Origin of the sequence: Caulobacter sp. 602-1 (genome assembly GCF_003931565.1) — a bacterium.
Lineage (GTDB): Bacteria > Pseudomonadota > Alphaproteobacteria > Caulobacterales > Caulobacteraceae > Caulobacter.
In genome coordinates this window covers 895,291-951,579 of record NZ_RRYI01000001.1, presented here as the reverse complement: position 1 = coordinate 951,579, position 56,289 = coordinate 895,291, and the positions used below count along the sequence as shown (strand labels likewise).

General features: G+C 70.2%; 50 protein-coding genes and 2 pseudogenes (2 of these 52 cut by a window edge). 21 read left to right on the top strand and 31 right to left on the bottom strand.

Annotated elements, in window-relative coordinates:
- From EIK80_RS04435 to EIK80_RS04410, 6 genes are all read right to left on the bottom strand, one after another.
- On the bottom strand, positions 1-93 hold the beginning of the coding sequence (locus EIK80_RS04435; protein WP_125155734.1) for a PepSY domain-containing protein. Its footprint begins 234 nt before the window's first position; 93 of the gene's 327 nt are visible here — the first part of the coding sequence; it begins with the start codon at positions 91-93; its stop codon lies beyond the left edge, outside the window.
- A gap of 145 nt (positions 94-238) precedes the next feature.
- On the bottom strand, positions 239-1,174 hold the full coding sequence (locus EIK80_RS04430; protein WP_125155733.1) for a DnaJ C-terminal domain-containing protein: 936 nt from the start codon (positions 1,172-1,174) through the stop codon (positions 239-241).
- Between the two features lie 103 nt (positions 1,175-1,277).
- Complete coding sequence (locus EIK80_RS04425) at positions 1,278-4,964, bottom strand: glycoside hydrolase/phage tail family protein (protein WP_199743370.1); 3,687 nt, start codon at positions 4,962-4,964, stop codon at positions 1,278-1,280.
- 10 nt (positions 4,965-4,974) lie between these two features.
- On the bottom strand, positions 4,975-5,484 hold the full coding sequence (locus EIK80_RS04420; protein ID WP_125155732.1) for an NlpC/P60 family protein: 510 nt from the start codon (positions 5,482-5,484) through the stop codon (positions 4,975-4,977).
- A 26-nt stretch (positions 5,485-5,510) separates the two neighbouring features.
- Positions 5,511-6,137 carry a DUF2163 domain-containing protein gene (locus EIK80_RS04415; RefSeq protein WP_125155731.1) on the bottom strand — a complete coding sequence of 209 codons (627 nt, stop codon included), beginning with the start codon at positions 6,135-6,137 and terminating at the stop codon, positions 5,511-5,513.
- On the bottom strand, positions 6,137-6,748 hold the full coding sequence (locus EIK80_RS04410; protein ID WP_125155730.1) for a DUF2460 domain-containing protein: 612 nt from the start codon (positions 6,746-6,748) through the stop codon (positions 6,137-6,139). Before EIK80_RS04410 ends, EIK80_RS04415 begins: the two co-directional genes overlap by 1 nt.
- Before the next feature lie 152 nt (positions 6,749-6,900).
- On the opposite strand from EIK80_RS04410, the gene EIK80_RS04405 reads away from it, so the two are divergent.
- Positions 6,901-7,365 carry a DUF805 domain-containing protein gene (locus EIK80_RS04405; RefSeq protein ID WP_125155729.1) on the top strand — a complete coding sequence of 155 codons (465 nt, stop codon included), beginning with the start codon at positions 6,901-6,903 and terminating at the stop codon, positions 7,363-7,365.
- Positions 7,366-7,401: 36 nt separating this feature from the next.
- On the opposite strand, the gene EIK80_RS04400 is transcribed toward EIK80_RS04405, so the two are convergent.
- From EIK80_RS04400 to EIK80_RS04355, 10 genes and pseudogenes are all read right to left on the bottom strand, one after another.
- Positions 7,402-7,908, bottom strand: a complete 507-nt coding sequence (locus tag EIK80_RS04400) for a phage tail tape measure protein (protein ID WP_125155728.1) — start codon at positions 7,906-7,908, stop codon at positions 7,402-7,404.
- On the bottom strand, positions 7,905-8,081 hold the full coding sequence (locus tag EIK80_RS04395) for a phage tail assembly chaperone (RefSeq protein ID WP_125155727.1): 177 nt from the start codon (positions 8,079-8,081) through the stop codon (positions 7,905-7,907). The genes EIK80_RS04400 and EIK80_RS04395 overlap by 4 nt, the downstream gene beginning before the upstream one ends.
- Positions 8,078-8,362, bottom strand: a complete 285-nt coding sequence (locus EIK80_RS04390; protein WP_125155726.1) for a GTA-gp10 family protein — start codon at positions 8,360-8,362, stop codon at positions 8,078-8,080. Before EIK80_RS04390 ends, EIK80_RS04395 begins: the two co-directional genes overlap by 4 nt.
- Entirely contained in the window at positions 8,363-8,779 is a 417-nt protein-coding gene (locus EIK80_RS04385) for a phage major tail protein, TP901-1 family (protein ID WP_125155725.1), read from the bottom strand.
- A gap of 15 nt (positions 8,780-8,794) precedes the next feature.
- Positions 8,795-9,187 carry a DUF3168 domain-containing protein gene (locus tag EIK80_RS04380; RefSeq protein ID WP_125155724.1) on the bottom strand — a complete coding sequence of 131 codons (393 nt, stop codon included), beginning with the start codon at positions 9,185-9,187 and terminating at the stop codon, positions 8,795-8,797.
- Positions 9,184-9,465, bottom strand: a complete 282-nt coding sequence (locus EIK80_RS04375) for a head-tail connector protein (protein WP_125155723.1) — start codon at positions 9,463-9,465, stop codon at positions 9,184-9,186. The genes EIK80_RS04380 and EIK80_RS04375 overlap by 4 nt, the downstream gene beginning before the upstream one ends.
- 149 nt (positions 9,466-9,614) lie before the next feature.
- On the bottom strand, positions 9,615-10,838 hold the full coding sequence (locus tag EIK80_RS04370; RefSeq protein WP_125155722.1) for a phage major capsid protein: 1,224 nt from the start codon (positions 10,836-10,838) through the stop codon (positions 9,615-9,617).
- A 148-nt stretch (positions 10,839-10,986) separates the two neighbouring features.
- On the bottom strand, positions 10,987-11,391 hold the full coding sequence (locus tag EIK80_RS04365; RefSeq protein WP_125155721.1) for an HK97 family phage prohead protease: 405 nt from the start codon (positions 11,389-11,391) through the stop codon (positions 10,987-10,989).
- Positions 11,381-11,635 carry a hypothetical protein gene (locus EIK80_RS04360; protein ID WP_125155720.1) on the bottom strand — a complete coding sequence of 85 codons (255 nt, stop codon included), beginning with the start codon at positions 11,633-11,635 and terminating at the stop codon, positions 11,381-11,383. Before EIK80_RS04360 ends, EIK80_RS04365 begins: the two co-directional genes overlap by 11 nt.
- A pseudogene (locus EIK80_RS04355) lies at positions 11,632-12,914 on the bottom strand (phage portal protein). The gene EIK80_RS04360 and the pseudogene EIK80_RS04355 overlap by 4 nt, the downstream one beginning before the upstream one ends.
- Position 12,915: 1 nt before the next feature.
- Here EIK80_RS04355 and EIK80_RS04350 point away from each other — a divergent pair.
- Positions 12,916-13,338, top strand: coding sequence for an endonuclease domain-containing protein (locus EIK80_RS04350; RefSeq protein WP_233586422.1), 423 nt, complete (start codon positions 12,916-12,918; stop codon positions 13,336-13,338).
- On the opposite strand, the gene EIK80_RS04345 is transcribed toward EIK80_RS04350, so the two are convergent.
- Positions 13,333-14,652 carry a DNA-packaging protein gene (locus tag EIK80_RS04345; protein WP_125155851.1) on the bottom strand — a complete coding sequence of 440 codons (1,320 nt, stop codon included), beginning with the start codon at positions 14,650-14,652 and terminating at the stop codon, positions 13,333-13,335. The two genes, EIK80_RS04350 and EIK80_RS04345, sit on opposite strands and share 6 nt — an antisense overlap.
- A 418-nt stretch (positions 14,653-15,070) precedes the next feature.
- A complete protein-coding gene (locus tag EIK80_RS04340; RefSeq protein ID WP_125155718.1) occupies positions 15,071-15,967 on the bottom strand; it encodes an oxygenase MpaB family protein in 897 nt (298 codons plus the stop codon).
- 119 nt (positions 15,968-16,086) lie between these two features.
- Between EIK80_RS04340 and EIK80_RS04335 the strand changes: the two genes are divergently transcribed.
- The 3 genes from EIK80_RS04335 (at position 16,087) to EIK80_RS04325 (ending at position 18,705) form a co-directional block, all read left to right on the top strand.
- Positions 16,087-17,670, top strand: coding sequence for an aldehyde dehydrogenase (NADP(+)) (locus EIK80_RS04335; protein WP_233586419.1), 1,584 nt, complete (start codon positions 16,087-16,089; stop codon positions 17,668-17,670).
- Positions 17,671-17,896: 226 nt separating this feature from the next.
- Entirely contained in the window at positions 17,897-18,238 is a 342-nt protein-coding gene (locus EIK80_RS04330; protein ID WP_125155716.1) for a helix-turn-helix transcriptional regulator, read from the top strand.
- Complete coding sequence (locus tag EIK80_RS04325; RefSeq protein ID WP_125155715.1) at positions 18,235-18,705, top strand: SRPBCC family protein; 471 nt, start codon at positions 18,235-18,237, stop codon at positions 18,703-18,705. Before EIK80_RS04330 ends, EIK80_RS04325 begins: the two co-directional genes overlap by 4 nt.
- Before the next feature lie 132 nt (positions 18,706-18,837).
- On the opposite strand, the gene EIK80_RS04320 is transcribed toward EIK80_RS04325, so the two are convergent.
- The 4 genes from EIK80_RS04320 to rutR form a co-directional block, all read right to left on the bottom strand.
- Positions 18,838-19,254, bottom strand: coding sequence for a cytochrome c (locus EIK80_RS04320; protein WP_125155714.1), 417 nt, complete (start codon positions 19,252-19,254; stop codon positions 18,838-18,840).
- 5 nt (positions 19,255-19,259) lie between these two features.
- Positions 19,260-20,855 (bottom strand): flavin monoamine oxidase family protein, encoded by a 1,596-nt coding sequence (locus EIK80_RS04315; protein WP_125155713.1) that lies wholly within the window; start codon positions 20,853-20,855, stop codon positions 19,260-19,262.
- A 170-nt stretch (positions 20,856-21,025) separates the two neighbouring features.
- Positions 21,026-22,651: an ATP-binding protein gene (locus EIK80_RS04310; RefSeq protein ID WP_233586418.1), complete on the bottom strand. Its 1,626-nt coding sequence runs from the start codon at positions 22,649-22,651 to the stop codon at positions 21,026-21,028.
- A gap of 108 nt (positions 22,652-22,759) precedes the next feature.
- Positions 22,760-23,515 carry an HTH-type transcriptional regulator RutR gene (gene rutR, locus EIK80_RS04305; protein ID WP_125155711.1) on the bottom strand — a complete coding sequence of 252 codons (756 nt, stop codon included), beginning with the start codon at positions 23,513-23,515 and terminating at the stop codon, positions 22,760-22,762.
- A gap of 109 nt (positions 23,516-23,624) precedes the next feature.
- Here rutR and rutB point away from each other — a divergent pair, with 109 nt between their 5' ends.
- The 4 genes from rutB (at position 23,625) to rutA (ending at position 26,729) form a co-directional block, all read left to right on the top strand.
- On the top strand, positions 23,625-24,341 hold the full coding sequence (gene rutB / locus EIK80_RS04300; RefSeq protein ID WP_125155710.1) for a pyrimidine utilization protein B: 717 nt from the start codon (positions 23,625-23,627) through the stop codon (positions 24,339-24,341).
- Positions 24,342-24,468: 127 nt separating this feature from the next.
- On the top strand, positions 24,469-24,858 hold the full coding sequence (rutC, locus tag EIK80_RS04295) for a pyrimidine utilization protein C (RefSeq protein ID WP_125155709.1): 390 nt from the start codon (positions 24,469-24,471) through the stop codon (positions 24,856-24,858).
- Positions 24,859-24,862: 4 nt separating this feature from the next.
- On the top strand, positions 24,863-25,663 hold the full coding sequence (rutD, locus tag EIK80_RS04290) for a pyrimidine utilization protein D (protein WP_125155708.1): 801 nt from the start codon (positions 24,863-24,865) through the stop codon (positions 25,661-25,663).
- A 4-nt stretch (positions 25,664-25,667) separates the two neighbouring features.
- A complete protein-coding gene (gene rutA / locus EIK80_RS04285) occupies positions 25,668-26,729 on the top strand; it encodes a pyrimidine utilization protein A (RefSeq protein ID WP_125155707.1) in 1,062 nt (353 codons plus the stop codon).
- A 123-nt stretch (positions 26,730-26,852) separates the two neighbouring features.
- Here rutA and EIK80_RS04280 read toward each other — a convergent pair whose 3' ends face one another.
- The 3 genes from EIK80_RS04280 to EIK80_RS04270 form a co-directional block, all read right to left on the bottom strand.
- Positions 26,853-27,374 carry an FKBP-type peptidyl-prolyl cis-trans isomerase gene (locus EIK80_RS04280; RefSeq protein ID WP_125155706.1) on the bottom strand — a complete coding sequence of 174 codons (522 nt, stop codon included), beginning with the start codon at positions 27,372-27,374 and terminating at the stop codon, positions 26,853-26,855.
- A gap of 82 nt (positions 27,375-27,456) precedes the next feature.
- A complete protein-coding gene (locus EIK80_RS04275; protein WP_125155705.1) occupies positions 27,457-28,110 on the bottom strand; it encodes a response regulator transcription factor in 654 nt (217 codons plus the stop codon).
- The gene (locus EIK80_RS04270) at positions 28,107-30,266 is read right to left on the bottom strand and encodes an ATP-binding protein (RefSeq protein WP_125155704.1); all 2,160 of its coding nucleotides are present in this window, start codon (positions 30,264-30,266) and stop codon (positions 28,107-28,109) included. The genes EIK80_RS04275 and EIK80_RS04270 overlap by 4 nt, the downstream gene beginning before the upstream one ends.
- Positions 30,267-30,369: 103 nt before the next feature.
- On the opposite strand from EIK80_RS04270, the pseudogene EIK80_RS26590 reads away from it, so the two are divergent.
- Positions 30,370-30,510 (top strand): annotated as a pseudogene (locus EIK80_RS26590) (hypothetical protein); the annotation flags it as partial.
- A 16-nt stretch (positions 30,511-30,526) separates the two neighbouring features.
- Here the strand turns inward: EIK80_RS26590 and EIK80_RS04265 are convergent.
- A complete protein-coding gene (locus EIK80_RS04265) occupies positions 30,527-32,650 on the bottom strand; it encodes an alpha-glucuronidase family glycosyl hydrolase (protein ID WP_125155703.1) in 2,124 nt (707 codons plus the stop codon).
- A 197-nt stretch (positions 32,651-32,847) separates the two neighbouring features.
- On the opposite strand from EIK80_RS04265, the gene manD reads away from it, so the two are divergent.
- The 3 genes from manD (at position 32,848) to EIK80_RS04250 (ending at position 36,235) form a co-directional block, all read left to right on the top strand.
- Positions 32,848-34,059, top strand: coding sequence for a D-mannonate dehydratase ManD (gene manD, locus EIK80_RS04260; RefSeq protein WP_125155702.1), 1,212 nt, complete (start codon positions 32,848-32,850; stop codon positions 34,057-34,059).
- Positions 34,060-34,223: 164 nt separating this feature from the next.
- Positions 34,224-34,973, top strand: coding sequence for a FadR/GntR family transcriptional regulator (locus EIK80_RS04255; protein WP_125155701.1), 750 nt, complete (start codon positions 34,224-34,226; stop codon positions 34,971-34,973).
- 167 nt (positions 34,974-35,140) lie between these two features.
- Entirely contained in the window at positions 35,141-36,235 is a 1,095-nt protein-coding gene (locus EIK80_RS04250; protein ID WP_125155700.1) for an acyltransferase, read from the top strand.
- Between the two features lie 108 nt (positions 36,236-36,343).
- On the opposite strand, the gene EIK80_RS04245 is transcribed toward EIK80_RS04250, so the two are convergent.
- Positions 36,344-37,057, bottom strand: a complete 714-nt coding sequence (locus EIK80_RS04245; RefSeq protein WP_199743369.1) for an HAD family hydrolase — start codon at positions 37,055-37,057, stop codon at positions 36,344-36,346.
- Positions 37,058-37,202: 145 nt separating this feature from the next.
- Between EIK80_RS04245 and EIK80_RS04240 the strand changes: the two genes are divergently transcribed.
- From EIK80_RS04240 to EIK80_RS04230, 3 genes are read left to right on the top strand one after another with little or no spacing between them, the layout of a single operon-like run.
- Complete coding sequence (locus tag EIK80_RS04240; RefSeq protein ID WP_125155698.1) at positions 37,203-40,385, top strand: efflux RND transporter permease subunit; 3,183 nt, start codon at positions 37,203-37,205, stop codon at positions 40,383-40,385.
- Complete coding sequence (locus tag EIK80_RS04235; RefSeq protein WP_125155697.1) at positions 40,378-41,580, top strand: efflux RND transporter periplasmic adaptor subunit; 1,203 nt, start codon at positions 40,378-40,380, stop codon at positions 41,578-41,580. Before EIK80_RS04240 ends, EIK80_RS04235 begins: the two co-directional genes overlap by 8 nt.
- Positions 41,567-42,958, top strand: coding sequence for an efflux transporter outer membrane subunit (locus EIK80_RS04230; RefSeq protein ID WP_233586417.1), 1,392 nt, complete (start codon positions 41,567-41,569; stop codon positions 42,956-42,958). Before EIK80_RS04235 ends, EIK80_RS04230 begins: the two co-directional genes overlap by 14 nt.
- Before the next feature lie 26 nt (positions 42,959-42,984).
- Here the strand turns inward: EIK80_RS04230 and EIK80_RS04225 are convergent, their stop codons facing one another.
- Entirely contained in the window at positions 42,985-44,403 is a 1,419-nt protein-coding gene (locus EIK80_RS04225; protein WP_233586416.1) for a heavy metal sensor histidine kinase, read from the bottom strand.
- A complete protein-coding gene (locus EIK80_RS04220) occupies positions 44,400-45,083 on the bottom strand; it encodes a heavy metal response regulator transcription factor (RefSeq protein ID WP_125155848.1) in 684 nt (227 codons plus the stop codon). The genes EIK80_RS04225 and EIK80_RS04220 overlap by 4 nt, the downstream gene beginning before the upstream one ends.
- Before the next feature lie 297 nt (positions 45,084-45,380).
- Here EIK80_RS04220 and EIK80_RS04215 point away from each other — a divergent pair, with 297 nt between their 5' ends.
- The 5 genes from EIK80_RS04215 (at position 45,381) to EIK80_RS04195 (ending at position 52,719) form a co-directional block, all read left to right on the top strand.
- Positions 45,381-46,913 (top strand): glucan biosynthesis protein, encoded by a 1,533-nt coding sequence (locus tag EIK80_RS04215; protein WP_158624639.1) that lies wholly within the window; start codon positions 45,381-45,383, stop codon positions 46,911-46,913.
- Between the two features lie 74 nt (positions 46,914-46,987).
- On the top strand, positions 46,988-48,967 hold the full coding sequence (mdoH, locus tag EIK80_RS04210; protein ID WP_199743368.1) for a glucans biosynthesis glucosyltransferase MdoH: 1,980 nt from the start codon (positions 46,988-46,990) through the stop codon (positions 48,965-48,967).
- Positions 48,968-49,071: 104 nt separating this feature from the next.
- Positions 49,072-51,099: a TonB-dependent receptor gene (locus EIK80_RS04205; RefSeq protein ID WP_125155695.1), complete on the top strand. Its 2,028-nt coding sequence runs from the start codon at positions 49,072-49,074 to the stop codon at positions 51,097-51,099.
- A gap of 71 nt (positions 51,100-51,170) precedes the next feature.
- Positions 51,171-52,259 carry a prolyl aminopeptidase gene (gene pip / locus EIK80_RS04200; protein ID WP_125155694.1) on the top strand — a complete coding sequence of 363 codons (1,089 nt, stop codon included), beginning with the start codon at positions 51,171-51,173 and terminating at the stop codon, positions 52,257-52,259.
- Positions 52,260-52,464: 205 nt separating this feature from the next.
- Positions 52,465-52,719: a hypothetical protein gene (locus EIK80_RS04195; RefSeq protein WP_125155693.1), complete on the top strand. Its 255-nt coding sequence runs from the start codon at positions 52,465-52,467 to the stop codon at positions 52,717-52,719.
- Between the two features lie 89 nt (positions 52,720-52,808).
- On the opposite strand, the gene EIK80_RS26585 is transcribed toward EIK80_RS04195, so the two are convergent.
- Together EIK80_RS26585 and EIK80_RS04190 are read right to left on the bottom strand one after the other, a co-directional pair.
- Complete coding sequence (locus EIK80_RS26585; RefSeq protein ID WP_233586415.1) at positions 52,809-52,940, bottom strand: hypothetical protein; 132 nt, start codon at positions 52,938-52,940, stop codon at positions 52,809-52,811.
- A 269-nt stretch (positions 52,941-53,209) separates the two neighbouring features.
- A protein-coding gene (locus EIK80_RS04190; RefSeq protein ID WP_125155692.1) for a TonB-dependent receptor crosses the window boundary here: on the bottom strand, positions 53,210-56,289 show its 3' portion. It continues 4 nt past the right edge of the window; the window shows 3,080 of its 3,084 coding nt (coding positions 5-3,084); its start codon lies beyond the right edge, outside the window; it ends in the stop codon at positions 53,210-53,212.

Genomic DNA, 56,289 nt, shown 5'->3' with positions numbered 1-56,289 from the left:
GTCGGGACCTCGGTCATGACGCTGCGCCCACGCCGCGCCCGGTAGGGCTGCGGCCAGCGCGGCGGCGACGATGATGGCGCGGATCGTTTTCATGCTCTCCGGTCTAACGGGTCGCGGCTGAATGGAGACTGAACGTCCGGGTTATGAACGGGCTGCGACGTTCTGTCACGACCGGACACGCCTGGAACGAACGACGCGGCCAAGTTCCGTCGCGACCGGTCGCATCGCGATCAGTCGCCTACTTCCGCTTCGGCGTGTAGGGCTTCTGATCCCGCCAGGCCTGGGCGAACTTTTCCAGGTCCGGGTCGACCGTCTCCGGCAGGGTCACCACCAGCTTGGCCAGCAGGTCGCCGCGCTTGCCCTTGGCGTCGGGCATGCCGCGGCCCTTCAGGCGAAGCGTCTGGCCGCTGTTGCTGCCCTTGGGCACGTTCAGCATCACATTGCCGTCCGGGGTCGGGGCCTCGACCTTGCCGCCCAGCACCGCGTCGGGGATCGAGATCGGCAGGTCCATGACCAGGGCGTCGCCCTCGCGGCGATAGATCGGGTGCGGCTTGATCGAGAGCTCGATCAGCGCGTCGCCCTGGCCGCCGCGGCCCGGACTGCCCTGGCCCTTCAGACGCAGAGTCTGGCCTTCCTGGGCGCCGGTCGGGATGGTGACGTCGATCGTGCGGCCGTCCGAGAAGGCCACGCGCTTCTTGCCGCCCTTGATGGCGTCTTCCAGGTCGATGTCGAGACGGGCCTTGATGTCCGCGCCCCTGGACGAGAAGCCGCCCGCGGCCCCGCCGCCGAACGGGCCGCGTCCGCCGGCCTGGGCGCCGCCGAACATGCCGCCGAACAGGTCCGAGAGGTCGATCTCCGGCCCCTCGTCCCGGTGGAAGCCGCCGCGACCGAAGCCGCCGGCGTTGAACGGGCCGTTGCCGGGCTGGCCGCCGAAGCCGCGCATGGTCTCGCGACCGTCGGCGTCGATCTGGCCCAGGTCGAACTTCTTGCGCTTCTCGGCGTCGCCGACGATGTCGAAGGCGGCGCTGACCTGCTTGAACTTCTCTTCCGCCTTCTTGTCCCCCGGATTGGCGTCCGGGTGATGCTGCTTGGCGAGCTTGCGGAACGCCTTGCGGATCTCGTCCGCGGTCGCGGTGCGGGAAACGCCGAGTTCCTGATAGGGGTCGCGCGCCAAGGAGTATCCTCTGCAGAAATAGGCCCAAGAAACGGGAGGTTGGGTTACCGCCCTCCATCTAGAACGTCCAGCGCGGCGCGCAAGGCCCCATGTGGCTAATTTATCACAGACCTGTCGTCGCGGGGACGCCCCAACCGTAAAGCGACGAGCCCTGGGTCACCTCGATCCGCGCGCCCGCCGACGGCGCGTCGGCGGTCCGCATGGTGGCGGTGTAGACGAAGGCCGGCTCCGGAACCTCCGCCTCGCGCAGCACCGCCCCGCCGTCCAGCACCCGCACGCGATAGCGCTCGACGCCCTCGCTCAAGGGGACCTCGCCCTCCCAGACGTCGCCGCCCAGCCGCGCGCGGCGGATCCAGGCCAAGCGCAGATCGCCGCCGACCACGCGCTTGCGCAGGTGAGCCGGCGCCAGCGGACTCAGGGCGCGGCCGTCCCAGGTCGTCGACACTTCCGTCATCGCCGGCCCCGAGGGCGGACCGCCCGCCGGCGCGGCGCGGACGACCAGCGGCGTCCCGCGCTCGAAGGCGGCGACGTCCAGTCGGACCACCGCCGCGTCCAGCAGCACGGTCGGAGCGCCGGTGGGGATGACGACCTCGCTCGCCGCGCCGTCGCGCTGGCCGCGCAGAAGGCCCGAGAGCCGCCAGACGTCCGGCGCGACCAGCTCGGCGGCCTGGAAGGCGATCACCTCCCAGTCGCCGGACGGGGCGCGGACAGCCAGGGCGTTGTCGCCGGCCAGCACGGCGGCCAGCGGGGCGGAGGCCAGACTCCGGCCCTCCAGGCGCACCGTCAGGACGCCCGCGCGGTCCAGGCGATGCGGCGAGGCCGGCGGCAGGTCCGACAGCGTCTCACCCAGGGTGGCCGGGCTGGCGACGCGGGCGCGGAGCGTCAGGGTCTCAACTCCGGCGCCGGCATGGATCTCCAGAGGCCGCCACGGCTCGCTCGCGGCGGCGACCCATGGTCTCGGGTCATCGGTCACCGCCCCGTCGGCCGGCAGGTCCAGCACGTGGACCAGCGGCGGCGACGGCGGGTCGCGCGGCGGGGCGGGCGTCCAGTCGACGCCGCCGCCCACGCCGATCTCGGCCAGGGTCGGGACCAGGGTGGCGCGCGGCCGCTCGTCGAGATCCAGCCGTTGGACCCGCCAGGTCTCTCCGTCCAGGGCCAGGCGATCGCCGGCCTCGATCCGCAGGCCGGCTGAAGGCGACAGATGCACGATCCGCGAGCGCCGCGCGGCCGCGTCGGCGGCCAGCATCCGGTGGGCGACGGCTTCGGCCTCCGACGCCGCCAGCACGATCGGGGCGTCGGCGTCGCGCGTCCCCTGCCCGGCCTCGCGACGCACGACCAGCGCCCCGACCTGGTAGTCGCGGGCGGCGTCCAGGAACCGCAGGCGCAGAGCTTCGGCGGCGGGGTCCAGCGTGCGGGTCTGCGTCTCGCGGGGCGCGTCGTCGGGCCGGGCCAGATCGTCCTCGATCAGCGCCCCGACGGCGCGGCCCGCGCGGGCCAGCATCTTCACATGATCGCCGCGCTCGACCGGATCCAGGGCGAAGGCCTCGGTCAGGGGCGTGAGCGCGTCGCGCAGCCGCATCGGCCGGTCGACGACATAGCCACCAACGCTCCCGCCCGCCTCGCCCGGATCGATCGCCACGCCGGCCCGCGCGCCCAGGGCCTCGATCAGTTCGGGCAGCGGCGCGACGCCGGCCCGGCCGGTCAGCCAGTGGCCCAGGGTCCAGTTGTCGCCGTCGCTCCAGACGTCGGCGCGCGCGGGGAAGTCGGGGAACGGCCGCGCGTCCCAGCACCAGGCGCTGGCGCTCTCGATCATCGGCCCGCCATAGAGCGGCGAGACGGGATTGGCGGCCGGCTCCTCCAGCCAGGCCAGCACGGTCTCCAGATAGCGCCGCTGGCCAAAGTCGTCGCGCTCGCCGGTCGAGTACGGCGGCAGGGCGCTCTCGGCGCTCTTGGGATCGACGAACAGGTTCGGGGCGTTGGCGCCCTTGTCGACGGCGGGGCAGCCGAACTCGGTCAGGCGGATCGGCTTGGACATCGGGATCCAGGCCGTGGGCGTGGCCGAGCGCACGCCGCCCGGCCGGTCGTGATGCGGGTTGCTCCACCACGACTTGAGGTCCTTGGCCCGCCAGATCCACGGCTCGCCATGGGCGCCGTCGGTGATCGGCGCGCGGACCTGGGCGTCGCGATCGGCGGGGCTGGCGTAGAACCAGTCGAAGCTCTCGCCGCCCGTCAGCCCGGCCCGCAGATAGGCCGGATCGCGCGGCCCCAGGAACCCGGCCTCCGCGTCGAGATGGGCGTCGCCGTCGCGCCAGTCGGTGACCGGCGGATACCAGTCGACGCCGACGAAATCGATGTTCGGGTCGGCCCACAGCGGGTCGAGGTGGAACACCGCGTGACCGCCGCCCGGCTGGTGGCCGAAATACTCGCTCCAGTCGGCCGCGTAGCCCAGCTTGGTCGTGGGACCGACGACGGCGCGGACCTCGGCGGCCAGGCTCTTCAGCTTCGCGACCGCCGGATAGGTCCCGCCCGCGCCGCGCACGGTGGTCAGGCCCCGCAGCTCCGAGCCGATGATGAAGCCGTCGACCCCGCCGGCCTGAACCGCCAGGTTAGCCTGGTGCAGCACCATCCGCCGCAAGCCCCACTCACCGTCGAAGAAGGCGTTCACCTGGCTGGTCGCCGCCGCCGTCCCGTCCGCGCCCGCCGCGCAGCTGATCCGGCCGCGCCACGGATAGGTGGGCGTGTCCATCAGGATGAACGGATAGAGCGTCACCTTCAGCCCGCGCCGCTTCAGCTCGGCGATCGCCTGCAGCACCACCGCGTCGGCCGGCGTGCCGCCATAGGCCGGAGCGTCATTCTTCAGGGAGATCAGGTGCGCGCCGGAGCGCTCGACGCCCGCCACGCTCCAGGCGATCGGCAGGGTGTCCTTGGCCGCCTGCTCGACGCCGGGGCGGATCTCGCACTGGCCGCAGCGCAGGTCGGTCCCGAACCAGGCCACCACCAGGGTCACGTGGTCGACGGCCGGCAGCTGGGCCTGAAGTTGATCCAGGGCCACGACCAGGTCCGGCCGCCCCTCGGCGTTGTGGACGCTCTCGGAGGCCGCGCGGGTCAGGCCCTCGCGGCGGAGAACCGCCTCGGTGGCGTAGACGAACTCGCCCGCCCCGGGGATCAGGCACACGCCCTTCAGCCGCTCCTCCAGGCCAAGGGTCCCGGGCGCGCGCGGCCGGCGGAACACCTCGAACGACAGCTGCGGCGGGCGATTGCCGAAGGACTCCAGCGGCAGGTCCTCGAACACGACATAGGCGACGCCGCGATAGGCCGGGGCCTCGCCCTCGATGGCGGCGATCAGCGGGTCGGGCTCCTGATCCTCGGTCCCGCGATGCAGGCGCATCGTCACGCCGGTCATGTCCATGACCTTGCCGTCGGCCCAGACGCGGCCCAGACCGTCGATCGGACCCTCAGCCACGGCGACGGCGAACGACAGACTGTAGGCGTAGCTGGCGGTCTTCTGGCCCTTGGAGCCGCCGACCCGGCCCTCGACCCGCTTCTCGCGGAAACGGGCGGCCCAGATCACCTGGCCGCCGACGCGGGCGCGGCCGAACACACAGGGCAGCGCCGCGCCCTCGGCAGCGCCGGTCAGGCGCAGCTCGAGGATGCGCGGCCCGACCTGGCGCGCGGGACTCAGAGCGTTGATCGCCGCCTGATCGACCATCGCGCCCAGCGCCGCGCCGGCCACGGCCCCGATCGGCCCGCCGATCGCCGCGCCGACACTGGAGAGGATCACCTGGGCCATGCGGCCTCCTTCAGTTTGCGGGGAAGCGGAAGACGGCCGCCAGCCGCTCGCGCCACCAGCGGCCCAGGACGCTCTCGACGCAGGCACGCCCCCAATAGGCGTGGATCATGCGGTCGGGACCGGACTGGATCGCGCAGTGCTTGGCGACCGCGCCGGGGGCCATGCGGAAGACCAGGACGTCGCCGGGTTCGGGCGTATCGAGGGGGATAAGCCAGCGGGAAAAGGCCTCGAGCAGCAGTTCGCGGCCGCCGGTCTCGGCCCAGTCCGGGCGATAGGGCGGCGGCGGTTCGGGCTCGGCGCCATGCAAGGCGCGCCAGACGCCGCGGACCAGGCCCAGGCAGTCGCAGCCCGCGCCGCGCGTGGAGGCCTGGTGGCGATAGGGCGTGCCGAGCCAGAGGCGGGTGTGTGCAACCAGTTCCTCCCCCGCGATGCGGGGGAGGTGGCCCAGAGGGCCGGAGGGGGCCAGCTGGAACGAGGCCGCATTAGCCCCCTCAGTCGCTTCGCGACAGCTCCCCCGCATCGCGGGGGAGCATCTAGCCGCGCCACTCACCGCCGCCCTCCGTCGTTCCGCTCGCCTTCGACGGGGTACAGCGTCAGGAAGTCCTCGCCCGGCGCGGTCGGGAAGCCTCGGAAGTTCACGCCGTTGGCGAACGTCCCCACGCACGTCGCCCAGCGCTTGTTGCAGGTCGCGCCCGCCGGGGCGGCGATCCCGCAGCGCGCGTCGCCCAGCCGGGCGTCGCAGAGCCGCGTGAAGGTCCGTCCCGCCACCCGGTCGAGGTCGGCCAGCGGACCGGCCAGGGTGGCCTTGAACGCCTCGCCCTCGCGGCTGACCGCCGTGATCGTCGCCGTCCACAGGCGCACGACGCGGTAGGGCGCGCTCCAGTCGACGCGCAGTTCGGCGACCCGCGCGCCGTCATAAAGCCCCGCCGCCAGGTCGGCCTCGGTGATCCCGGCGTCGTCCAGCACGCCCAGCGCCGCGCCCTGCCCCGGCGCGTAGCCGATGGCCGTGTCACGCGCGCCAGGGCTCCAGCCGCCGCCGGCCCGGCAGGTCACGCCGTCAACCACCAGGTCGCGGTCGTGGTCGGTGAAGCCAAGTCTCGCCCCATCCGCGCGGATCACGATCCAGGCGCGGCACAGGCGGGCCTCGTCCAGGCCCTCGGGCAGGACGCGCATCAGACTCGCACCTCGACCAGGGCGCAGGCGGTGACCCGGCCGGCGGCGAACCCCTCCAGGGTCACGTCCAGCCGATCGAGATCGAAGCGCACCGGCGTGTCGAATTCGAAGCCCGCCGTCACCGCCGCCCCGACGACCGGGGCCGTGGTCAGGGTGACGAGACCGGTGGTCGTATCGACGGTGAAGGGCGCGGCCACGCCCGCCACGGCGACCTTGACGGTCCCGGCCACCGGCTTGGCGATGGTCCGCGACGCCGTCCCGTAGGCCTTGGTCAGCTGAAACGCCTTGCGCGTTCCGTCGCCGACGCCGATCGGCTGGTCGCCCGCCGCCGGCTGGGCCGAGGGCGCGCACGACTTGAAGTCGGCCGGATCGCGGAAGCGGAACCCCGCCAGCCGCCCGCCCCGCGCCTCGAAAAAGGCGGTCAGCTCGGCGATCTCGTCCAGCGGCCGGGCGGCCGTGGCGATCAGGTAGCGACGGCGGCCCCGCGCCCACGGACTGGTCCGCCGTTCGAACCCGGACGCCAGGGTGACGACCTCGGTGCGCCGCTCGACGCCGCCGGTGCAGCCGAACGCCAGGCGCGCGGGCAGGCGCGCCTCGTGGAACTCGCTCATCGCGATCCCTCATTCGTGAAAAGGTTTGCGGAAAATCGGCGCCAAGCGGAGCTATTGGGCGGCCAACGCCATTAAGTCTGCGTCATGACCCGGTTTTCACTTCAAGGACGGGTCGTCGAGCCCTACGTATGGGGTCGAGATTGGAGACCGAAATGGATTGGAAGACCCTGTTCCTGTCGCCTGAGGGCCGCATCGGCCGGCAGTCGTTCTGGATCGGCTGGCTCGTCCTGCTGGGCGTGAACGTCGCCGTGGGCTGGCTGCCGCTGGTGGGCCACATCATCGCGCTGGGCACGATCTATTCCAGCGTCTGCATCCATACCAAGCGCCTGCACGACATGGGTCAGACCGGCTGGTGGCAGGTCCTGCCCTGGGTGTTCGGCCCCCTGCTGATCATGGGCTCGGCCCTGTCGATCGGCGTCCTGCCGGCCATCGCGGCGATCACCAACGGCGAACCGGAACTGTCGGCCCTGACGGCCCTGGGCGGCTTCTTCGTCTCGTGCTTCATCGCCTTCGCGGTGTGGCTGGCCTTCACCCTGTGGGTCGGCTGCAGCAGCGGCCAGCCGCGCGAAAACCAGTACGGCCCGGCCCCGGCCAACGCCGCGGCGGTGGCGATCTGATCCCTCCCCCAGCCCTCCCCCATCAAGGGGGAGGGCTCATAATTTCTGGGCGCCGAGCGATACGGCTCTGGCCAAGGCCTGGGCGATCTGAGCGTCGGAACGGATCAGCCCCGACGCCTCCCCGCTCTGGACATTGACCGTCACCGAGATCCCGCCGCCGCCGGCCGGCTCAATGCTGCCGGCGGAGGCCGGACGGAACACCTCCGGCCCACGCTCCCCGACCAGATAGCTTCCGCCGGGCAGGACCGGTCCGCCGTCGGCGCGCGCTCCCGAGAAGCTGTTGGCCAGCGCTTCGCCGAGCCCTCCGCCCTTCAAGGCCGCCCCCGCCGCGCCCAGCACGGCGCGGGCCAGTTCCGCCAGGGACACCTGTCCGTCCGACGCCGCGCGGGCCAGGGAGCGGGCCAGGGACGTCCCGGCCCGCGCGAAGGCCTCGTCGATCGAGCGGGCCGCGCGGTCGGCCGGCGCCTTCAGGGCCTCCAGCGACGCGGCGGCCTCGGCGGCGCGGGCGGGGACGGCGGACAGGCCGTCTTGCTCAAAACTCATGGGATCTCCTCGTCGGGATAGCGAGCGATCAGGTCGGTGAGGCCCGAACGGGTCAGGACGGGCGAGGCCGGCGCTTCGGTGAGCGCCCGCCACTCGACCAGCGACAGCCGCCAGAACGCCTCGGGCGCGACGCCCAGCCGGACGGCCAGCCGCAGCGGCTCGGCCCAGCTCACGCGGACGCGGCCAGGGCGGCGGCCAGGGCGCTGGCGGCTTCCGGGACCGTGGCCCGGGCGGCGATCTCGGCCGGCTCGCCGCCGCCATCCAGCAGCGCCGCCAGCACGGCGGCCAGATCGGCGGCGCTCAGCGTGGCGATGCGGTCCGGCAGCTGCGACCAGTCCGACAGCCCCAGCGCCGCCTCGATGCGGGCCAGCGCGCCCAGCGTCAGGCACAGGCGTCGCGGCGCGCCGGCCAGGGTGACCACGACCTCGCCGCGGGCGGTGTTGGGCGGCAGCATCTAGATCGCCGTGAACGTCACGGCGCCGGCCGAGGCCAGGCTGAGCGCGAACGCCGCCTCGCCGTCGTGCTCGCCGGCATATTCCAGGGCCGCGACGATGAACGGCCCCTCCAGCTGGCCGAAGTCCGGCACCACCAGGCGCCACACCCGCGCCGACTGGTCGAAGAAGCTGGTCCGCACCTGGGCGTCGGAGGCGGCGTCGCGGAACACGCCCGAGCCCGAAACGGCCACCGAGCGCACGCCGGCCCCGGCCAGCAGCTCGCGCCAGCGGCCCGCGCTATCGCTGTCCGTCGCGTCGATGGTCTTGGCGTTGAGGCTGATGGTGCGGGCGCGCAGGCCCGCGACGGTGACGAAGGTCGGCGTAGCCGCCCCGTCGCTGATCTTCAGCAGGATGTCCTTGCCGGCTTGGGCGGCCATGATTGTCTCCTTGTCTTAAAGAAGTTCGGTCACCGCCCGCACGCGGACGATCCCGAGGGCGGTTTCGCGGTCGGCGCCGGCGAAGACGTCGGCATAGGGGACGCGCAGATTGACCAGCCGCCGGCCGCTCAGCGCCGGGCGGGCGTCGTGCAGGGCCGCGCGGACGGCGGCGACCAGGGCCCTCGCCTCCTCCGGCCCGCCGAAACGGCTGGCGCAGGTCAGGGTCAGCAGATGCTCGATCGCGTCGTTCTCGCCCGCCGGACGCCCCTCGGCGCGGGTGACGACCACGCAGGGATAGGTCGGCAGGCGCGGCGGGCTGGCGTGGATCCGCTGGGCGACGATCGCGGTGACGGCGGGCGCGGCCTTCAGGCTGGCGACGACGGCGTCGATCAGGGGCTTGTCGCTCACAGCCGGGCCTTTCGGTAAGGGGTCAGCCACGGCTGGGCGAGGGCCGGCGACGGCTGGCCGGCGTCGCCCGGGGACGCGCGATGCTCGTAGGCGTGGGCGACCAGGGTCAGCACCGACAGCCGCAACGGCGCCGGGCTGGCCGGGGTCAGCGTGACGCCGGCGGCCGCCGCGACATGGGCCTCGGCGGCGTCGATCAGCAGGGTGAGGATGGCGTCCTCCGACGCGTCGGGCACGCGCAGGAACGCCCGGGCCTCGGCCAGGGTGAGGGATTGAGGCATTGGGGTGCTTTCGGGAATGGGGTCACTTGCCCCCTTCCGCGCTGGCGCGCTCCCCCCCCCCGGAGGGGGAAGAGGAATCACCTTCCGCCCGCTCTGGGGGCGGACGACCGCGAAGCGGTCAGGTGGGGGCAAGTGACCAGGTCTGACGACTAGCTCGCCGCGAACTTCAGCAGCTTCACGGCGTCGAAGTTCTGCACGCCGCCGCCGACGCGCTTGGTGGTGTAGAACAGCACGTGCGGCTTGGCCGAGTACGGGTCGCGCAGCACCCGCACGCCGGCGCGGTCGACGATCAGATAGCCCTTCTCGAAGTCGCCGAACGCCAGGGCCATGGCGTTGGCGCCGACGTCGGGCATGGCCTCGATCTCGGTGACCGGGAAGCCCAGCAGGCTCGCCGACTGACCCGGCTGCAGGGCCGCGTTCCAGATGTAGTTGCCCTGGGCGTCCTTGAACTTGCGCACGGCGCTGACCGTGCGGCGGTTCATCACGAAGCGGCCGTTCTGGCGGTACTGGGTCTTCGCCGCGTAGATCAGGTCGATCAGCTTGTCGGTCGGGTTGCTGGCCGGCCAGGCGCCGGCGACGCCGGTGGCCAGATAGCCGACCTGCCCCCAGGCGTACGAAGCTTCCGGCGCGGCCGTGTAGGCCAAGAGGCCCTTGGGCTTGTTGACCCCGTCGCCGGTCACGAAGGCCGTGGTCTCCTGGGCGGCGAAGGCGTCCTGCACCTCCTCGGCCAGCCACTCGTCGATGCTGACATAGGCGTCGTCCAGCAGGGCCTGGGTGGCGGCCGGGCTGGCGTAGAGCTCGCCCGCCGGGAAGTCGATGACGTCCAGCGTGGGCGCGGTCGTCTCGGGCCGCGCGGCGGTCTCCGCCACCCAGGCGGCGGCCAGGCCCGTGGGCGAGACCGGTTTGCGGAACGTCCCGGCGCCGATGGTGCGGACCTGGCAGATCTCGCGCATCGGGCTGGTCGCCGCCAGGCGACGCAGGATCAGCCGCTCCAGCTCCGGCGGAGCGACATAGCCGCCGGCCGTGGCGGTCCCTTCCGACAGCCCCTTGGCTTCGAGCAGCGCGGCGGGCGTTTCGCCGGTCTTCACGTAGCGGTCGAAGGCGGCCTTGCGTTCGTCGACCGTGGCGACCGGGGTTTCGCCCGCCAGCGTCGGCCTACGCAGGTCGGCCATCAGCCGGTCGAGACGGTCCTGGGCGCGGGCGACCGCGTCGTCGATGCGGCCGACCTTCTCCTCCAGCAGGACATCGGCCCGCTTGGTCTCGATGGCCGCCAGCCGCTGGTCGTTGGCGGCCTTGAAGCTCTCGAACGCCGACAAGACGTCAGCCAACGCCGCGCGGGCCTCGGGCGAGGCCGCGTGTTTGGTTTCCTTCATGGGGATCTCCGGGTTGGGGATAGGAGATGCTCCCCCGCGATGCGGGGGAGCTGTCGGCGAAGCCGACTGAGGGGGCCTGCTGGACGTTGGTCGAGCTCGCCCCCTCCGGCCCTCTGGGCCACCTCCCCCGCGACGCGGGGGAGGATCTTCAGGCCACCTTCAGCCGCGCTTGGGGCAGCATCGGGAAGGTCACGATCGACACCTCCCACAGCTCGACGCGGGACAGCACGCGCAGGCGGCCTTGGGTGCGGGCCTTCACCTGCCGAAAGCCGATGGAGAGGCCGTCCAGGGCCCCGGCCTCGACCAGGGCGGCGACCAGGCGGCCTCTCGGCGTGGTCTTCAGGATCCGCCCGCGCACGAACAGGCCCTTGGCGTCCTCGATCACTTCGTCCCAGACCCCGACGGGTTCGGCTTCGTCGTGCTGGTGCAGCATCGCCACGGGCGCGCCGGCGGCCAGGCTCTCGGCGAAGGCCCCGGCGGCGGTGACGTCGTCATTGAGGTCGCGGGTCCAGAACAGCGAGGCATAGCCTTCGATCCTCAGCTCATCCGTCATGTCGGCGCTCCAGCTTGGCCTCGATGCGGTCCAGCGACTGGCGGGTCGCGGCGGCCTGCTCCTCCAGCCGCGCCAGGCGCTCGGCCACCGGGGCCTGGGCCTCAAGGCGGCGCTGCATGTCGTCGATCCGGGCCGAGGCGCGGCCGGCCCACATCAGGGCGGCGGCGGCCTGCAGGAAGACGGTGACGACGAGGCCGATCGACACCTGGCGGTCGAACCGCCAGCCTTGCGCGGGCGCGGTCAATGCTCCAGCCCCGCAAGCCGCCGGCGCTCGGCGTCGGTCAGGAAGGACGCGGCCTGCAGCCGGCTCCACAGGGCGTCGCGCTCGGCCGACAGGGCCGGGACGGCGTCGAGGTCCGGCGCGATCCTGGCGCCGGGAAACTTGCCGGCCAGCCAGCCGGTCAGGGCCCGCGCCGCCCGCTCGGCCAGCGGAACCACCGTCCCGCGCCAGAAGGCGGCGTTGGCCTCGCGATAGTTGGCGTAGGTGTTGTCACCCGGAATACCGAGTAGCTGCGGGGGCGTGCCGAACGCCAGGGCGATCTCGCGGGCGGCGGCGTGCTTGCCCTCGGTGAAGTCCATCTCGGCTGGGGTCAGCGACATGGCCCGCCAGTCGAGACCGCCCTCCAGCAGCAGGGGCCGCCCGGCGTTGGCCTGACCCGAATGGGCGGCGGCCAGCTCGGTCTTCAACCGGTCGAACTGCTCGTCGGACAGGCGGTCGCCGGCGTCCTTGGACGAATAGACCAGCGCCCCCGAGGGCCGGGCGGAATTGTCCAGCAGCGCCTTGTTCCAGGCGCTGGAGGCGTTGTGGACGTCGATCGCGAAGGCCGCGGCCTCCAGCGGCGAGAAGCCGTAGTGGTCGTTGGTCGGGTTGAACAGCTTCAGGTGCAGCACCGGCAGCCAGCCGTCGGCGTCGCGAGCGATGCGAACCGTGCGGCCGGCGGCCTGGTAGTCATAGGCCAGCGGCCAGCCGCGTGGTCCGGGGACCACGGTCATCCGGTCGGGGCGCAGGGCGTAGAGCTCGGTCGGGGCCGCGTCGCCAGCCGCTTCCAGATAGGCGTTGCCGGCCACCTGCAGGCTCCCGAAGAACGCCTCCATCAGGTCGGGCCCGCCCTGCTCGGGATTGGGCCGGTCCAGCAGGCGCTTGAGCGGATGATCGTCGGCGCGCCGGCCGCTCGCGAACACCGCCAGCGGCGTCGAGGCGGCGGCCTCGGCGATCAGGCGGACGCAGCGATAGGCGACGGGGTTCCTGGCGAAGCCCTCGGCGGCCAGGGCGCCATAGTCGCGCGGCGTCCACTGCGGCCGTCCGCCCGTGGTGAGGGCGATCAGGCGCGCGGCGCGGGAGTCTTTACGCTCCGGCGGGCGGGGTTTGAAAAGGGACATGAGGGATCGCTCCGGGGTTCGGAGTTGAGAACGAAGAGTGAACAATTTAGGGTTGAGGCGAAGGCGTGACGCACTTCAGATCCTCCCCCGCGATGCGGGGGAGGTGGCCCGGAGGGCCGGAGGGGGCGGGCACAGGAGGCGATCGTGAGAGCACCGCTGGAACGGCGTCTGACAGCGCAACGCTTTCGACGGGAACTTACACTGCCGGAGGTATTGCTTTGGCAGGCGCTGAAGGGACGTCAGCTCGAAGGGCTATTGTTCCGCCGCCAGCATCCCGTCGGGCCATACATTCTCGACTTCTATTGTGAGGCGCTCAAGCTAGCCATCGAGGTCGATGGAGAGCAGCATGCCCTGGATGATCATCCCAAGCATGACGAGAGGCGCGACGCCTGGTTCGCCATGCGGGGCGTCGACACACTTCGCATTCCAGCGCGCGATATCCTGCAAGCGCCCGAAAACGCGGCGCGCGCCATACTGGAGCACGTCAGAGCTCGCCCCCTCCGGCCCTCTGGGCCACCTCCCCCGCAATGCGGGGGAGGATCTGAAGTGCCGGCTTCGGGTTCATAGCGCCCGCAACCGCGGCGTCTGCCGGCCGCCGAGCATCAGTTCGCTCACCGCCCAGACCAGGGCGTCCGCGCGGTCCGGGCTGTGCTCCAGGTCGCCGGAGCCCAGGGCCATCAGCTCCTCCTCCAGCGCGACGAAGGCGCCGCAGTGGAGCACGCGGCCCTGCTCGTAGAGCGCCGCCACCGGCTCGGCGCGGGCGCGCTTGCCGATGCTGGCGCGGACCAGCTTCACGCGGCACGGCGGATCGGCCTGGGCCAGGACCGAGCGGACCATGTCGCCGCCCTGGTTGGCCTCGGCCACCAGGGCGTCGGCGTTCCAGGTCCGCGCGGCGGCGACCGCCTTCGCGGCCCAGCCGGCGGGGGACAGGCCTCGGGCCGTCTCGTCGGCCAGCACGAAGGCGCGGTCGTCGCGGCGGCCGACCACCACGATCCCGCAGGCGTCGCCGGTGGCGGTCGCCGGCGGATCCACCGCCACCACCACGCGGTCGAGGCGCGCGGGCTTGGCCGCCCGGCAGCGCGCTAGGTCCTCGGCCCGGAACAGGCCGCCGTCGGTCTCGACGATGATCCCGTCCAGCTCCTGGGCGGCCAGCCGCGTGCCGCCGTAGAGGGTCTCCAGCGTCCGCAGGAACGCCGGCGCCAGGTTGCCGGCGTTGGCGCTGGTCCCGGCGCGGGTCATGGCCACGCCGGGTTCGGCGATCAGGGTCTTCAGCGCCCGGATCGGCCGGGGCGTCGAGGTGACGACCAGACGCGGATCCTCGCCCAGCCGCAGGCCGAAGCGCAGCATGGCCAGGGTCTCGGCGGGCTTGGGCCAGGCGCAGAACTCGTCGGCCCAGGCGGCGTGGAACTGCGGACCGCGCAGGCTGTCGGGATCTTCCGCCGAGAAGGCGTAGGCGGTCGCGCCGTTGGGCCAGACCAGCCGCCGGCGGGAGGCTTCCCAGCGGGGGCGGGCGTCCGGCGGTGAGAGGGCGCGAAGACCCGAGGGGCCTTCGATCATCACCTCTCGCACATCGTGAAAGGTTGGTCCGACCAGGGCCAGCCGTCCGCCCGTCTCCGCCTGCTCGATCATCCAGGCCGCGCCGGCGAAGGTCTTGCCCGCGCCGCGTCCGCCCAGGAACAGCCAGGCCGCCCAGCCGTCAGGGGGCGGGAGCTGATGATCTTCCCTGAACCGCAGGGTCGGCAACCACCGCTCGATCAGACTGGGCGAGCTCGCGAGCAGCCATGCGCTTAAACTCGAGGGATCCGACAAACTTCTCCATGCGCTCGCGCACCTTGGCGTGAAGTTCGGCGATACGCTCGGGGGTCCATCGGGAGTCGTCATCATTCATCGCGCTCTCCTCGGCGTCCGGGGCGGTGTCGCGCTGGCGACCCGGCAGGGCGGCGATGGCCTTAACGGCCCGCCCCCCGGTCCCACGGAACAGTTTCAGGTAACGGCCAGCCTTGGAGATTTCCCCGGCGGCCTTCACGCGGGCTTCGCCCGATTTGCCCTCGGCGGCGTCGACGGCGTCGACCACGGAAACAGCGTAGAACGCCGCCACCATGTCCTCGACATCCGCCAGCAGGGCTTCGATCTGTTCGCTTCTTCCGGCCATGACACAAAGGTACGGCGCCAGCGGGCGCGGATCATTCAGGCGACCGTAAAATTAACAAGCCTTTGATTTCGCTTACCTCTGTTTCGCCAACGCCGGGGATCCAGCCGCCTCAATCCCCATACTTGGCGCCGCCACGCGGTGGTGAGGTCAGCGCCGGTACAGCCAGGTCCCCGGCAGGCCCATCCGCACGCAGGCCTGATAGGGCGGCGCGCCGGGGATCGGCGTCCGGTCCGCCAGCCGCGCCGCCGCCCGGATGATCGGCAGCTCCAGCGGCCTCGGCAGCCATTCACGGCCCAGGCCCAGCACGGCGCGCGCCTCGCTCGGAACCAGCCCCACCGCCGCCCGGATCAGCGGATGCTGCAGCCGGCTCAGCGGTCCGGCCACCCTGACCCCGCGCATCAGCTCAAGGAACTCCAGCACGATCGCCGAGCGCTCCAGCCGCGGCACCATCGCCGCCAACTGGGCCTCCCAGGCGGCTTCGGACGCCGGCGCGCCCAAGGCCCCGTAGAGCCGCGCGGCCGGGGCCGCCTCGGCGTAGAACCGGTCGCGATCCTCCAGAGATAGCGGCGCGACCAGCGCGTGATAGGCGGCCAGGAAGCCGAAGCTGGCCGTGGCCTGCACCCAGTCCAGCAAGGCGACGTCGGAGGCCTGGTAGCCCTCGCCGCCGGGCGTCACGCCGCCGACCCGCGCGTGCTGGCGGCCGACCCCGGCGATCATCGCCTCGGCGACCGAGCGCGCGCCATAGACCGTGACCATCGCGGCGAGGCCGGTGCGCTTCAGCCGGGTCATCGGGTCGGTCCGGAAGCTGGAATGCTCCCACACCCCGGTGCGCACGCGCGGCTCGGCCAGTTCCAGGATCACCGCCGTCACCCCGCCGACGAACAGGGCGACCGGGTTCTTGAACACCCGCCACGACACCGAGTCCGGCGCGGCGAGGGCCGGTTCGCCCGCCGGAGCGGTAAAATCCACGCGCGGACCGCCCGGACTTTCCAACAGGGTTTTGGCGAACAAGGCCTTGGCGGCGTCGGCGAAACGGGCTTTCAAGGGCGCCTCCGGCACGGTTCAGTCCCTTCTACGCCTGAACCCGCCGTCGCGCGCATGGACTTGTCATGTTAGCGCTCCCATCTATACCGACTGAAACCACTAACCGCGGGACGACGAACGTGCATCTGACGGGCGAGCTTCTGATCGGCGGCGAAAGCCGCAAGGGAACCAACGGCGAGATCAAGGGCGTCAATCCGGCGACCGGCGAGACCCTGGAGCCCGCGTTCGGCGGCGCGACCAAGGCCGATGTCGAGCAGGCCGCGGCCCTGGCGGCCGAGGCGTTCGGACCGTACCGGTCCCTGCCCTACGAGACCCGCGCCACCTTCCTGGAGGCCATCGCCGAGCATATCGAGGCGATCGGCGATGATCTGATCGTCCGGGTGATGGCCGAGACCGGTCTTCCCCGCGCCCGCCTCGAGGGCGAGCGGGGCCGCACCACCGGCCAGCTGCGCCTGTTCGCCAGCGTGCTGCGCGACGGCGGCTTCCTGGAAGCCCGCATCGACCCGGCGATGCCGGACCGCAAGCCCCTGCCGCGTCCCGACCTGCGCCTGCGCAACGTGCCGCTGGGCCCGGTGGCCGTGTTCGGCGCGAGCAACTTCCCGCTGGCCTTCTCGGTGGCCGGCGGCGACACCGCCTCGGCCCTGGCGGCCGGCTGCCCGGTCATCGTCAAGGCCCACCCGGCTCACCCCGGCACGTCGGAGCTGATCGGCCGCGCCATCCAGGCCGCCGTCGCCTCGGTCGGCCTGCACCCAGGCGTGTTCTCGATGATCCACGACAGCGGCTACGAGATGGGCGTGGCCCTGGTCGCCGATCCGCGCGTCAAGGCCGCCGGCTTCACCGGTTCGCGCCGCGGGGGCCTGGCCCTGGCCGCCATCGCCCAAGGCCGGCCCGAGCCGATCCCGTTCTATGCCGAGATGAGCAGCATCAACCCGGTCATCCTGCTGCCGGCCGCTCTCAAGGCGCGCGGCGAGAAGATCGCTCCGGACTTCGTGGCCGCCCTGACCCTGGGCGCCGGCCAGTTCTGCACCAATCCCGGCCTGATCCTGGCCATCGACGGTCCCGAGCTGGACGCCTTCGTCGAGGCCGCCGGCAAGGTGGTGGAGGCCGCCCCGGCCGCCGTCATGCTGACCCCGGGCATCTGCCAGGCCTTCGCCCACGGCGTCGACGCCCTCTCGCAGGACAAGGCGGTCACTACCGTGGCGCGCGGCCTGCCCGGCGCGGACGGCAGCCACACCGGCCGCGCGGCCCTGTTCAGCGTCAAGGCCACCGACTTCCTGGCCAATCCGCACCTGCACGAGGAGGTGTTCGGCGCCGCCTCGGTGGTCGTCCGCGCGACCGACGAAGCCGAGCTGGCCAAGGTCATCGACGCCCTGGAAGGCCAGCTGACCATCGCCATCCACCTGGAAGAGGCCGACCATGCCCTGGCCGGCGCCCTGCTGCCGGCGCTGGAGCTGAAGGCCGGCCGCATCCTGGTCAACGGCTTCGGCACCGGGGTGGAGGTGGCCCACGCCATGGTCCACGGCGGCCCGTTCCCGGCCACCAGCGACGCCCGGGCGACCTCGGTCGGCACCCTGGCCATCGCGCGCTTCCTGCGCCCGGTCAGCTACCAGAACCTGCCCGAGGCGCTGTTGCCGGCCGAGCTGAAGACCGACAACCCGCTGGGGATCGCCCGGCGGGTGGATGGCAAGATGAAGGTGGGCTGAGGCTACGGCATCCTTCCGCCCCCTCCGGGGGCGGACGACCGCGCGACGCGCGGTCAGGTGGGGGCAAGAAGGGTGATTTCGCTCCGACTTGCCCCCTCCGCGCCTTCGGCGCTCCTCCCCCGGAGGGGGAAGAAGGATTTGGGCCGCTCCGCCGGGGCGGCCTTTCTTTCACCCTGACACTTAAGCAACTGCTTGACTATCACCCCACGCCTAGATACTTAAGCACATGCCTAACCAACAGCCCTCGCTCGACCTGATGTTCCAGGCCCTCGCGGATCCCGCGCGGCGGAGCATGGTCGAGCGGCTCAGCCGGGGTCCGGCCTCGGTGAGCGAGCTGGCCCGGCCGCTGGACATGTCGCTGCCGGCGGTCATGCAGCACCTGGCCATGCTGGAGGCGGGCGGGATCGTGGCGTCGGAGAAGGTCGGCCGGGTGCGCACCTGCCGGATCAATCCCGATGTCCTGAGCCTGGCCGAACACTGGATCAACCAGAGGCGCACCCAATGGGAGCAGCGCCTCGACCGGCTCGGCGCCTTTCTGGCCGCCGAGGAAGACGGGGAAACCAAATGACCGACCGCCCCATGGCCCGCAGCGCCATCCACGCCACCTTCGTCGTCGAGCGGGTCTATGCCGCCTCGCCCGCCCGGGTGTTCGCCGCCTTCGCCGATCCGCAGAAGAAGGCCCAGTGGTTCCACGGCCCCGAGGAATGGGGTCCGCCGGAAAGCGGCATGGACTTCCGCGTCGGCGGCGAGGACTACGCCGTCAGCCGCCCGCCGGGCGAGCCGCCGCACCACTTCCGCAGCCGCTACCACGACATCGTGCCCGATGAGCGGATCGTCTACACCTACTGGATGCACCACGGCGAGGACCTGGCCTCGGTGTCGGTCTCGACCATCGAGATTCGCCCGGAGGGGCCCAAGACCCGGCTGGTGATCACCGAGGTCGGGGTGTTCCTGGACGGCTACTACTCGCCCGAGGGCCGCGAGGACGGCACCCGGCAGCTGATGGAGCAGATCGCGCCGATCGTGGAGGGCTAGCCATCCTTCCGCCCCCTCCCGGGGGCGGACGACCGCGCAAAGCGCGGTCAGGTGGGGGCAAGTGGATCTTGCTCACTTGCCCCCTCCGCGCCTTCGGCGCTCCTCCCCCGGAGGGGGAAGAAGGATATCGGCCTAATGCCCCCCGGCGCTTGGCGGCTTGGCGAGCTTCGCCACGTCGCCTTCCGTCACCGGCTTGGCGTAGTTGTTGCCGAAGTGCGTCCGGATATAGGTCACCGCCTCGGCCATCTGGGCGTTGCTGAGCGTGCCGACGAACCCCGGCATGGCGCCCTTGCCGCCGGTCACGATCATGATCGGATAGGCGGCCCCGGCCAGCCGCGGATTGTTCGCCAGGGCCGGGATGGTCCCCGCCCCCGTCGCACCCTTGGCGTCGGCCATGTGGCAGGCCTGGCAGACAGCGCCATAGACCTGCTCGCCGGTCACGGGCTTTTGCGCCCGGACCACGCCGCCGCCGGTGTCGCCGCCGCCGGAAGTCTGGGCCATGGCCGGAAAGGCGATCAGGACCGCCGTCAGTACGATGATCTTCCGCATGATCCTCAAGCCTCCAGCGCGCGCTTGTGCAGACGGGTGATGGCGTCGATGGACGACAGCAGCGCCCCCTCCATCCAGCAGCCTACGTAGGACGCGTGCTCGCCGGCCAGAACGATCCGGCGGTCCATGCCGACCAGGGTCTGGTAGTGTTCCTTGCGGGTGTCCTCGTTCCAGCGGGCGCAGCAGCCCAGGGTCCAGGGCACGCGGCTCCAGGCGACCGAGGCGCCGCTGGCGAACTCCTGGCGGTAGCTCTTGGGATGCAGCACCGAGCCCTGCGCCAGGGCCACCTCGATCCGCTGCTCGGGCGTCATGCCGGCCAGGCGATAGGCCCCCATCTCGCGGGCGAAGGCGCCCAGCAGCACCGCCGGCCCGTCCTTGAACATGTTGTTGTTCGGATAGGAGATCAGGGCGATCTCCTGGTCGGTGAAGCTGTGGCCGCCGTAGATGTAGTCGTCCTCCTCCCAGAAGCGGCGCTTCATCTCCAGGCCGATCTTGACCTGGCCCGAGTAAGGGACGGCCTTGATCGCGGCCATCATCTCGTCGGTCACCTGCAGATCCATCTGGCCGAGAATGCCCAGCGGGATCGTGCAGACGCACCAGTCGGCCTTGGCGTCCGTGACCTTGCCCGTGGCGGTGTCGGCGTAGGTCACTACCACGCCCTTGTCGTCCTGGGCGATCTTGCTGACCTTGGCGTTGTAGGTGATCAGGCCCTCGACCTGGCGGGCGAAGGCCTTGCCGATCATGTCCATGCCGCCCACCGGCTGGAACATGGTGGTCTGCATCTCGTGGCCCATGAAGAAGGCCATCGAGGTCCAGACCTGCGGGTCCAGCACGTCGTGCAGCTTGTAGAGGTCCTTGGACGGGATCGGCGCGCCGTTGACCCCGCCGCCCGGCGGACGCTCGAAGCCGCGATGGCCCGAGGCCTTCAAGGACGCCGAGTACCTGTAGTCGTTGTCCAGCATGCCCCAGCCTTTCAGGGCTTCCAGCAGCTTGTCGCGATCCTCCTGGGTGACCGTGTCGTCCAGGGCCTTGGCGTTGACTGACTTGGCCAGCAGCTCGGCGATATTGCCCTCGAAGTCGGCGGCGGCGGCGTTGAAGCGCACCGGCTTGCCGTCGAAGGCCTGGGACGAGTGGACCCAGCCGCTGTGGTTGAACTGGATGAACGGCTCCAGGGCCACGCCGAAGGCCTTGCAGTAGTGCAGCAGCGTGCGGTGATGGTGCGGGATGCGCCAGGGGCCGGGGTTGAGGTAGTTGCCGGGCGAGAAGGCCACCTTCTGGGTCGCCCCGCCCAGCTCGGTGTAGGTGTCGCCTCCGCGCAGGGACCAGTTGCGGCCGCCGGCGCGGTTCTGGAACTCCAGGATCCTGACCTTGTAGCCAGCCTTGGTCAGCTCGAACGCCGCCAGCATCCCGGCCAGGCCCGCGCCCAGCACGATGACGCTGGCGCCGGGGCGCGCGCCCTGCAGGTTCGGCGGGCCGTGGAACTGGGTCTCGGCCGCGTGGCCCAGCGTGGTCATGGCCTGGTACAAAGCGGCCGTGCCGCCGACCTTGGCGATGGCCGAAAGAAGCTGACGCCGCGTCGGCGCCCTCACACCCGATTCCATTGAAAGCCCGTCCCCGACAGAACCGTCGAAGCCGACGGTGTGGACAAGGGCTAGCAGGGGCGACGGCCGGAGCGAGGCTTGGCCGGCCGTCAGGCCATGCGGTGGCGTCAAAGACCCCGATTTATCGGCGCCCTGACGATGGGGCTGCGCGGGAACTGTGCAGCCGTCTCCTACCGCACCACCCGCAGAGTCGGCCGGTCCGATACCGCCTGGGTCAGCGGGATCACGAAGTGGAAGCTGGACCCCTGCCCCGGCGTCGAATGGACGCCGATCGCGCCGCCCATCAGCTCGACCAGCTCCCGGCAGATCGACAGGCCCAGGCCGGCGCCGTCGTGGACGCGGGTCATGGAGCTGTCGACCTGGGAGAAGGTCTTGAACAGCTCGGGCAGGTCCTCGGCGGCGATGCCCAGGCCCGTGTCCTCGACCTCGAAGCGCAGACCCTTGGCCGTGGGACGGACGCGGACGGTGACGCCGCCGTGGTCGGTGAACTTGACGGCGTTGGCCACCAGATTGCCCAGCACCTGGCGCAGCCGCATCGGGTCGCCGACCCAGCGGCCGCGCAGCTCGGGCGCGATGTCCGACGTCAGGTCCAGGCCCTTGGCCGCGGCCGCGCCGGAGAAGGCCGCGCACGAGGCCTCGACGAGGGCCGACAGGTCGAAGGTCTCGGACCGCAACCGCACCGCGCCGGTCTCGAGCCTGGCGATGTCGAGGATGCTGTTCAGCAGGGCCAGCAGCGCCTGACCGGACTCCTGCAGGATCTTCAGGCGGCGGCCCTGCGTCTCGCTGAGCGTGTCGGCGGCCATCACCTGGGCCATGCCCAGCACGCCGTTCAGCGGGGTGCGGACCTCATGGCTCATATTGGCCAGGAAGCGGGTCTTGGCGGCGTTGGCGGACTCGGCCTCCTCCTTGGCGGCCAGCAGCTCCAGGCGCCCGGCTTCGAGCTTGCGCAGGGCCTCGGCGACGCGCTGGGTCAACACGGCGCCGGCGGCGGCCAGCACCAGGAAGCCGATCAGCAGCCACGGCGCGACGCTCTTCAGCAGCTTCAGGCCGGGGTTCCTGGCCTTCCAGGCCAGGGTCCCGAACGCCTGGCCCTCGATGTCGCGCAAGGTGACCTTCGGCGGATCGCCGCCCGGGCGGCGCAGCAGGACCAGGTCGTCAAGCCCCAGGTCGTCCGACAGCTGATGAACGAAGGCGGCGTCCATGCGGCGGGCGCTGACGACGATCGCTGGCGGGCCGTCATAGAGGTCGGCGACGGCCCGGCTCTCCGGCGTCACGGCGGCGAAGGCGACCAGATAGGCCTCGTCGTCAATCCGCATCAGGCCCGTCCGCGTCACCTCGCCGGCGGTGCTGAGCTTGCCGGCGCGGCGCGCCGCGCGGGCCTTGGCGGCCACATCGGCGGCGATCGGGGCCGCTTCGGCGGGAAAGCCGCCGAGGGCGTCGGCCGAAACCCGCTTGCCGCCGGCCGAGGCGTAGACCACCTGCCCCGAGCGGATGACGAAGGTCAGGTCGTGCTTGAACTGCTCGTGATAATAGGTGGCGAAATCGGTGTCGGCCCAGGCCGCGTCGATCGTCCAGCCCATGGCCTTGTAGGCCTGGTCCCAGACCGTGGCCGAGGTCACCTCGCGCTCCGTCCGCTCCAGGGTGCGGACGATGGTGCGCTGGGTGATCTCGATCTCGTCGACCGCTTCCATGCGATCCAGCTGGCGCGCGGCCAGGATCATCAGGGCCAGTCCGCCCAGGATCGAGACGACGACCAGCACGGCGGCCGCGCCAACGATCCCGTGGATCAGTTGCATAGGCCGGGCTTCGGCGGTCGGAGGCGGTCGGTGCGGTCGCGTCATTGGACGGTCACCATGATGAACAACGACGTTCGCCGTAAGGTGACGTGTGGACGCAGCTCAGGCCTAACGCGGCCTTAAGCCGTCCAGGACCAGCGCCGTCACCGCCGCCCGGGTCTCCTCCATGAAGCGCTTTTCGGACAAGGACTTGCCGGTCAGGGCCCGCACCTGGACGGCGAAGTCGGCATAGTGCTGGGTCAGGGCCCAGAGGGCGAAGATCAGGTGCGGCGGGTCCACGGGCGCGAGCCTGCCCGCCGCCGCCCACGCCTCGATCACCGCGACCTTGGCGTCGAACACCGCCTTCAGGGGCCCCGAGAGCACCGGCTTCAGCAGCGGCGCGCCGCGCAGCATCTCCAGGGCGAACAGGCGCGAAACCTCCGGGTGGTCGCGGCTCAGCACCAGCTTGGCGTCGATCAGGGCGGCGATCGCCTCGGCGGGATCGTCGCCCTCGCTGAAGCGGCTCAGAGGCGCCAGCCACAGGGACAGCCCCTGCTCCAGCACCGCCACGTACAGGGCCTCCTTGGTCGGGTGGTAGTAGAGGAGGTTGGCCTTGGAGATCCCCGCCGCCTGGGCGATGGCCTCGACGCTGGCGCCGTCCAGGCCCAGGCGCGCGAAGACACCCAGGGCGGCCTTCAGGATGGCGGCTTTGCGGGCCTCGCCAGCCCGCTCGCGAGGACCCGGGGCGCGATGGCCCTCAAGCGCTTCGGCCGCCTTGATGTCGCCCACGCTTTGGGCGGCCTTGACCAGCTTGCGGGCGCCGGAGGCCCGTTTGACAGCCGGCTTGCGCGGCGGCTTGACGATCTTGGCGGCGGCGTCGGTCATGCCAGCTCGAACTTGGACCATTTGGTCAAACTTGGACCGAACGGTTCGGATTGCAACGTTACGCGGGATGGTATTCCATGCCCCTCGGATTTCACAAGGAGCCGCGTCGATGAGCTCTCCGATCACCCCGCTTTCGCCCGGCGCGATCATGCTGCCCGCGCGGCCCGAACCGATCCCGGTCGACCCGAAGACGACGGCGGTGATCGTCATCGACATGCAGAACGCCTACGCGTCCAAGGGCGGCTATCTCGACCTGGCCGGCTTCGACATCTCGGGAGCCGAGACGGTGATCCAGGAGATCAAGGCCATCCTGCCGGTGGCCCGCGCGGCCGGGATGCAGGTGATCTATTTCCAGAACGGCTGGGACGATCAGTATGTCGAGGCCGGCGGTCCGGGCTCGCCAAACTGGTGGAAGTCCAACGCCCTGAAGACCATGCGCGCCCGGCCCGAGCTGCAGGGCAAGCTCCTGGCGCGCGGCCAGTGGGACTACGAGCTGGTCGACGCGCTGAAGCCCGAGCCGGGCGACATCCAGCTGCACAAGACCCGCTACTCAGGCTTCTTCAACAGCCAGCTGGACAGCGTGCTGCGGGCGCGTGGCATCCGCCATCTGGTGTTCGTCGGTATCGCCACCAATGTCTGCGTCGAGTCGACCCTGCGCGACGGCTTCTTCCTCGAATATTTCGGGACCGTGCTGGAGGACGCCACCCACCAGGCGGGTCCGGATTTCGTGCAGAAGGCGGCGCTGTTCAACATCGAGAGCTTCTTCGGCTGGGTCTCGACGACCGCTGACTTCAAGGGGGCGTTCGGGCAGCTGGCGCCGGACTAGCGCGGCCCCCTCCGGCGTTTCGCGCCACCTCCCCCATGAAGGGGGGAGGACAACCCAGGCCCTGCTCCCCCTTCATGGGGGAGCTGTCGGCGAAGCCGACTGAGGGGGCAGCACAAAGGAGACCACCATGCCCAAGACCGTCATCACCCCGCCCGGGACGGGCACGCCGATCGCCCCGTTCTCGCCCGGCACGCTGGCCGACGGCATCGTCTACGTCTCGGGCACCCTGGCCTTCGACAAGGACAACAACGTCGCCTTCCCCGACGACGCCGAGGCCCAGACCCGGCAGGTGCTGGAGACCATCAAGTCGGTGATCGAGACCGCCGGCGGCACGATGGAGGACGTGACCATGAACCACATCTTCCTGACCGACTGGGCCCACTACGCGCCGATGAACAAGGTCTATGCCGAGTACTTCCCCGGCGACAAGCCGGCTCGCTACTGCATCCAGTGCGGCCTGGTGAAGCCCGGCTTCGTGGTCGAGATCGCCAGCGTCGCGCACATCGGGAAGAAGTAGCCGCATGACCTCCGGCACGGTCGACGGCCTCCACTACGAGCTGCACGGCGGTCCGGTCGCCGGCCGCGAGGTCGTGCTGCTATCGTCCGGCCTGGGCGGCTCGGGCGCGTTCTGGGCTCCGCAGATGGCGGCCCTAACCGAGCGCTGGCCGGTCGTGCTGTACGACCATCGCGGCACGGGCCGCAGCGTCCGCGAGCTGCCGGACGACTATGCCGTCGCCCACATGGCCGAGGACATGGTCAAGGTCATGGACGCCCTGGCCCTGCCCAAGGCCCACGTGGTCGGCCACGCCGCCGGCGGCAATGCGGGCCTGCAGCTCGCGCTGGACCAGCCCGATCGCCTGGGCAAGCTGGTGGTGGTCAACGGCTGGTCGCGGCCCGATCCGCACATCCAGCGCTGTTTCGACACCCGCATCCATCTGCTGAACGACAGCGGACCGCAAGCCTATGTCCACGCCCAGCCGATCTTCCTCTATCCGGCCGACTGGATCTCGCGGAACCACGCGCGCCTGCAGGCCGAGGAGCCCCACCACGTGGCCGGCTTCCCGCCGCGCGAAGTGATGCTGGCCCGGATCAACGCCCTGCTGGCCTTCGACATCGACGCGCGGCTGGAGGAGATCACCCACCAGGTGCTGATCAGCGCCAGCGCCGACGACATGCTGGTCCCGCCCAGCTGCTCGCAGCGCCTGGCCGGCCGCCTGCCCAACGCCGACTACCAGGTCGCCGCCTGGGGCGGCCACGGCTTCACCGTCACCGATCCCGAGACCTTCAACGAGGGTCTGATCAAGTTTCTGGAGGGGGAATAACCCAATGCAGGTCGGCGTCTTCATCCCCATCGGCAACAACGGCTGGCTCATCTCCGAGACCTCGCCGCAGTACATGCCCAGCTTCGAGCTCAACAAGGAGATCACCCAGAAGGCCGAGAAGTACGGCTTCGACTTCGCGCTCTCGATGATCAAGCTGCGCGGGTTCGGCGGCAAGACCCAGTTCTGGGAGCACAATCTCGAGAGCTTCACCCTGATGTCGGGCCTCGCCGCGGTGACCTCGAAGATCAAGATCTTCGCCACCGTCGCCACCCTGACGATCCCGCCGGCCATCGTGGCCCGCATGGCCTCGACCATCGACTCGATCGCCCCGGGCCGCTTCGGCATCAACCTGGTGACCGGCTGGCAGAAGGCCGAGTACAGCCAGATGGGCCTGTGGCCGGGCGAAGCGCACTATACCGACCGCTACAACTACCTGGCCGAATACACGACCGTGCTGAAGGACCTGCTGGAGACGGGGGTATCCGACTTCAAGGGCAAGTACTTCACCATGGACGACTGCCGGGTCAGCCCGCACCCGAAGGAGACCAAGCTGATCTGCGCCGGCTCGTCCGACGAGGGCCTGGCCTTCACGGCGCAATATGCCGACTACAGCTTCGCCCTGGGCAAGGGGACCAACACCCCGACCGCCTTCGCCAGCGTCAACAAGCGGCTGGAGGCGGCCGCCGAAAAGACCGGCCGTGACGTCCAATCGTTCATCCTGTTCATGATCATCGCCGACGAGACCGACGAGAAGGCGATGGCCAAGTGGCAGTCCTACCGCGACGGCGCGGACCAGGAGGCCCTGGCCTGGCTGACCCAGCAGGCGGCCCCCAACGCCAAGGCCGGCGCGACGACCAACACCACCCAGCTGGCCGCGCCGGAATCGGCGGTGAACCTGAACATGGGCACGCTGGTCGGCAGCTATGAGAGCATCGCCCGGATGATGGACGAGATCGCCGAGGTCCCCGGCACGGCGGGCGTGCTGCTGACCTTCGACGACTTCGTGAAGGGCGTCGAGGACTTCGGCGAGAAGATCCAGCCGCTGATGAAGTCGCGGCGAACCTAGGGCAGGTCACTTGCCCCCACCCTGACCGCTTCGCGGTCGTCCGCCCCCGGAGGGGGCGGAAGAATGGCCTTCTTCCCCTCCGGGGGAGGAGGGCCGAAGGCCCGGAGGGGGCCAGTAATATACCTAGTCCACCGCCAGCATGCCCAGCAGCTGCAGGCGGAACACCAGCACGCTGTCCGGCGGGATCTCGCCCATGTCGCGGGGGCCGTAGCCCAGCTCGGACGGGATGTAGAGGGTCCACTCGTCGCCGACCTTCATCTTCGGCAGGGCTTCCAGCCAGCCCTGGATCAGGCCGTCGGCGGGCATGATCGCCGCCTTGCCGCGCGCGAAGCTCGAGTCGAAGACCGTGCCGTCCAGCAGCTTGCCCTCGTAATTGACCTTGACGATGTCGCCGAGCTTGGGCGACGGGCCGGTCTTCGGACCGGAGGTCACGACCTTGTACTGCAGGCCCGACGGCAGGGTGACGACGCCGGCGGCCTTGGCGTTCTTTTCCAGGAAGGCCTTGCCGGCCAGGGCGTTGGCCGAGGGGCCGGCGTTCAGTTGCGGCGGGGCCGACGGCTGGGGCGTCTGGGCGGAAGCCGCGCCGGCGACGAGGAAGGCGGCAAGGGCCCCTGCAACGAAGGAATGGGGAGCGAGAAGGCGCATCAAGGGTCTTTCGAACGCTGGTGTCAGTGAGCGACACCGTAGCGATCCTTGAGCGGAACTTCGCGGCGAAATTTTGGGCGGCCTAAACCAGTCCCCGCTTCTGCGCCTCCAGCGCCGCTTCGGCTCGGGAGCAGATGTTGAGCTTGCGGTAGATCGCCTTGACGTACCCCGCCACGGTCAGCTCGGTGACGCCCATGACCTTGGCCGCCTCGCCCGAGCGCAGGCCCCGGCCGATCAGGCGCAGCGCCTCGGTCTCGCGCGGGGTCAGGGCCGCCTCGGGCTCCACCGTCTGGATCAGGACCGGCCGGGCGCGGAAATAGTCCAGCATCCGCCGGGCCACGGCGGGCGAGAGCGGGGTTTCGCCGGCCTCGAGGCGGCGCAGGTATCGCACCAGTTCGTCGCGGCCCATGTCCTTGAGCAGGTAGCCGCCCGCCCCCGCCGCGATGGCGTCGAACAGGTGGTGGTCGTCGGCGTAGATGGTCACCACCACCGACCGCGTCGCCCCGCCCGAGCGCTCGGCCAGGTCGCGCAGGAAGTCGACGCCGCGCCCGTCCGGCAGGGCCAGATCGACCAGGGCCAGGTCGGGCGCGCCGTCGGACAGGAACGAGCGCGCCTCGGCCAGGTCGGCCGCGCCGCGCGCCACCACGCCGGGGAAGGCTTCTGACAAGGCCGCCAGCAGGTGCTCACGGGTCTCGGCCTGGTCTTCGAGGACAAGAGCGGTTGAGGGAAGGGTCATGCCGGGGCGCTCGCATCCAAGGGCGTCGACAGGCGGACCACCGTACCCTTCGGGGTTTCGGGAAACTCCACCGTGCCGCCGATCTCGCCCAGTCGCCGCTCCAGGTTGGCCAGACCGCTGCGACGCCCGCCCGGTTCGCGCGGCAGGCCGACGCCGTCGTCGCCGAGGGTCAGTTCCAGCCGGCCGCCGTCTTCGTGGACCGTGACGGCCACGGTGGTCGCGCCGGCGTGTCGGATGGCGTTGGTGACCACCTCGCGCACGGCCGAGGTCAGGTTCTTGTAGACGCGGTAGGGCGCGGTAACGCCGGGATCGACCAGCTCGACCGGCGGCCAGTCCAGGGCGATGCCGGCCGCCTCCAGCCGCTCGGCGGTCTCGTGGCGCAGGTCGGCCAGCGCCGCCTCCAGCGGCAGGTCCTGGCCCGACAGGCCCGAGACGATGGCCCGCAGGTCGCCGATCGCTCCGCGCACGGCCTCGCGCGTCTGGGACAGGTCCTGGCGGTGCAGGCCCGACAGCAGGCGCGCGCCGACGTCGTCGTGCAGGTCGCGGGCGATGCGCAGACGCTCCTCGACCACGCCGCGGGCATAGGCGTCGCGGCCTTCCTCGATCTGGCTCAGCAGACTCACCAGCTGGTCGGCCAGCTGGACCTGCGCCGTGCCGAACAGGCCCCGCCCCCGGAACGGAAAACGCAGGGTGAGCGCCGTGGTCCCGGCGGCGGCGGGAAGGCCCAGGGCCACGCCCTCCTCGAGGATCTCGGCCTTGGCTCTGGCGGCCTGGGCGGGAGCGATCTCCAGCGGCTCATAGACCTTGGACAGCAGCGCCCTCCAGGCATCCGCCCGCGCCTCGGTCCCGTGGATCAGGGCGACCTGGGCCACGGCGGCGAACATCTCGTGGTCCTTCAGGGTCTTGCGGCCGATGGTCCGCCGCCACAGCACGTCGCGGAACGGCAGGTAGGCGAAGGCCACGATCAGCAGCGACACGCCCAGCGCCGCCTGCGGACTGGTTCCCAGGGCGGTGATCAGGACGCCATCCAGGGCCAAGAGCGCCGCGCCGGCGCTGAGGTAGAACAGGATCCGGAACGCCCACTGGTCCAGCTCGAACAGACGATGGCGACGCAGGCCCACGGCCATGCCGACATAGATGATCACGAAGAAGCCTAGCGAGAAGCGCGGGTCCAGGAATGGCCGCATGCCCAGGGCGATCGGCACGGCGACATTGCCGATGAAGGCCCCGGCCCCAACGATCACCGACAGGCCCAGCCACCGGGTCGCGGCCATGGCGGCCGGGTCCTTGCGGCTGGCGAAGGCCTGCACGCCGATGGCCACCACGATCAGGGCCATCTCGATCGAGGTGATCCCCTGCCCCATGCTCTCGGTCGACGGATTGCCCGGCAGCAGCGGCGTCAGCGCCCAGACCAGCACCCACAACGGCGCCAACAGCATGACCGGCAGCCGCGTGACCCGCTTGGGGTAGGCCAGGAAGAAGGCGATCATCGCCCCGCCATAGGCCACCGCCCCGATCATGTTTAGCCGCATGGCGATCGTCGCCAGCGTCCCGTCCATGACCAGCTCGACGCTGGAATTGACCGCCCAGCCGAAGGTGAAGGCCAGCATCGACAGGCCGGTCAGGGCGAAGAGCTGGGTCGACAGCTCGCGCGGCCGCAGGGCCCAGACCCAGCCGACGATCAGGGCCGCGATCAGGCCGAACGCCAGATTGGCCCAGAACTCCGCGCCCAGGGTCGACAGCGGCCGGACGCGGTTGTCCAGCGTCACGACGCGCTGGACGCCGTCGCTCCCCGCCAGGCGCAGGACCAGCGGCCGGGCCGCCAGCTGCTCGGCGAAGGCCGCTCGGCGGCGGCTCTGCTCGGCGGCGGCGGCCTGGGTGTCGGGGGTGTCCAGCCCGCCGATCTCGGGCGCGCGCAGCACCGGCGCGGCGCGATCGGAGCCGACGCCGGCCAGCCGGTCGCCGACCTTGGCCCCGACGCGGTCCAGCGGCCCGCCGGGCGTCAGGCGGGTGATGACCAGGGCGCCGTCGGGCCTGGCCTGGAAGCCCGCGCCCAGCCACGGCGGGCTCATCGCCATCCAGACGCCGATCAGCGCCGTCGCGACGCACAGCAGGACGACGCCGAGCAGCAGGGTCGTGGGGGACGAGGCGCGCATCCGGCCTTACTGTAAACGATTGGGGACGCAGACCTTGGGACAGGACTAGCGCGACCGCAACCATCACGGAACGCCGTTACGGGGACACCCCCCGTTCTGGGGGTTGCGCGAACCGGCCGCCCAGTCGTGTGGCTACAAAACTTGTCTTCCCGGCCGCAGCGCAGCGGAGAGCCGGGACCCAGGGGCGGCCGCAATGCGCCGGCCCCTGGGTCCCGGACAAGCGCTACGCGCTTTCCGGGATGACAAGAATTGTGAGGGCTTTACTGCCCGTTCCCGGGCGCCCACGGAAACTTCAGGCTCTCGTAGTACTCCAGGCTCCTCGCCGGCGCCTTCTCGCCCGGCGGCAGCGGGCGCTTGGAGAAGCTCCCGAACCACGCCACCGAGGCGTCGCGCCACCACTGGGCTTCGTCGCGCTGGATCTTCAGGTAGTCGGCCACCTCCTTGTGGCGCCGGGCGTCGACATAGGGCGCCAGGCCGGCCCAGGTCTTCTCCATGCCGTCGACATAGGCGACGCCCCGGCCGTAGTGCTTGACCATGCCGTCCCACAGGGTGTCGCCGGACTTCAGTCGGTAGTCCCAGGGCAGGTGGTGGAACCACAGCAGGTCCTTCTCGTCGACGCATTTGAGGTCGGCGAAGCAGGCCCCCACGGCCGGCGCGTACTGGGCCGTGGCGTTGCTGCCCGAGGGCGTGCGGTCGAAGCCGATCCCGTCCGGGCCGGCCTTGGCGTAGTAGACGCTGGTCCAGTCGGCGCGCGGCCCGCCGCTGACCCAGGGACCGGGGCCGTAGTGGTGCCCCTCGCCCATCTGGTGGTGCAGACCGAGCGGGGTCATGTAGTCCACCGCCGCCTCGCGCGAGCCCATCATCATGTCGACCACCGGCTTCACCAGGCGCGGTTCGTCGCCGAAGGTCATCTTCGTCCAATCGATCGCGATGTCCCTGGCCGAAGCCTCCGGATCCCAGGCCAGGCGGCCGAAGGCGTACCAGTTGGCCTGGTCGAACTGCGAGCCGCTCCAGTTGCGGTCGCTGCCGATATTGGCCACGCCCGCCATCACCGTCAGCTTGCGGTCGTCCAGCGTCCCGTCGACCACCTTGGCCACGGTCGAGCCCTTGCCGTGGGCCATGGTGTCGGCGCGCAGGGTCTCCTCGAACAGCGGGCCCAGATAGACGAGGTGGGTCGAGAAGCCGAGATATTCCTTGGTGATCTGGAACTCCATGCCGAGGTTCGACTTCGGCATGGCCCCGAACAGCGGATGGAACGGCTCGCGCGGCTGGAAGTCGATGGCGCCGTTCTTGACCTGGATGACGACATTGTCGCGGAACTGGCCGTCGAACGGCTTGAACTCCGAATAGCCCTGCTTGGCGCGGTCGTCGGGCTGCTCGTGCGAATAGACGAAGGCCCGCCAGATCACGACGCCGCCGTGAGGGCCGACCGCGTCGGCCAGCATGTTGGCCCCGTCGACATGGGTGCGGCCATAGTCCTGAGGGCCAGGCTGACCTTCCGAATTGGCCTTCACGAGAAAGCCGCCGAAGTCTGGGATGGCCCTGTAGATCTCGTTCGCCTTGGCCTTCCAGAAGGCGGCGACGGCCGGGTCGGTCGGGTCGGCGGTCTTCAGGCCGCCGATCTCGATCGGCGCCGAGAAGCGGGCCGACAGATAGACCCTGATGCCATAGGGCCGGAACGTGTCGGCCAGGGCGGCGGCCTTGGCGATATAGGCCGGGGTCAGGCTGTCGGCCTTGGCGTTGACGTTGTTCAGCACCGTTCCATTGACGCCGATCGAGGCGTTGGCGCGGGCGTAGTCGACCATGCGAGCGTCGACATGGCCGGGCAGACGCCACCAGTCGAAGATCGACTGGCCCGAATAGCCGCGCTCGACCGTGCGGTTGAGGTTGTCCCAATGGTTCAGCATCCGCAGCTTGACCTTGGGAACCGACGTCAGGTCGAGGCTGTCCACGGGCCGCCGAGTCTGGATCAGCTCCAGATACCGGAAGACGCCATAGAGGACGCCGATGTCCCTGTTGGCCGAGATCACCGTGGTCTTGCGGCCGTTCACCGCCAGGGTGCGGATGCGGAAGCCCTCGTCGCCCAGGTCCTTCGCCGGCGCGACGGCCAGCTGGATCACGCCATCGCGGGCCCCGGCGGCGGCGCTGGCGGGCTTGCCGACCAGACCGGTCAGGCCGCGCTCAAGCTCGGCGCGGGCGACCTTCAGGGTTGGGGTGTCGGGGGCGGAGGAGCCCGGAGGCGCGATGGCGGCGGCGCGCGCGGCGTAGGCCGGCCTGGCCGACGCCTCGACGGGCCGATAGCGGAGCCAGAGGTCATAGCCGTCCTCCGCCCGGGCGGCGGGGGCGATCAGGACCAGCCCCAGGATCAGCGCCAGAACACGCATGGTTTCACTCCCTGCCGCGACTTCATGAGGTCGGGTCACCAAAGTCATAGTGGTCTGACCACTGGGTTGACAACCCTTATGGTAGCGGTAAACCGATAGGCAGGGAGGAAGATGGACGCCGCGCGCCTCGTTTCGCGCGGGCCTTCGGTCTTTCGGTCCCGCCAAACGATTGCAGACAAAGCGTCCCCAAGGCCATCATGCCCAAGATCATCGCCGCCAAGACCATCGTCACGTGCCCGGGTCGCAACTTCGTGACCCTGAAGATCGTCACCGACGAGGGCGTCTACGGCATCGGCGACGCGACCCTGAACGGCCGCGAGCTGGCGGTCGAGGCCTATCTCTCCCAGCACGTCATACCCTGCCTGATCGGCCGCGACGCCCACCAGATCGAGGACATCTGGCAGTTCCTGTATCGCGGGGCCTACTGGCGCCGGGGCCCGGTGACCATGGCCGCCATCGCCGCGGTCGACATGGCGCTGTGGGACATCAAGGGGAAGATCGCCGGCCTGCCGGTCTATCAGCTGCTGGGCGGCGCCTGCCGGACCGGGGTGATGGTCTATGGCCACGCCAATGGCGAGACGATCCAGGAGACCCTCGACAACGCCGCCGTCTATGCCGAACAGGGCTACAAGGCCATCCGCCTGCAGACCGGGGTTCCGGGCATGCCGGGGGCCTATGGCGTCTCCAAGGACCGCTTCTTCTACGAGCCGGCCGACAGCGACCTGCCCAAGGAAACGGTCTGGTCGACCGAGCGCTACCTGCGCACGGCTCCGGACCTGTTCGCCGCCGCCCGCGACCGCCTGGGCTGGGACCTGCACCTGCTGCACGACGTCCACCACCGCCTGACCCCGATCGAGGCCGCGCGTCTGGGCAAGGACCTCGAGCCCTATCGCCTGTTCTGGATGGAGGACGCCGTCCCGGCCGAGAACCAGTCCAGCTTCCGGATCATCCGCCAGCACACGACGACGCCCCTGGCCGTCGGCGAGATCTTCAACTCGGTGTGGGACTGCAAGCAGCTGATCGAGGAGCAGCTGATCGACTATATCCGCGCCACGGTGGTCCATGCCGGCGGCATCACGCACCTGAAGAAACTGGCCAGCTTCGCCGACCTGCACCACGTGCGGACCGGCTGCCACGGCGCAACGGATCTCTCGCCGGTCTGCATGGGCGCGGCCCTGCACTTCGACCTGTCGATCCCCAACTTCGGCGTCCAGGAATACATGCGTCACACGCCCGAGACGGACGCGGTGTTCCCTCACGCCTACACCTTCAGCGACGGCATGTTGCATCCCGGCGAGGCGCCCGGCCTGGGCGTCGATATCGACGAGGATCTGGCCGCGAAATATCCCTACAAGCGCGCCTATCTGCCGGTCGCGCGGCGCCTGGACGGCTCGATGCACGACTGGTGAGGCGATGGTCAGGCCTTAAGGCCAAACCACGGGGATAGCCAAACCCGCCCCCCCGGACGGAAAGGCGAAAAAACAGGACAATTCGCGCCGGGCGCCGTGTTAGTAAATCGGGGCCCGACAACGCCCCGTCGGGCACAAGCGCCCTTTCGAGCCTCCGCCCAAACATGTCAGACAACGTCAAGCTCTACCGCAGGATCGCCGACTCCGTGGCCGACGCCATCGAGGCCGGGCAGTACAGGCTGGGCGACCGCCTGCCGACCGAGCGGGAGCTGGCCGAGCAGTTCGGGGTCTCGCGCCCCACCCTGCGCGAGGCGATGATCGCGCTGGAAATGCTGGGCATGATCGAGGCCCGCCATGGCCTGGGCATCTATGTCACCGGCAATGTCCGCCCGGTCGCCCCCTCGGCCGATATCGACTTCGAGATCGGCGCCTTCGAGCTGATCGAGGCCCGCCGCCTGTTCGAGGGCGAGGCCGCCGCCCTGGCCGCCACCTCGATCAGCGACGAGCAGATCAGCGAGCTGGAAGGCCTGCTGGAGCGGATGCATGTCGAGGAGGAGATCCGGGGCGAGGAGGCCGACCGCGACTTCCATATGATCATCGCCCGCGCCACCGGCAACGGCGCGATCATCGCCACGATCGAGAACCTGTGGGATTGGCGCAACCGCTCGCCCCTGGCGCGCAACATCCTGACCCGCGCCCGCGGCATGGGGCTGGAGCCCCGGATCGCCGAGCACCGCCGGGTGGTCGACGCGCTGAAGGCCCGTGATCCGGCCGCCGCCCGCCAGGCCATGCGCGACCACCTGGAACGGGTGATCGACCACCTGCTGCACGCGACCGAGACCGAGGCCGTGCAGAAGGCCCAGCAGGAAACCAAGGCGCGGCGGAACGCCATCGCCAAGAGGGTCGCGATTTAACACCTCAAGATCCTCCCCCGCGATGCGGGGGAGGTGGCCCAGAGGGCCGGAGGGGGCTAGCTCCGCCTACGCAGTGAAGGCCCCCTCAGTCGCTCCGCGACAGCTCCCCCGCAACGCGGGGGAGCATCCATCTGGGCGCCGCGCCCGTCCCATGCCACAGCTTCGGCATGTTGAAGCTCCCCCCGCTGAAGCCCGATTCCGACCAGATGCTGCACCTGGACGCCCTGCGCATCGTCGGGGCGCTGATGATCGTGGTCTTCCACTTCAACCGCTTCATCAATCTGGACGGCCGCTGGCAGGCCGCCGACGACACGATCAAGAGCTTCAGCCTGATCGTCGACCTGTTCTTCCTGATCTCCGGCTACGTGATGGCCGCCATCTATACCGGCCGCCTGACCACCTTCGCCAAGTACCGCGACTTCCTGCAAAAGCGCGTCGCGCGCCTGGGTCCGCTGCACTGGGCGACGATGCTGGTGTTCGTGGCCATCGCCGCCCTCGGCTGGGCCGGAGTGCTGAACGAGCGCGATCCGTCGCGCTACGACGTGACCTGCATCCCCCAGAACGTCCTCTTCATCCACGCCTGGGGGACCTGCCACGCCCAGACCTGGAACTTCGTCAGCTGGGCGATCAGCGCCGAGATGGGGATGTACATCGCCCTGCCCCTGCTGTTCTGGATCACCGCGCGCGGCTGGCAGGCCACGGCGGCTGTGGCGTTCGGGAGCCTGGCCTTGCTGATCTGGATGACCCGCGACGGCGAGAGCTTCTCGCAGTGGACCTACGACTTCGGCGTGGCCCGGGCGGTTCCGGGGTTCATGCTGGGCATGCTGGCGTTCCAGCTGAAGGACGTGCTGGCGAAACTGCCGTTCGCCCGCTTCGTGATGTGGGCGCTGCTGGCGGCGTTCTTCGTGGCGTCCTGGGCGGGAGCGTCGCGGACGGCGCTGCTGCTGGTGATCTACGCCGTGGGCCTGGCCGGCGTGGCGGCCGACGCCCAAGGCGTCCAGGGCGGGATCAGCCGCCGCCTAGCGCCGTGGGCGCAGCTGTCGTTCAGCCTTTACCTGCTGCACCCGATCGCCCTGAAGATCGCCCTCAACTGGGTGGGCTTCGGCGCCTGGGGCCTCTCCGGCGACGCCATGCGGCTGTGGTGTCTGCTGTGGGTGATCCTGCTGTTCCCAATCGCCTATCTGTCGCTGGTGGGGTTCGAGCGGCCGGCGCGGGACTGGGTGGCGCGGCTGGGGAAGCGCGAAAAGCTCCCTCTCTCTTAGAGAGAGGGTTGGGGTGAGAGGTTACGAGGTTCGACGGCGTGCCGGCGCTGCGGCTACCGCTGTAACCTCTCACCCTCCCACCGCTTCGCGGCGGGCCCCTCCCTCTCTCTAAGAGAGAGGGTTTCCCGAAATCCCATCCACCCAAGCCGGCAGTTCGCTGATGCTCCCCAGCTCCGCGTAGCGTTCATGCCCGACCGGCGCCTCGGCCGCCTCGTGCGACCAGACCAGCGGATAGGGAATCAGCGCGCCCCAGCAGCCGGCCTCCAGCGCCGGCAGGATGTCCGAGCGCATCGAGTTGCCGGCCATCACCGCCTGCTCCGCCCCCGTGCCGTAACGGTCGAACACCCGGCGATAGGTGCCGGCGTCCTTCTCGGACACGATCTCGACCGCCACGAAGTAGTCGCCCAGTCCCGACGAGGCCAGCTTCTGCTCCTGGTGCAGCAGATCGCCCTTGGTGATCAGGACCAGGCGGTAGCGCTCCGACAGCTCGGCCAGCGCCTTGTCGACGCCCGACAGCGGCTCGATCGGCTCGGTCAGCATCTCGCGGCCGACGGCCAGGATCTCGCGGATCACCCGGGTGTCGACGCGGCCATCGGTGACCTCCAGCGCCGTCTCGATCATCGACAGCGTGAAGCCCTTGGCTCCGTAGCCATAGACCCGCAGGTTGCGCTTCTCGACGGCGACCAGCTGTTGCTCGATCTTCTCGGCGTCCCCGTGGTCGGACAGCAGGTCCAGGAACCGCGCATGGGACAGCCGGAACTTGCTCTCGCAGTGCCAGAGGGTGTCGTCGGCGTCGACGCCGACGGTGGTGATGGTGCTCATTGAGGCAGCCATAGCAAAACGGCCCGACGGTCGCGAGAGGCCCCTTGCGCCTCCCTGACCATCTTGTCAGCTAGCCGTCAGGCTGCGGACCCACTGGCCTTGCTAGACCGGGCCCAACCTCCCCTCCGCAACGACGGAATTTAGTATGATCTCGCTCGTGCGGACGGCTTTGGCGCGTCCCTACACCTTCGTCGTGATGGCCGCGATGATCCTGATCGTCGGCGTCCTGGCGATCCTGCGCATGCCGACCGACATCTTCCCCAACATCCGCGTGCCCGTCGTGGCGGTGGCCTGGACCTATAACGGCCTGTCGCCGGCCGACATGGCGGGGCGGATCATGACCCCCTACCAGCGGGCTCTGACCACCACGGTCAACGACATCGACCATATCGAGGCGACCTCGCTGCAGGGCGTCGGGGTGGTGAAGATCTACTTCCAGCCGGGAGCGGACGTGCGCCTGGCCAACGCCCAGATCACCGCCATCTCGCAGACCCTGCTGCGCCAGCTGCCCCCAGGCGTGACCCCGCCGCTGGTCCTCAACTACAACGCCTCGACCGTGCCCATCCTGCAGCTGGCCCTGGCCGGCCAGGGCCTGTCCGAGCAGCAGCTGTCCGACTTCGGCACCAACGTCATCCGCACGCGCCTGGTCACCGTGCCGGGCGCGGCCATCCCCCTGCCGTTCGGCGGCAAGACCCGTCAGATCCAGGTCGACATCGACCCGCAGGCCCTGCTGTCCAAGGGCCTGTCGGCCAGCGACGTCGGGGCGGCGATCGCGGCCCAGACCCAGATCACTCCGGCCGGCTTCGTCAAGATCGGCGAGTTCCAGTACAGCCTGCGCCTGAACAACGCCCCCGGCACGGTCGAGGAGCTGAACGCCCTGCCGGTCAAGACCATCAACGGCGCGACCATCCGCATCGGCGACGTCGCCCACGTACGCGACGGCTCGGCCCCGCAGCAGAACATCGTCCACGTCGACGGCCAGCGCTCGGTGCTGATGACGGTGCTGAAGTCGGGCGCCACCTCGACCATCGCCATCGTCGACGGGATCAGGGCCGCCCTGCCCGACCTGAAGGCCCAGCTGCCGCCCGAGCTGACCATCACCCCGCTGAACGACCAGTCGACCTTCGTGAAGGCGGCCGTCGAGGGCGTGGTCCACGAAGGCGCCCTGGCCGCCGTGCTGACCTCGCTGATGATCCTGCTGTTCCTGGGCTCCTGGCGCTCCACGGTGATCATCGCCGTCTCGATCCCGCTGGCCGTTCTGGCGGCGATCGGAGCCCTGGCGGCGTTCGGCCAGACCCTGAACGTCATGACTCTGGGGGGCCTGGCCCTCGCCGTCGGCATCCTGGTCGACGACGCCACCGTCACCATCGAGAACATCAACTGGCACCTGGAGCACGGCAAGGACGTCCGGACGGCGATCCTGGACGGGGCGGCCCAGATCGTCACCCCGGCCTTCGTCTCCCTGCTGTGCATCTGCATCGTCTTCGTGCCGATGTTCTTCCTGCCGGGCGTGTCGGGCTTCCTGTTCGTGCCGATGGCCCTGTCGGTGGTGTTCGCGATGATCGCCTCGTTCCTGCTGTCGCGGACCCTGGTGCCGACCATGGCGGCCTATCTGCTCAAGCCGCACGTCCCGCACGACGAGGAGGCCCCGTCGCCCCATCGCCTGGTGCGGTTCCAGCGCGGCTTCGAGCGGAGCTTCTCCAAGGTGCGCGACGCCTATGCCGGCCTGCTGGGCTTCGCCCTGGACGCGCGCGGCGTGTTCGTCATCGGCTTCCTGGCGTTCGCCCTGCTGAGCTTGGCGCTGGTCCCGTTCCTGGGCCGCAACTTCTTCCCGGCCGTGGACTCCGGCTCGATCGCCCTGCACGTCCGCGCCCCGGTCGGCACGCGGATCGAGGAGTCGGCGGCCCTGTTCGACCGCATCCAGCGCCACGTCCGCACGGTGATCCCGGCCGACGAGGTCGAGACGATCGTCGACAACATCGGCCTGTCCACCAGCGGCATCAACACCGCCTACAACGCCTCGGGGACCATCGGCCCGCAGGACGGCGACATCCTGATCAGCCTGAAGAAAGGCCATCGCCCGACCGACGACTACATCAAGGCGCTGCGCGAGGAGCTGCCCAAGGCCTTCCCCAGCGCGACCTTCTCGTTCCTGCCGGCCGACGTGACCAGCCAGATCCTCAACTTCGGCAGCCCGGCCCCGATCGACATCCAGGTGACCGGCGGCGACGCGGCGACCAACCAGGCTTACGCCCAGAAAATCCTGCGCGAGATCCGCGGCGTGAAGGGCATCGCCGACGTCCGCATCCAGCAGCCGGCCGCCGCGCCGGAGCTCCGCTTCGACGTCGACCGCACCCGCATCCACGCCCTGGGCCTGGACGAGCGCGACGTCACCGCCAGCCTGGCCGGCGCCGTGGCCGGCAGCCAGCAGACCGCCCCGGTGTTCTGGCTGAACCCGAAGAACGGCGTCTCCTATCCCGTCGTCGCCCAGACGCCGGAATACATGCTGGACAGCTTCGACAAGCTGCGGTCGATCCCGGTCACCGGGGCCCGCGCCGCGGACCCGACGCCGCAGGTGCTGGGCGGCCTGGGCGCGCTCAGCCGCGGCTCCACCGCCGCCGTCGTCTCGCAGTACAACATCCAGCCGATGGTCAATGTCTTCGCCGCCACCCAGGGGCGCGATCTGGGCGGCGTGGCGACCGACATCCAGAAGGCCCTCAAAAAGCTGGAGAAGGACAAGCCCGCCAAGGTCCGCGTCACCCTGCGCGGCCAGTTCCAGACCATGAACACCGCCTTCTCCGGCATGGGCTGGGGCCTGCTGGGCGCGGTGGTGATGATCTATCTGCTGATCGTCATCAACTTCCAGTCCTGGCTGGACCCGTTCGTGATCATCTCGGCCCTGCCCGCCGCCCTGGCCGGCATCGCCTGGATGCTGTTCGCCACCGGTACGCCGCTGTCGGTGCCGGCCCTGACCGGCGCGATCATGTGCATGGGCGTGGCCACGGCCAACTCGATCCTGGTGGTCAGCTTCGCCCGCGAGCGGCTGGCGGCCACCGGCGACGCGGCCCGGGCCGCCTTCGAGGCCGGGGTCACCCGCTTCCGCCCGGTGCTGATGACGGCCCTGGCCATGATCATCGGCATGGCGCCCATGGCCCTGGCCCTGGGCGAAGGCGCCGAGCAGAACGCCCCGCTGGGCCGGGCGGTGATCGGCGGCCTGATCTTCGCCACCTGCGCGTCCCTGCTGTTCGTCCCCGCCATCTTCTCCATCGTCCACGGCCGCCGCCCTCGCGCGGAAGCCGCCTCCCCCGAAGGCGTCGCCCATGTCTGAGTCCCCCCTGCCCCCCTCTGACGACTTCCCGAAGACCGGCCCCCGGAGCCTGCGCCGTCTGGCCCTGATCGGCGGCGCCGGCTTCGTGCTGATCCTGGCGGCCGGTACGGCCTCGCGGCTGATGGCCAGCCAGGACCTGAAGAAGACCAGCCAGGCCAGCGCCCTGACCACGGTCCACGTCATCCAGCCGGGCGGCGGCGAGAGCGCCGACCTCGTCTTGCCGGGCCGCCTGCAGGCCTGGGCCGAGGCTCCGGTCTACGCCCGCACCGACGGCTATCTGCGCCGCTGGTATGTCGACATCGGCCAGCCGGTGAAGGCGGGCCAGGTGCTGGCCGAGATCGACGCCCCGGAAGTCGACCAGCAGCTGGTCGCCGCCCGCGCCGCCCTGGCCACCGCCCAGGCCCAGCGGGATCTGGCCGCCACCACCGCCGCCCGCTGGAAGCGGCTGGTCGGCGAAAACGCCGTCTCGCAGCAGGAGGCCGACGAGCGCGCCGGCGACCTGGCCGCCCGCGAGGCCATGCGTAACGAAGCCATCGCCAATGTCCGCCGGCTGGAGAGCCTGACCGCTTTCAAGCGCATCGTCGCCCCGTTCGACGGCGTGGTGACCAGCCGCGACACCGACCAGGGAGCCTTGATCAGCGCCGGCGGCGCCCGGCCCTCGCCGCTGTTCACCGTGTCCGACACCCGCCGCCTGCGGCTCTATGTCAGCGTGCCGCAGAGCCTGGCCGGCCAGATCCGTCCGGGCATGAGCGCCGCCTTCACCACGCCCGACCTGCCGGGCCGGACCTTCAACGCCCGCCTGGCGCGCACGGCCGACGCGGTCGACGCGCAGTCGGGGGCGATGCTGATCCAGCTGGACGTCGACAACGCCGCTGGCGCCCTCAAGCCCGGCGCCTACGCCCAGGTCAGCCTGGACCTCAAGGCCGCCAGCGCGACCTCGACCGCATCGGTGCGGATCCCGTCCAACGCCCTGCTGTTCCGCAAGGAAGGCACGGCCGTGGCGGTGGTCGGCGGCGACAACACCGTCTCGATCCGCCCGGTCCGCATCGCCCGCGACGACGGCGCCGAGCTGGAACTGGCCAGCGGGATCGCGGCCAACGACTGGATTGTCACCAGCCCGCCGGACGCCATCGCCACCGGCGACCACGTCAACGTCGTCAAGGCCAAGAAGGGAGCCGCCGGTGCGAAGGGCTAGTCTCCTGATCCTGGCGGGTCTTGGCCTTTCTGGTCTGAGCCTCGCCGGCTGCTCGATGGCCCCCGCCTATGCGCCGCCGACGCCCGCCGCGCCCGCCGCCTTCCGCGACACCGGTCCGTGGACGCCCGCCGCGCCGGCCCAGGCAGTCCGCGACGGGACCTGGTGGGCCGTGTTCAAGGACCCGCCCCTGGACGGCCTGGAGCGCCGGCTGGAGTCCGGCAGCGCCGACCTGGCCGCCGCCCTCGCGCGCTACGATCAGGCCCGCGCCCTGTCGCGCCAGGCCTCCAGCGCTCTCCTCCCCAGCGTCGGGGCCTCGGCCAGCGTCGAGCGCCAGCGCACCCCGGCCAATGGCCGCTACGACACCACCACCCTGGCGGCCAGCGCCGCCTATGAGCTGGACCTGTGGGGCCGGGTCCGCAACCTGGTCGCCGCCGGCCGGGCGGACGCGGAAGCCAGCGCCGCCGACCTGGCCGGCGTGCGTCTCAGCCTGCAGGCGGAGTTGGCGGACACCTATTTCAGCCTCCGGGGCGCCGACGCCCAGATCGCGGTGCTGAGCTCGACGGTCGAGGCCTATCGCCAGGCGCTGGACCTGACCAACCGCCGCCAGGCCGGCGGCGCGGCCAGCGGGCTCGACACCGGCCGGGCCCAGACCCAGCTGGCGGCGACGCAGGCCCAGTACGAGCAGGCGGTCGCCGACCGCGCTTTGCTGGAACACGCCATCGCCGTGCTGGTCGGCGAGCCGGCCTCCAGCTTCAGCCTGGCCGCCGCGTCGGCGCTGACCGAGGTCCCGGTCACCCCGGTCGGCGCGCCCTCGACCCTGCTGCGGCGCCGGCCAGACGTCGCCGCGGCCGAGCGCCGGATGGCGGCCGCCAACGCCCGGGTCGGCGTGGCCCGCGCCGCCTGGTTCCCGAGCGTGACCCTGGCCGCGGCCGGCGGCTACCAGTCCAATGGCGGCGAACTGCTGACCGCCGCCAACCGCGTCTGGGCCCTGGGCCCGCTGGCCGCCGCCCTGCCGCTGTTCGACGGCGGCGCGCGCAAGGCCGAGGTCGCCCGCGGCCGCGCGGTGTTCGACGAGACCGCCGCCGGCTACCGCCAGACCGTGCTGGACGCCTTCCGCGAGGTCGAGGACCAGATGGTGCTGGCCAACCGCCTGGCCGCCGCCCAGGACCGCCAGGACGAGGCCGTCGCCGCCGCCGTCCGCACCACCGCACTGGCCACCACCCGCTACCGCGAAGGCGCGGCCAGCTACCTGGACGTGGTCACCGCCCAGACGGCGGAACTGCAGGCGCGGCGCGAGGCGCAGGACCTGAGGACCCGGCGGCTGTCGGCGAGCGTGAACCTGATCCGCGCGCTGGGCGGGGGCTGGGGCGTTTCATAATCCCCTCTCTCTTAGAAAGAGGGATTTTAAGCCTCGACCGTCTCCCGCTCAGGCGACACCGCCCCCTCGCTCCCCGGCAGCAGGAACCCGATCAGCACCTCGCCGCCCTCGCAGCGGGCGAACACCGAGCCGCCGTGCATCAGGACGATGGCCTTGACCACCGCCAGGCCCAGGCCGTGGATCTCGCCGCTGTGCTCGCGGGCGCGGTCGACGCGGTAGAAGCGGTCGAACAGGCGGGCGAGATGCGCCTCGGGGATCGGGCCGCCGCGGTTGCGCACCGACAGGCAGACGGCCTTGTCCCGCGGCTCGATCATCACCCGCACGGTCTTGCAGGCGACCCCGTGACGGATGGCGTTGTCCAGGAGGTTGGTCACCGCCCGCCCCAGTAGCGCGGCGTCGGCGTTGACCGTCGCGTCGCCCCGCACCTCCAACCGCACCTCGGCGTCCTCGAACAGGACGTCCAGGAAGTCGGCGGTCTTGTGGGTCAGGGCCGCCAGCGACAGCGGGGCCAGGTTGGCCGCCAGGGCGCCCTGGTCCGCGCGGGCCATGAACAGCATGTCGTTGATGATCGTGCGCAGGCGCTCCAGCTCCTCGAGATTGGAGTGCAGCGTCTCTTCCAGCTCGTCGGTGTCGCGGGGGCGCGAGAGGGCGACCTGAGTCTGGCCGATCAGGTTGCCCAGCGGCGTGCGCAGCTCGTGGGCGACGTCGGCGTTGAAGGCCGCCAGCCGCTCATAGGCCGCCTGCAGGCGATCGAGCGCCCCGTTGAAGGCGCTCATCAGCCCGACCAGCTCGACCGGCAGGTCGCGGGTCGGCATCCGCAGGCTGAGATCCGCCGGGTTCAGGGCGCCGGCGCGGTGCGACAGGCGGTCGACCGGGGCCAGGCCCCGTCGGGCGATCCACCAGCCCAGCAGGCTGACCAGCCCGGTCGTCAGCACCGACATGCCCAGCGCCGCGACGCCCAGCACATAGCGCGAGGCGTCGAACGGCGCGGTGTCGGCGGCGATGACCAGCCGCACCTCCGGACGCCGCCCATAGGCGGGCACGCGCCGAGCCAGGGTCATGAACCGCTTGCCGTCGGCATGGATGACGCCGAGACCGTCGCGGGCCGGCTCCAGCGCCGTCCCCGGCGTGAACCGGAAGCGCGGGTCGGCGGACTCGATCCGATAGCGGAGGCTGCCGTCGGCCGGCGTGAACGACTTCAGCTTGTCGGTCATCAGCGGCCAGCGGGTTGGGTCCTCCAGCTTGCGGATCATCGCCTCGATGATCTGCGAGCGGGCGCTCAGCTCCTCGGCCTGGTGGCGCTTCAGCTCCAGGCTCTGGAAGCTGAACAGGGCCACGCCGGCCAGCATCGAGACGAGGCTGGTGGCGATGGCGAACATCAGGGCCAGGCGGCCGGCGATGGATTTGGGGGCCAGGGAAAGGGGGGCAAGCGAACGGGGCGTCACGGCGCGGTCCCCTCGGGGCGGTGCTCCAGGACATAGCCCATGCCGCGCACCGTGTGCAGCAGCTTGGTCTCGAACATCCCGTCGATCTTGGCCCGCAGCCGCTTGATGGCGACCTCGACCACATTGGTGTTGGTGTCGAAATTGATGTCCCAGACCAGCTCGGTGATGATGGTCTTGGAGACGATCTGCGACTGGCGGCGACCCAGGACGACCAGCAGGGCGAACTCCTTGGCCGTCAGGTTCAGCCGCCTGCCCGCCCGCGTGGCGCGCCGGGCCAGCAGATCCAGGTGCAGGTCGCCGACCGTGATGGTCGTGGACTCGCTGCGCCCGCGACGGGTGATGGCCTGCAGCCGGGCCAGCAGCTCCAGGAACGAGAATGGCTTGACCAGATAGTCGTCGGCGCCCGCGCCCAGGCCCTTCAGACGGTCCTCGACGCTGTCGCGGGCGGTCAGCATGATCACCGGCGTCTGGCGGGTCTGACGCAGGCGCGCCAGCACCTCGACCCCGTCCAGCCCAGGCAACATGCCGTCCAGCACCACCGCGTCATAGTCCAGGGTCTGGGCCAGGTGCAGGCCGTCCTCGCCATTGCCGGCGAAGTCGACGGCATAGCCCTGTTCGGTCAGCCCCTTGCGCAGGTAGGCGACGGTCTTGGGCTCGTCCTCGACGATCAGGATCTTCATCAGAGTGCGGCGTCTCACGACCAGCGGCCCGGACCGGGAGGCCTTCCGGATGGGCAAGATAAGGCGCCCTCGCCTCCACCGCCATCGCTGGTGGGTGGGGGGACTAGGTCCGGCGGCGAGGCGAGGACGAAGCATACTGCCGCGCCCGCGAGGTCGTCAGCCTGACCGCCGGATGACATTTCTGACCGGAAGCGCGGTTTTCCATCGACCCGGTTGAACCATTTCGGCCGTAAGTCTCCTTTATTCGCGCGCCAAATCCGCGCCGAGTCGGTATCCGCCCGAGGTTTCCTATTGTCCTTGCTTGATCGCCGCGCCGCCCTGACGCTGCTGGCCGGCGGCGCCGTCGCCGCCAACCTGTCGCCCGGACAGGCCGACGCGCGCCCCGCGTCCTTCTCCTTCGAGACCGTGCGCGCCCGCGCCCGCGCCCTGGCCGGCCGCCCCTATGTCGCCCCGCCGCCGCCGCCCGCCCAGGTCGCGGCCATGAACTATGACGCCGCCCAGGCGGTCGGATTCTATCGCGAGAAGATCCCGCTGTGGGGCGGCGACTGGGGGATCGAACTGTTCCCGCTGAGCCAGGGCGTCTCCAAGACCGTGACCATCCATCTGGTCGAGGACGGCCGCGCCAAGCCGCTGGCCTATGACCCGACCATGTTTTCCTCGCCCGCCGGCAGCCCGGTCCGCGCCCTGCCGGCCAAGGCCGGCTTCTCGGGTTTCCGCGCCATCAGCCGCGACGACCGCGGCGAGTGGCTGGTGTTCCACGGCGCCTCCTATTTCCGCTCGCCCGCGCCGTTCGGCCAGTACGGCCTGTCGGCCCGCGCCATCGCCGCCGACACCTACGCCGTCCAGCCCGAGGAGTTTCCCGACTGGCGCGAGGTCTGGCTGGAACGCGACGCGCAGGAGCGCCTCGTCATCCACGCCCTGATGGAGAGCCCGGGGATCGTCGGCGCCTACAGGTTCGTCAACGACCGCGACGGCCTGGCCCTGACCCAGACCGTGCAGGCGAGCGTCTTCTTCCGGCGGGCCTTCGACCAGATGGGTCTCGCGCCCCTGACCAGCATGTTCTGGTACGGCGAGGACCGCGCGGTCCCGGCGGTCGACTGGCGGCCGGAGATCCACGACTCCGACGGCCTGGCGATCTGGACCGGGGCGGGCGAACGCCTGTGGCGGCCGCTCTCCAACCCCCGGCGCGTGGTGACCAGCGTGTTCAGCGACCAGACCCCCAAGGGCTTCGGCCTGATCCAGCGCGACCGCGACTTCGAGCACTATCACGACGACCAGGCCAAGGCCGAGCGTCGACCCAGCGTCTGGGTCGAGCCGATCGGCGACTGGGGCAAGGGCTCGGTCCGCCTGGTCGAGATCCCGACCGACAGCGAGACCAACGACAATATCGTCGCCTTCTGGACGCCGGACGCGCCGGTCAAGGCCGGGAGCAAGGTCGAGCTGAGCTACCGCCTCCACTGGACGGCCGACGCGCCGGAGACCGAGCTCGCCAAGGTGGTGGCCACCCGCTCGGGCCGGCCGGGCGAGCCGGGCCGCGACACCGCCGCGCAAGGGCGCAAGGTGGCCGTCGAGTTCCGGGGCGCCAACCTCCTGGCGCTGCGAACGGCGATCGACATCGAGGCCGACGTCACCGCCCGCAACGGCCAGATCCGCCTGCTGTCGCATTATCCCGGCGCCCGCCACGAGAACGAGACCGACGCCCTGTGGCGCGTCACCTTCGACGTCGTGTGCGATGGCGCGGAACCGGCCGATGTGCGCGTCGTCCTCAGGCAGAATGGTCGGCCTTTGAGCGAAACCTGGACCGCGCTGATTTTTCCGCCCGCGCCGTGAAACCAACCGCGCCGTCGCGAGCTTGGCTTGCCGATGGCTCCCCGCCGCCCCGAACCCAGAGTGCAGTGGCTTTGTTGTCCTCCGAACGCCGCGCGAGCGCCCGTCCCCTCCCCGCCCTGAAGCTGGCCCCGCCGCCGGCCCGGCCCGCGCCCGCCTCGTTCGCCGCCTGGCTGCCGGCGGAGACGCCGCTGGCCATGCCCGCCCAGAGCCTGCGCGAGGGCCGGCTGACGCCCGTGGACGGTCCGGACGTCTCCGGACGCCGCTGGGCGCTGCTGGCGGGCTCGGGCGTGTTGACCGCGGTGACGGCGGCGGTGACGGCGCTGCTGTTCTCGCCCGGCGGCTTCAGCCTGGTCGACGGCGTCGCCTTCGCCCTGTTCGTGCTGCTGTTCGCCTGGGTGGCCTTCGCCTTCATGAGCACGCTGGGCGGCTTCTGGACCTGCTGGCGTGCGCGCGACGGCCGCGAGCAGCCGCGGCCGGTGATCCTGACCCGCACGGCCCTGCTGGCCCCGACCTATAACGAGGATCCCGGCCGCGTCCTGGCCGCCATCCAGGCGATGTACGAGGAACTGGACCAGAGCGAGGTGGCCGAGCTCTACGACGTCTTCGTGCTCAGCGACACGCGGGTCGAGGACGTCGCCCGCGAGGAAGCCGTGGGCGTGCTGCGGCTGCGCGCGCGGCTGGGCCCCAAGGCGCGGATCTTCTATCGCCGCCGGGTCAAGAACACCGACCGCAAGGCCGGCAACATCGCCGAATGGGTCGAGCGCTTCGGCGGGGCCTACGCGCAGTTCCTGATCCTGGACGCCGACAGCCTGATGACCGGCGACACCCTCATCCGGCTGACCCACCGCATGGAGCGCGACCCGAAGCTGGGCCTGCTGCAGACCTCGCCCTCGATCATCAATGGCGAGACGCCGTTCGCGCGGCTGCAGCAGTTCGCCTCGCGCGCCTACGGGGCGATGCTGTCGGCCGGCCAGGACTGGTGGTCGGGGGCGGAGGGCAACTACTGGGGCCACAACGCCATGATCCGCACCCGGGCCTTCGCCGAGCAGGCCGGGCTGCCACACCTGCCGGGACCCCGCCCGTTCGGCGGCCACATCATGAGCCACGACTTCGTCGAGGCGGCCCTGATGCGTCGGGGCGGCTGGAAGATCGGCCTGGCGACCGACCTGACCGGCAGCTACGAGGAGACCCCGCCGACCATCCTCGACATGGCCATCCGCGACCGCCGCTGGTGCCAGGGCAACCTGCAGCACCTGGGCGTGATCGGGGCTCAGGGCCTGCACTGGGTCAGCCGCCTGCACCTGCTGCGCGGCGTCCTGTCCTACGCCACCTCGCCGCTGTGGCTGTTCCTGCTGATCGCCGGGGCCGGGGTGTGGATGGAGCAGGGCGGCGCCTCGGCGCTGATCCGCGCCGACGCCGCGGCCTGGCTGTTCGGACTGACCATGGCCCTGCTGATCGCGCCCAAGCTGATGGCCGGGGCGCTGATCCTGCGCAGCCGGGCCCAGCGCCAGGCGTTCGGCGGCGGCTATCGGTTCATCGTCGGCATGGCGATGGAGATCGTGCTGTCGGCCCTGGTCGCGCCGGTGCTGATGCTGATGCAGAGCGTGTCGGTGCTGCAGGTGCTGCTGGGCCGAGACGCCGGCTGGGCGACGCAGCAGCGCGACCCCGGCCGCCTGACCAGGCGCGAGGCCTGGCGCGTCCACCGCGCCCACATGGGCATCGGCGGCGTCGCCGCGGCCCTGGTCTTCGCCCTGGATCCTGTGATGTTCTGGTGGTCCAGCCCGGTCTATCTGGGCCTGATCCTGTCGGCGCCCTTGGCCCTTCTCCTGTCGCAGCCGCGGATTGGCGACTTCCTGGGCCTGTTCCAGACGCCCGAGGAGCGCCGCCCGCCCCGCGTCGCCCTCCGCGCCGCCGAACTGCGCGCCGCCTACGACCGCGAGGCCCCCACGCGCCGGGCGATCGAGAAGCTGCTGCGCGCCCCGGCCATGGTCTACGGCCCCGACGCCATCCAGACGCGCGCGCGGGCCGTCCAGGTGTCAAGCCGGGTGGGGTAGCGCACGTCACTCTCCTAAAAGAACTGTAATCTCGAGATCGCAATTTTCGATTGCGGGACAAGCTACGCCATGAGAGCCCTTGGCGATCTCAAGGCGGGGCGTTGATGTTGCTGTTGTGGTTCCAGGCCGCCACCTCGGCGGAGGCGGCCCAGAAGGTCGAGTCCATCGTCGTCACCGCCCGGCCCGCCCAGGTTCGTGACAAGATCGACCGCCGCATCTACGACGTCCGCTCGGACGGCGGCTCGCAAGGTGGCGTCGCCCTCGACGTTCTGAACCGGATCCCCTCGGTGACGGTTTCGCCGACCGGCCGGATCGCGCTGCGCGGCGATCCCGGCGTCCAGATCCTGATCAACGGCAAGCCGCCGCCCACCGGAACCTCGGTTCTCCAGTCGCTCCCGGCCTCCAGCGTCGGCAGCGTCGAGGTGATGACCAACCCGTCGGCTCAATTCTCGCCCGATGGCGCGGCAGGGATCATCAATATCGTGACGCACAGGGAACGCGCTCTGGGCGTCTCCGGCACGATCTCGGCGCGGGCCGACACGCGGGAGCAGGCCAGCGCCTCCGCCAGCGCCTCGGCCGCCCAGGGCGACTGGAGCGTCGACGGCCGGATTTATCTGGGTCATAGCCCATCGGAGAACGACGCCGACTACACCCAGCGCGACGCGGCGACCGGTGAGCGCTTGGTGTCACGCGACAGTCACGGCAAGTCCACGCTCGACCTTGTCCAGGCCTCGCTGGGCGTCACCCGGCGACTGGCCGAGGACCGGGAGCTAAGCGTCGAGGCGCACCACATGGGCGGGCGCATCCGCGCCAACGACCTGGCCCACTACCAGGCGTTCGGCGATGGCGCTCCGGTCCAATCGGAAGAGGCCGGGACGCAGCGCTATACGACCCGAACGGACGATATCGAGGCCAGCTACTCCGACACCTGGCCCGACGATCGCGGTTCGCTCGAGGCCAACCTCTCGCACGCCCAGAGCGACAACCGCACCCGCACGAACCATGACGACCGGCAGGTCTCGCCGACGCCCCTCGTCCAACACTACGGCGACACCAAGCGCGCCCGGGGTCCGGACGATCAGGCCAAGGTCGCGGTGGTCGCCAACCTCGCCGGTGGCGTCATTCTGACCACGGGCCTGGAAGCCAATCGCGTCGCGCGCGAGATTTCCCGCATCTATGACGGCGACATCGGCGCGCTGGGTCTGGCGAGCGGCGATCTCGGCGTTTTCAACGCCCGTCGCGCCAGCCTCTCGGGCTATGCGACCTATCAGTTCCCGTTTGCTGGCTTCAAGCTGATGCCCGGCCTCCGAGTCGAGGCGGAATCCCTACGGCTGAGCGCGCCGTCGGCCTCGCGAGACCGCGACGCCACGCGCCTTTTCCCCTCGCTGCACCTGACGCACACGCTGGCCGGCGGCAAGCTCAAGGCCAGCTACAGCCGCCGCATCCTGCGCCCCGAGCTCGAGCTATTTGATCCGCGGCGCATCCCCGCCAATCTCCACAGCGCCATGCTGGGTAACCTGGACCTCGCCTCGACCCTCACCGACTCCTATGAGAGCGGCTACGAGCGGATCTTCGGCAAGGCGACGCTGGGGCTGACGGCCTATTACCGGATCAGCCACCATCCCTGGCAGAGTTACACGACCTGGAATCCGGACCTCACCACCGCGAGCCGGCCGCTGAACTACGGCCGCGCGACGTCTGGCGGACTGGAGGCCAATGCGCGCGGCGAGGCGCCCGGTGGCTGGAAGTACGTCGTCAACCTGAACGTCTTCCGGCAGGAACTGATCCCCGTCACCGCGACCTTGGCGACCACGACCCGGACGAACTACTCGGGCAATGCCGTAGTCGATAAGGTCCTGAAGAACGGCGACAAGCTGCAGTTCAACCTGAGCGGCGTGGGCAAGACCTATACGCTGCAAGGCTACCAGGCCGCCTATGGCCAGCTGGACGCCACCTGGAGCCACAAGCTGAACGCCCTCTATTCGGTGACCGTTAACGCCACGGACATCTTCAACACCAACCGGCAGCACAGCCGGTACCGAGACGGCGGCGTGGTGATCGACAGCGACCTTGCCCCCAACTCCCGGGCGGTGCGGGTGTCCTTGGTCTACAAGTTCAAGGCCAAGGTCTGACGGCGCATTGACGATGGCGCTGCGCTTTCCGGCGCGGTAGGCCAGGGCTGTCGACCCCGAAGGTGAGTCCCATGGATTTCTCGAAGCTGCAGGCCGTCAGCACCGTCACCACCGAGTGGAAGTATCCGCTGGCGCCGGCCAACCGCGCGGGCCTGCTTCAGGTCGACCAGGGACCGGACCACAAGCTCTATTGGGAAGAATACGGCAATCCGGACGGCGAGCCGGTCATGTACCTGCACGGCGGTCCGGGCGGGGCGTGCGCGCCGGTGATGTCGCGGTTCTTCGATCCCCGGCGCTACCGCGTGATCCTGTTCGACCAGCGCGGCTGCGGCAAGAGCGAGCCGACCGTCGCGACCCACGGCCCCCAGGTGGCCCTGACCCGCAACGACACCGACCATCTGGTGGACGACATCAACAAGCTCCGCGACGCTCTCGGCATCACCGGCAAGATGCACGTGTTCGGCGGCAGCTGGGGCAGCACCCTGGCCCTGGTCTACGGCATCCGCCATCCGGACAAGGTCGCCTCGCTGATCCTGCGCGGCATCTTCCTGGGGGCGACCGAGGACCTGCTCTACATGTACCAGGGCAACGCCGCGACCTTCGCCGACGCGCCCTACGCCCTGACCGAACCGGGCAGCTATGTCGCCTATCCCGACGAGTGGAAGGCCTTCGTCGAGGAGATCCCGGCGGACCAGCGCGGCGACATGATGGCCGCCTACAAGGCTATTTTCGACATGATCCCGGCGAATGACGCCGACCGCGCCCGCCAGCTGCGCGCCGCCGTGGCCTGGTCGGTCTGGGAAGGGACGATCTCGAACATGGTCCCGCAGGACAGCGACCCGGGCAAGTTCGGCGAGGCCGACTTCGCTCTGTGCTTCGCCCAGATCGAGGCCCATTTCTTCGCCAACGGCCTGTTCCTGGAGCCGGACTACATCGTCGGCCATGTCGACAGGATCGCCGCCATCCCGACCCATATCGTCCACGGCCGCTTCGATCAGGTCTGCCCGCTGACCCAGGCCTCGCGGCTGGTGGCGGCGATGGCGAGGGTGGGCGCCGCCCCGGCCAGCTACGTCAAGACCAACGCCGGCCACAGCGCCATGGAGGCCCAGACGGTGCTGGCCCTGACCGCGATCATGGACGGGCTGCCGCCGATCGGCTGAGTTTTATACGGCCCTTACGCGGGAAGGCTCCCTTCCATCTGGAGCGCTTATGCGGGGCGGGGGTACTAAAGGCGCGTTAGAGCGTGGCAGCCGAAAGTGTGCGCGGCTTCGGCGCCAGCCACGCTCTAAGTGTTTGAAATAGAGCCTGTTTACCCGCTTCTGATGTTTCCATCAGAAGCGGGCAGGCTCTAGTGGACAGACCGCCATGTACATGCCCTCCCCCGCTCACCGCCGCCTGTTGATGATCCTGCTGGTCGCCGGCCTCGGCGGCTTCTCGGGCCTTCTGGCCTGGGCCGCCCACGCCCCGCATCAGGCCGATCTCTTGCGGTTCTTCGCCATCGTGTGGCTGCTGGTCTTCGGCGCCGCGCGGATCCTGGTCCACCTGGACGAGGCGCTGGACCAATTCGGCGAGGGCGCGACCCAGCATTGGTCGCGGCTGCGGGGTCGAGGCGAGCCCTGAAGGCGCCCCGGCGCGCGCGGTTTGCTCTAGGCTATTGTTTTAACGCATTTTCTGACGACGAACCGGTATCCACTTCGTCGGAAAATGCTCTAGAAGCTCAGCACCACGAAGACCACCGCGCTGATCGGGATCGCCGCCACGAGCGCCATGTTCAGCACGGTCTCGGTCAGGCTGAAGACCGAGCGGCTGGGCGGCTTGAACAGGGCGGCGGCGGGGGTCATGGCGGGGGCTCCTTGCACGGTGGAGCTTGCACCCTGAACCGTTAATGATCCTGAATCTTGGACGGCTCCCGCGCCGCGACAAGTTGTCCGGCGCCGCCGTCCAGACCGGCGCTTTCCCCAAAAAAATCGGCGCGCCCGGGAACGGGACGCGCCGTGAGGCCGCGCGGGCGGGAGGAGGTCGATCACCCGCGCTTGAAAGGTGGATGGAGCGCGATCGGCCGCCGGTCCGAGGATTTCGGACCGGCGGACGGGACCGCGCCGGAGGAGCCCTAGAAGCTCATCCGCAGACCGACCACGTATTGGCGGCCGGGCTTGTAGTAGGTGAAGGTCGCGTTGTCGTACTGGAAGTGCGAGCGCAGCTTTTCGTTGGTCAGGTTGGTCACGTTGAAGGTCAGCTGCGGGGCGTTCTTCATGCCGAGGATCTTCTCCAGATCGTAGCTCGAGGAGAAGTCGGTCTGCTTGTAGTCGTCCGCGAACAGGGCGGCGGCGGTGACGCCGTTCTGGTTGGCGCCGCTGGACTGCGAGCCCTTCCGGTAGACGTGGCTGAGACGCAGGCTGACGCCGTTGTGCTCGTAATAGCCCGTCAGGTTGTAGGTGTACTTGGCAACGCCGTAGGCGATGGCCGGACCGTTGCTGGTCTGGTCGACGATGGTGGCGTTGGCGTTGACGCCCAGACCCTCGACGCCGAAGCGGCTGGTCAGGAAGTCGAGCGGCTGCACCCACTGGAATTCCAGGCCGTTGATCGTGAGCTTGTTGGGCACGTTGATCTGCGACTGGATCTGCACCTGAGCCTGGGTCGGGCCGCCACGCGAGTTGATGGCCGTCTTCTGGGTGTCGTTCAGGGTGTCATAGGTGATGCCGTACTGGGCCAGGGCCGAGAACGGCTGGGTCACGACGTTGTTGGTCGTGAAGCCGGTCAGCGACTTGCGGAATGCGTTGACCGCGATGACGCCTTCCTGGCCGGTGTAGAACTCGAAGCCCAGGTCGATGTTCTTCGAGAAGTACGGCTTCAGGGCCGAGTTGCCGATCGTGGCCTGGTCGGCCGACGGCGCGCCGAAGCTGACGCCCGGAAGTTGGGCGGCGGGGTCCGGACGGGTCATCGTCTCCGACACCGCCACGCGGGCCACGGCGTGCTCGCCGACGTCATAGGCGATGTTGGCGGCCGGCAGCCACTTCGAATAGGTGTTCTCGGTGTAGACGAAGTTGGTGATGTTCGGATAACGCGCGCCGTCCGGCAGCTGAGCGCCGCCCGGCAGGGTGTTGCGCGGATCCGCCAGCGAGACGCGGCCGCCGATCGTCTGTTTGGTGTGGACGTAGCGGACGCCGACATTGAAGCGCAGGTCGCTGTCCATCACCTGGGTGACGCCGTTCAGCTCGGTATAGGCCGCGCTGTTCTTCTCGTTGATATAGCCGCCGCTGGCGCCGGTGTTGGAGCCGCCGGTCTCCGGCGAGGCGTCATGCAGCTTGTCGTAGCCGGTGGCCTGCTTGACCTTGTCCCAGTCGACCGTGACGAAGCCGGCCGGGCCGGGCTTCAGGTAGCTGGCCAGGTTGGCGGTCGGGATCAGCGAGCCGCCGTAGGTCAGCGTGCCGGTCTGGCCGGCCGTGGCGCCCGTGCCGTAGCCCGGATAGGTCGGATAGCCGGCGGGAGCGGCGCCCGGCTGGTTCAGGCCCTGGCACGGCGGGGTGCCGTTCGGCGAGGTCAGGTTGATGCTGGGGTTGTTGCCGCAGGTCGCGTTCTGCCACGGCGTGGTGTTGTCGTAGCCGCGGATGGTGCGCGAGACGTCGTCATAGTTGCCGCCGAACTTCAGGTTCAGCTTCTCGTCGCCCCAGGTAATGGCCGCGCGGGCGCCCTTGGTCTCGTACCAGCGCTTCTCGTCCTGCATGTTCAGGCGACCGCCGGTCCAGACGTAGTTGGCCGGGTTGTTCAGGTCGACGCTGCTCTTGATCGTCGGCGGGCCGTTCGGGTTGTAGGTGTAGTCCACCGTCGTGCCGACGCCCAGGGCGGTCACCGGACCGAAGGTCGGGCTTTCGCGATGGAAGTTGCTCTTGGTGTAGTTGGCCTGGGCCTCGACCTTCAGCTTGTCGTTGATGCGCCATTCGCCGCCCGGATTGATCCCCCACAGCTCGGTCTTCTCGAGATAGGGACGGAATTCCAGGAAGAACTGCGAGTTGGCGTAGGTGCCCTGCGTCACCGTGCAGCCGGCCGAGCAGTCGGTCTTGTCGTACTTGGTGTTGGTCGGGATGATCGCGCCGTTGCGGACGATCCAGGCGATGTCCTCGCGCAGAAGGTCGTTCTTCTTGTAGCCGTACATCCCGTCGATATAGAAATTGACGTTGTCGTTCGGGCGCCATTCCAGGCTGCCGACCAGGTTGAGGCGGTCGCGGCGGCCATACTCGGCCGACGGACGGCCCAGGCGCGGCAGCAGGCCGTTGTCGATCTGCTGGATGGTCGCGCCGGGGTTCTTGGACAGCAGGAAATCGCGGTCGATGACCGTGCCGGCCACCAGGCCCGCGCCCGCGCCGACCGGCACCGTGGCCGGGATCGTCCAGTTTCCGCCGCCCGTGGCGTTACAGCCGCTGGTCGCGCCGCACTGGGCCGCCGACAGGTTCGGATTGGTGAAGCCGATGGTCTCGTAGCCGCGCGTGTCGGTGTGCAGGCGTTGGCCCGAAACCCCGAACAGGACGCCGAAATTGTCCCAGGTCTTGCTGGCGATCACCGAGCCCTTGCCGCCCAGCTTGGCGCCGTCGGGCTTCACGCCCTGGACGTTCATCGTCAGGTGCTGGCCGGGGCGGTCGAACGGACGCGCCGAGCGCATGTCGATATTACCCGCCGCGCCGCCTTCCAGCAGGCTGGCCGAATAGCTCTTGTTGACCGTCAGCTTGGTGAAGAGGTCGGTCGGGAAGAACGAAAGGTCGACCGAACGGTCGGTGCCCTGCGCGTCGGTCGCGCCCGACGAGGCCACGGCGATCGAGGCGCCGTTCAGCGTCACGTTGGTGAAGTTCGATCCCAGGCCGCGGATGGCGACGTTGGTGCCCTCGCCCGTGATGTCGCGGGTGATGGTGATGCCGGGGATGCGGTTGAACGACTCGGCGATGTTGGAGTCGGGGAACTTGCCGATGTCCTCGGCGAAGATGGCGTCGGCGAAGCCGGTGGTCTCGCGCTTGGCGACGGTCGATTGGGCCAGGCTCTTGCGATAGCCGGTGACGACGATCTCGTCGACGGCGGTGTCCGCGGCCGGCGCCGGGGCGGTCGTCTGAGCGTAAGTGGCCTGGGCAATCGCCAAAGTGGTCAGGCAGGTCGCGCCGATCAAGGCCAGGCGACGAACGGACCCGTGGTGTCGAATGGACG

Bases quoted from the DNA above. Each gene is read 5' to 3' on its own strand.
- EIK80_RS04425 (WP_199743370.1), bottom strand. From the start codon at position 4,964: ATGGCCCAGGTGATCCTCTCCAGTGTCGGCGCGGCGATCGGCGGGCCG.
- EIK80_RS04420 (WP_125155732.1), bottom strand. From the start codon at position 5,484: ATGCGGGGGAGCTGTCGCGAAGCGACTGAGGGGGCTAATGCGGCCTCG.
- EIK80_RS04415 (WP_125155731.1), bottom strand. From the start codon at position 6,137: ATGCGCGTCCTGCCCGAGGGCCTGGACGAGGCCCGCCTGTGCCGCGCC.
- EIK80_RS04410 (WP_125155730.1), bottom strand. From the start codon at position 6,748: ATGAGCGAGTTCCACGAGGCGCGCCTGCCCGCGCGCCTGGCGTTCGGC.
- EIK80_RS04405 (WP_125155729.1), top strand. From the start codon at position 6,901: ATGGATTGGAAGACCCTGTTCCTGTCGCCTGAGGGCCGCATCGGCCGG.
- EIK80_RS04400 (WP_125155728.1), bottom strand. From the start codon at position 7,908: ATGAGTTTTGAGCAAGACGGCCTGTCCGCCGTCCCCGCCCGCGCCGCC.
- EIK80_RS04390 (WP_125155726.1), bottom strand. From the start codon at position 8,362: ATGCTGCCGCCCAACACCGCCCGCGGCGAGGTCGTGGTCACCCTGGCC.
- EIK80_RS04385 (WP_125155725.1), bottom strand. From the start codon at position 8,779: ATGGCCGCCCAAGCCGGCAAGGACATCCTGCTGAAGATCAGCGACGGG.
- EIK80_RS04375 (WP_125155723.1), bottom strand. From the start codon at position 9,465: ATGCCTCAATCCCTCACCCTGGCCGAGGCCCGGGCGTTCCTGCGCGTG.
- EIK80_RS04370 (WP_125155722.1), bottom strand. From the start codon at position 10,838: ATGAAGGAAACCAAACACGCGGCCTCGCCCGAGGCCCGCGCGGCGTTG.
- EIK80_RS04365 (WP_125155721.1), bottom strand. From the start codon at position 11,391: ATGACGGATGAGCTGAGGATCGAAGGCTATGCCTCGCTGTTCTGGACC.
- EIK80_RS04345 (WP_125155851.1), bottom strand. From the start codon at position 14,652: ATGACGACTCCCGATGGACCCCCGAGCGTATCGCCGAACTTCACGCCA.
- EIK80_RS04330 (WP_125155716.1), top strand. From the start codon at position 17,897: ATGCCTAACCAACAGCCCTCGCTCGACCTGATGTTCCAGGCCCTCGCG.
- EIK80_RS04325 (WP_125155715.1), top strand. From the start codon at position 18,235: ATGACCGACCGCCCCATGGCCCGCAGCGCCATCCACGCCACCTTCGTC.
- EIK80_RS04320 (WP_125155714.1), bottom strand. From the start codon at position 19,254: ATGCGGAAGATCATCGTACTGACGGCGGTCCTGATCGCCTTTCCGGCC.
- EIK80_RS04315 (WP_125155713.1), bottom strand. From the start codon at position 20,855: ATGGAATCGGGTGTGAGGGCGCCGACGCGGCGTCAGCTTCTTTCGGCC.
- EIK80_RS04310 (WP_233586418.1), bottom strand. From the start codon at position 22,651: ATGCAACTGATCCACGGGATCGTTGGCGCGGCCGCCGTGCTGGTCGTC.
- rutR (WP_125155711.1), bottom strand. From the start codon at position 23,515: ATGACCGACGCCGCCGCCAAGATCGTCAAGCCGCCGCGCAAGCCGGCT.
- rutB (WP_125155710.1), top strand. From the start codon at position 23,625: ATGAGCTCTCCGATCACCCCGCTTTCGCCCGGCGCGATCATGCTGCCC.
- rutC (WP_125155709.1), top strand. From the start codon at position 24,469: ATGCCCAAGACCGTCATCACCCCGCCCGGGACGGGCACGCCGATCGCC.
- rutD (WP_125155708.1), top strand. From the start codon at position 24,863: ATGACCTCCGGCACGGTCGACGGCCTCCACTACGAGCTGCACGGCGGT.
- rutA (WP_125155707.1), top strand. From the start codon at position 25,668: ATGCAGGTCGGCGTCTTCATCCCCATCGGCAACAACGGCTGGCTCATC.
- EIK80_RS04280 (WP_125155706.1), bottom strand. From the start codon at position 27,374: ATGCGCCTTCTCGCTCCCCATTCCTTCGTTGCAGGGGCCCTTGCCGCC.
- EIK80_RS04275 (WP_125155705.1), bottom strand. From the start codon at position 28,110: ATGACCCTTCCCTCAACCGCTCTTGTCCTCGAAGACCAGGCCGAGACC.
- EIK80_RS04270 (WP_125155704.1), bottom strand. From the start codon at position 30,266: ATGCGCGCCTCGTCCCCCACGACCCTGCTGCTCGGCGTCGTCCTGCTG.
- EIK80_RS04265 (WP_125155703.1), bottom strand. From the start codon at position 32,650: ATGCGTGTTCTGGCGCTGATCCTGGGGCTGGTCCTGATCGCCCCCGCC.
- manD (WP_125155702.1), top strand. From the start codon at position 32,848: ATGCCCAAGATCATCGCCGCCAAGACCATCGTCACGTGCCCGGGTCGC.
- EIK80_RS04255 (WP_125155701.1), top strand. From the start codon at position 34,224: ATGTCAGACAACGTCAAGCTCTACCGCAGGATCGCCGACTCCGTGGCC.
- EIK80_RS04250 (WP_125155700.1), top strand. From the start codon at position 35,141: ATGTTGAAGCTCCCCCCGCTGAAGCCCGATTCCGACCAGATGCTGCAC.
- EIK80_RS04245 (WP_199743369.1), bottom strand. From the start codon at position 37,057: ATGAGCACCATCACCACCGTCGGCGTCGACGCCGACGACACCCTCTGG.
- EIK80_RS04240 (WP_125155698.1), top strand. From the start codon at position 37,203: ATGATCTCGCTCGTGCGGACGGCTTTGGCGCGTCCCTACACCTTCGTC.
- EIK80_RS04235 (WP_125155697.1), top strand. From the start codon at position 40,378: ATGTCTGAGTCCCCCCTGCCCCCCTCTGACGACTTCCCGAAGACCGGC.
- EIK80_RS04220 (WP_125155848.1), bottom strand. From the start codon at position 45,083: ATGAAGATCCTGATCGTCGAGGACGAGCCCAAGACCGTCGCCTACCTG.
- EIK80_RS04205 (WP_125155695.1), top strand. From the start codon at position 49,072: ATGTTGCTGTTGTGGTTCCAGGCCGCCACCTCGGCGGAGGCGGCCCAG.
- pip (WP_125155694.1), top strand. From the start codon at position 51,171: ATGGATTTCTCGAAGCTGCAGGCCGTCAGCACCGTCACCACCGAGTGG.
- EIK80_RS04195 (WP_125155693.1), top strand. From the start codon at position 52,465: ATGTACATGCCCTCCCCCGCTCACCGCCGCCTGTTGATGATCCTGCTG.
- EIK80_RS26585 (WP_233586415.1), bottom strand. From the start codon at position 52,940: ATGACCCCCGCCGCCGCCCTGTTCAAGCCGCCCAGCCGCTCGGTCTTC.